The organism is Nonomuraea insulae, assembly GCF_042656245.1.
Window position 1 is genome coordinate 195876 of record NZ_JBHSPA010000011.1, and the last position, 56315, is coordinate 252190.

Below are 56315 nucleotides of genomic sequence, written 5' to 3' on the forward strand. Positions count from 1 at the left end.
GGGCAAGGCCGCCTCCATCGGCGTGGACACCACCCGCTTCAAGATCGTCGCGTACGCGGCCAGCGCCTTCTTCATCGGCGTCGCCGGCGGCGTCTACGCCTACTACCTGACCTTCATCAACCCGGTCGGCTCCTTCGCCATCCTCGGCAGCGTCACGATCGTGCTGGCCGCGCTGGCGGGCGGGCGCGGCACGCTGTACGGCCCGGTGATCGGCGCGTTCGCCGTCAACCTGCTCAGCGAGGCGGCCACGGTCTACGCGGGCGGCGTGCAGTCGCGGGTGCTGCTGTTCGGCGGCGCGCTGGTGCTGGTGGTGTTGTTCCTGCCCAAGGGCCTGCTGCCGACCCTGTGGAGCCGGCGTCCCGCCCCCGTCGAGCACATCGCGCAGGTCGCGTCGGTGCGCGAACGGGTGCCGGCCGTGCCCGCGCCCGGCGAGGTGCTGCTGTCGCTCCGGGGCGTGTCCAAGCGGTTCGGCGGCCTGGTCGCGGTGGACGACGTCTCGCTCGACGTGCGCCAGGGCACGATCACGGCGCTGATCGGGCCGAACGGGTCGGGCAAGACCACGCTGTTCAACCTCGTCACCGGCGGGCTGCCCGCCGACTCGGGGGAGATCTGGTTCGACGGGCGGCGCGTGGACGGGCTGCGGCCGTGGCGGCGCTGCCATCTCGGGCTGGGGCGGTCATACCAGATGACCCGGCTGTTCGACGACATGACGGTACGGGAGAACGTGGTCGCCCCGCTGGCCGACTCCCGCTGGCGGACGATGTGGGCCGACGCCGTACGCGGCCACGAGGCCGACCGCGCCCGCGACCTGCTCGACCTCGTCGGCCTCGGCCGCTTCGCCGACCAGCGGGCGGGCGCGTTGTCGTACGGGCAGCGCAAACTGGTCGAGCTGGCCCAGGTCCTGATGCTGGAGCCCAAGCTGATCCTGCTCGACGAGCCCGCCGGCGGCGTGAACCCGACCCTGCTGGGCCACATCACCGGCGTCATCCGCGACCTCAACGCGGCCGGCGTCACCTTCCTCGTCGTCGAGCACAACATCCCGCTCGTGCTGGACCTGTGCGACCCGGTGGCGGTGCTGGCGGGCGGCCGGGTGATCGCCGAGGGGCCGCCTGGGCGCGTCAGGGAGGACCCGGCGGTGCTGGAGGCGTACCTGGGGACCGACTGGACGCCGGCGGTGAGATAGATGTTGCAGCTCAAGGCGGTGGTGGCGGGCTACGGCGGCGGCAGCGTGCTGCGCGGCGTGGACCTGGAGTGCGCCGAACGCACGATCACCTGCGTGGTCGGCCCGAACGGCGCGGGCAAGTCGACCGTCCTGCGCGTCATCAGCGGCCTGCTCGCCCCCACCGAGGGCGAGGTCCGCATGGACGGCGCGCCCATCGGCGGGCGCCCGCCCGACGAGATCCTGCGCCGCGGCATCGCCCAGGTGCCGCAGTCGCACGCCCTGTTCCCCGCCATGTCCGTGCAGGAGAACGTGCTCATGGGCGGCTACCTCATCCGCAGGGACAAGAAACTGCTGCGCGAACGCCTCGACCAGGTGCGCGAACGCCTGCCCATCGTCGCGGAGCGCGCCCGCGACCACGCCGGCAACCTCAGCGGCGGCCAGCGGCGCATGGTCGAGATCGCCCGCTGCCTCATGCTCGACCCCCGGCTCATCCTGCTCGACGAGCCGTCGCTCGGCCTGGACCCGCGCGCCCTGGCCGGCGTGGCCGAGGTCATCCACGACCTCAACGGGGCCGGCGCCACCGTGCTGCTGGTCGAGCAGAACGTCCGGCTCGGCCTCGGCCTGGCCACGCACGGCGTGGTGATGGAGGGCGGCAGGGTACGCCTGACCGGCACGGCCGCCGCCGTACGGGACAACCCCGAGATCGCGTCGCTCTACCTGGGAGGTGACACACGGTGGACGAGCGAGTCGCTTCCGCCATCGCGCACTGGGGACCCCGGTTCACCGCCAACGGCGTGACCGTCTCCGACTTCGAGCGCGTCACGCGTGGCCTGGACGTCTGGGACGACTGGTGCGCCGCCTGGTCGTCGGTGGCGGAAGAGCACGAGAAGCTGGGCCGGCAGGCGCTGGCCACCGGCCGGCACCTGTCGGCGGGCCGTCATCTGGCGCAGGCCGCGCTCTACTTCCACTTCGCCAAGTTCGTCTTCGTGGCCGACCACGACCAGATGCGCCGCGCCCACCTGCGCGCCGTGGCCTGCCTCGACGACGCCCTGCCGCACCTGTCCCCGCCAGGGCGGCGGGTCGAGATCGGCTTCGAGGGCGCGACGCTCGCCGGGATCCTCCGGCTGCCCCCGGGACCCGGACCGCATCCGGCGGTGCTCATGTTGTCCGGGCTGGACTCGGCCAAGGAGGAGCACGGGGTGGTCGAGCAGCTCTTCCTGGAGCGCGGGCTGGCCACGTTCGCGGTGGACGGGCCGGGGCAGGGGGAGGCCGAGTACGACCTGCCGATCAGGGGCGACTGGTCCCAGCCCGGCAAGGCGCTGCTCGACGCGCTGGCCGCCGAGCCGGGGATCGACGCGGCCAGGCTGGGGGTGTGGGGGGTCAGTTTGGGCGGATACTACGCGCCCCGGGTGGCGGCGGCCGAGCGCCACCGGGTCAAGGCGTGCGTGGCCCTCGCCGGGCCGTACGACTTCGGCGACTGCTGGTCGGGCCTGCCCGAGCTGACCAGGGACACCTTCCGCGTCCGGGCCGGGGCGGCCTCCGAGGAGGAGGCCAGGCGCATCGCCTACACGCTGACCATGGAGGGCTCGGCGGCGGCGATCACCGCGCCGCTGCTGGTCGTGTTCGGGCGCAGGGACCGGCTCATCCCCTGGCGGCAGGCCGAGCGGCTGGCCACCGCGGCAGGCGGGGACAGCGAGCTGCTCATGATCGAAGAGGGCAACCACGGCTGCGCCGACCGCGCCCCCTGGCACCGTCCGTACACCGCCGACTGGCTGGCCCAGCGGCTGAAAGGCGAAACAGGATGACTCAGACAGCAGGCTGGATCGGCACCGGGCGCATGGGCTTCCCCATGGCCGCGCGGCTGGCGGCGGCGGGCGTGGACGTGGCCGTGTGGAACCGTACGCGGGCCAAGGCGGAGCCGCTGCGCGAGCACGGCGCGCACGTCTCCGACACGATCGCCGGGCTGCGCGACCGCGACGTCGTCTTCACCATGGTCGCCACCTCCGACGACCTCACGCAGGTGCTCGGCGAACTCCTCGACGACGGCGGCGGGCCCGGCGTGGTCGTGGACTGCTCCACGATCTCCCCGGAGGCGTCGGCCGCCGCCCGCGAGGCCTGCGCGCGCGCCGGCACGGAGTTCCTGGCCGCGCCGGTCAGCGGCAACGGCAAGGTGGTGCGCGCGGGACTGCTCGGCATCGTCTGCTCGGGGCCGCGGGAGACCTACGACCGCGTGGCCGGGCTGCTGGCTCACCTTGGCCGGTCCGCCACGTACGTGGGCGAGGGCGAGACCGCCCGCCTGGTGAAGATCGCGCACAACCTGCTGCTCGGCGTCGTCACCCAGACGCTCGCCGAGATCACCGTGCTGGCCGAGAAGGGCGGGGTGCCCCGGCACGCCTTCCTGGAGTTCCTCAACGACAGCGTGGTCGGCTCGGCGTTCACCCGGTACAAGTCGCCCGCGTTCGTGCACCTCGACTACACGCCCACGTTCACCCCGGTCCTGCTGCGCAAGGACTTCGACCTGGGCCTGTCCGCCGCCCGCGCCCTGGACGTGCCCATGCCGGTCACCGCGCTCACCGCGCAACTCGTCCAGGCCGCCGTCGGCACCGGCAGGACCGGCGAGGACTTCGCCATCCTGCTCGACCTGCAGGCCGCCGCCTCCGGCCTGGAGCTCAAGCCCGAGGACGTTCCCGTGGACGACGGGCTCGCCTCATGACCGGCCCGCTTCCCGCTCCTGGCCACATGGGGGTCGACTACGAGCAGCGGGTCGACTTCGACCGCCTCAGGTCATACCGTCTCGGCCGCGCCCGCGCCGCCCTCGACGGCAGCGCGTGCGGCGCGTTCCTGCTGTTCGACTTCTACAACATCCGGTACGTCACCCAGACCTGGATCGGCGGCGCCCTCGGCGACAAGATGACCAGGTACGCCCTGCTCACCCGCGACCGCTCGCCCAGACTCTGGGACTTCGGCTCCGCCGCCCGCCACCACCGCCTCCACAGCCCGTGGCTGGACCCCGCCGACTGCCACGCGGGCATGCTGGGCCTGCGCGGCGCCATCGCCCCCAGCGCCGGGCTGATGGCCGACGCCGTACGCCAGATCAAGGGCCTGCTCGGCGAGGCCGGGCTGGACGGCGCGCCCGTGGGCGTGGACATCGTGGAGCCGCCGTTCCTGTTCGAGATGCAACGGCAGGGGCTCGCGGTGGTGGACTGCCAGCAGCTCATGCTGGACGCCCGCGTCATCAAGTCGCCCGACGAGATCATGCTGCTGACCCAGGCGGCCGCCATGGTGGACGGCGTCTACCAGGACGTCATGGAGGCGCTGAAACCCGGCGTACGGGAGAACGAGATCGTCGCCCTCGTCAACAAGCGGCTCTACGAGATGGGCTCCGATCAGGTGGAGGCGGTCAACGCGGTGAGCGGTGAGCGGTGCAACCCGCATCCGCACAACTTCTCCGATCGGCTCATCCGCCCCGGTGACCAGGCCTTCTTCGACATCATCCACTCCTACAACGGCTATCGGACGTGTTACTACCGCACATTCGGGGTGGGGAGCGCGACCGCCGCCCAGCGGGAGGCGTACGGCAAGGCCCGGGAGTGGATGGACGCCTCCATCGGGATGATCAAGCCCGGCGTCGGGACCGACCAGGTGGCCGCGGTGTGGCCCGAGGCCGCCGAGTTCGGGTTCGAGGACGAGATGGCGGCCTTCGGGCTGCAGTTCGGGCATGGGCTGGGGCTGGGGCTGCATGAGCGGCCGATCATCTCGCGGCTCAACAGCATGCGGGAGCCGGTCGAGCTGCGGGCCGGGATGGTGTTCGCGCTGGAGACGTACTGTCCGGCGAGCGACGGGTTCTCGGCGGCGAGGATCGAGGAGGAGGTCGTGGTGACGCCGGACGGGTGCCGGGTGCTGACCCTGTTCCCCGCGCAGGACCTGGTCGTCGCCAACGCCTACTGAGCCCGCCGAGCCCGCCGAGCCCGCCGAGCCCGCTGAGCCCGCTGAGCCCGCCGAGTCCGGCTACCGGATCGCGTTGATCACGGCTTCCCTGTCCAGCGGGAGGTCCCTGACCCGGGCGCCGAGCGTCGCGGCGAGCGCGTTCGCGATGGCCGCCGCCACCGGGCCCTGGGCCGCCTCGCCCGCGCCGAGAGAGGGCGTGCCTGGGTGCTCGACCAGCTCCACCGCCACCTCCGGCGCCTCCGAGAAGCGCAGGATGGGGTAGCTCTCCCAGTCGCCGCTGGTGATCGCGCGACGGTCGAACCGCACCCGCTCCTTCAGCGTCCAGCTCGTCGCCTGGGTGGCGCCGCCCTCGATCTGGTTGCGTACGCCGTCGGGGTTGACGACCTGGCCGACGTCCACGGCGATGGTCAGGCGGCGCACCCGTACGTCGTGCTCCGCCTCCACCTCCGCCACGGCCGCGCAGTAGGCGCCCACGCCCTTGTACCTGGCGAACCCCAGCCCCAGCCCGGGCCCGCCCCAACCGGCCGCGGTGGTGGCCCGCCGCAACACCTCGCGCGCCCGGGGGTCGCTCAGGTGGGCCAGCCGGTACGCCAGCGGGTCCATGCCCGCGGCCTGGGCCAGCTCGTCCATGAACGACTCGATCGCGAACACGTTCATGAACGCCCCCAGCGAGCGCAGCGACGACGAGCGGATCGGCGTCTCCAGCAGCCTGTGGCCGGTCACCTCCATCCGCGGGAAGTCGTAGATGGGCTCCGCGTTGCGCGTCATCCCCCCACCCGCCTGCGCCGGCGGCTCGGCGGCCGGCGGGTACGTCCACGGGTGTTCCAGGTGGGCTCCGGCGAGCAGGCCGGGCACTCCGGCGTACCCCGGGCGGCTGACGTGGCCCTGGCTCCACACGTCGTACTCCCACGAGCGCACCAGGCCCGCCTCGTCCACCACCGCCGCCACGTCCACCGACATGGCCGAGCCGAACGGCGCCCACGTCAGCTCGTCCCGCCTGCTCCACCGCACCTGCACCGGCCTGCCGCCGGCGGCGCGGGCCAGCAGGGCCGCGTCCAGCGCCACGTCGTCGGCGGCGTTGTGGCCGTAGCATCCCGCGCCCTCCACGTGGCGCACCTCGATGCGGTCATGGTCCAGGATCTGGGCGAGGGCCTTCCTGAGCGGGTGCACGCCCTGGGTGTGGCTCCAGACCTCCAGGGTGCCGTCCCGGTTCCAGCGGGCGGCGGCGCAGCTCGGGGCGATCGAGGCGTGCGCGATGAACGGCCTGCTGTAGGTGGCGCCGCGCACTTCGCCCCGCGGCCTGGCTCCGGTCGCTTCCCGTACGTGGACGGTCTCGTGCGGGCCCCGGCGGAGGAAGGCGGGCAGGTCGTGCTCGTCGGGCAGGGTGTCGCGTTCGTCCCACGCGGCGGCCTTGCCGAGGCGGGCGAGGGCGCGGTCGGCCTCCGGCTCGGTCTCGGCCAGCACGCCCAGGAACGAGCCGTCCCTGACCACGCGCAGGCCGGGGGTGGGGGCGAGGTGGCGGAGGCGGGCTGCGGGGGAGGGCGGGCGCAGGACACGTCCGTAGAGCAGGCCTTCCAGGCGGAGATCATGGATGAACCGGGGCCGCCCGGCCACCTTGTCGGGCAGGTCCAGCCGGGGCACACTCACCCCCACGAACACCGGCCCCTCGGCCCGCGCCACCTGCGCCGGATCGGCCTGCGTCGCGTCGGGTGGGCTGAAAGCGGGCGGCGCGGAGGTGGATGGCGCGGAGGTGGATGGCGCGGAGGTGGATGGCGCGGAAGTGGATGGCACGGAAGTGGATGGCGCGGAAGTGGATGGCGCGGGAGTGGGCGGCGCGGGAGTGGATGGCGCGGCGGTGGCGGATGGGGCAGGGGCGGGTGGTGGGGTGGCGAGGGCGGCGTAGGTGGTGGTCAGGAGGCCGCAGCGGAACTCTCCCCGTCGTACCGTCACCTCGGCCGGGGAGACGCCCCAGCGGCGGGCGGCCTCGGCGGTGCAGGCGGCGCGGACCTGGGCGCACGCCTCCCGGAGCAACGGGCCCGAGTGGGAGATGGACCTGCTTCCCGCCGTGAACCCCTCGTCCGGCCCCGCACCGGTACGGGCGGCCAGCATGCGCACCTGCCCCAGGTCGGCTCCCAGCGCGTCGGCCGCGATCTGGGCCAGCGCGGTGAGCACCCCCTGCCCGAGCTCAACCTTCCCGGCCCGCACCAGGATCACCCCATCGGCCCGAACCAGGACGGCCGCACCGGACCCCGCCGCGACCGGCGTCTGCGGGTCCGGCTCGACCGGGCTCACTCGGCCGCCTTGAGGACGGCGCGGACCACGCGGCGGTGCACGCCGCACCGGCACAGGTTGCGATCCAGAGCGGCCACCACGGCCTCCTCGTCCGGCCGGGGATCGGCGGCCAGCAGGGCGGCGGCGCTGATCATGATCCCCGACAGGCAGTAGCCGCACTGCCCCGCCTGCTCCTCCAGCACGGCCCGCTGCACCGGATGCGGCTCATCCCCGTCGGCGAGCCCTTCGACCGTCACCACCTCCCGCCCCTCGACGGCCGACAGCGGCGTGTCGCAGGAGGCCGTGACCCGCCCGTCGACCAGCACGAAGCAGGCCCCGCACAACCCCGCCCCGCACCCGAACCGCGTGCCCACCAGGCCGAGCTCGCCGCGCAACACATCGAGCAGCGGGGTCCCGGGATCGGACCGGGCCTCCACCGCATTGCCGTTCACGGTCAGAGGAACCATTCGACAACTCCACGTCTGATCCGAACCAGCCTATGCCCGAGCCGAAACGCGCTCACCTCTTGATCGAGCCGCACGTGAAGGATTACGGTGTTAATCGTTTCACATCGGCCGATGGCCGAGGAGTGAAGATCCTCCATACGCTGACCTGCTTACCGAGATCCAGCGGCATCGATTACCCCATAATCCTGTAGGGAATGCTAGGTTATTCGACTAACATGAGACCAACAGCGCGACAAGTGGCCGAGCTGGCGAACGTGTCGGTGGCGACCGTTTCCTACGTGCTCAGCGGCAAGAACCGACCGGTGGCCGCCGAGACCAGGCAGCGGGTGCTCGACGCCGCCAGGCAACTCGGCTACACCCCCAACCAGGCCGCCAGGAGCCTGCGCAAGCGCCGCACCCAGCGGGTCTGCCTGGTGCTGAGCTCGTTCGGCGGCGTGCCGACCGACGAGCGGCTGGCCACGGACCTGCACGAGATGGCCGACGCGCGGGGCTACTCCGTGGTCTCGCTCGCCGTCTACTCCCAGGCCCGCGCCCAGGCCGCGGTGGACGCGCTGCGCGGCGGCATCGCCGACGGCGCCCTGATCAACGTCGTCGGCGACCACCTTGAGCACGACCTGCTCCCGGGGCTGGCCGCCACCGGGCTGCCGATGGTGGTGCTGAGCAACGAGAGCGGGCTGGAGGGCTGCGACGTCGTACGCACTCCGGAGGCCGAGGCGTCCGCCGAGGCGGTCGAGCACCTGCTGGCCACGGGCCGGCGGCGGGTCGCGTTCATGGCGCACCGGCACGAGATCTACCGGGAGCGGCCCGCCGGGCGGCTGCTCGGTTACACCACGGCCCTGGAGCGGCACGGCGTCAACGAACGCATCGTCACCGGGGGTGCCGACGACCGCGTGGCGGCGTACCAGACCGCGACCGAGCTGCTCAGCTCACCCGACCGGCCCGACGCGATCTTCGCCGCCTCCGACAGGGCGGCGATCAGCGCCATCTGGGCCGCCAGGGACCTGGGGCTGAGCGTGCCCGGCGACGTCGCGATCGTCGGCTCCGGCAACATCGACGAGGGTCTCATCAGCAATCCGCAGCTCAGCACCGTCGGCCCGATCCGGCACGACTACACCGACGTCGTACGCCTGCTCTTCGACCGCCTCCAGGCCGAGGAGCCGCCGCCCGCCCGCGAGATCGTCCGTTCGTGGACCTTCGTGCGGCGGGGCTCGTCCTAGAAGGGAAACCCCGAGATGCATTCCCACCCCTCACGCCGTGACCTGCTCCGCCTCGTCGGGGCGGCCGCCGCCGTGCCGGTCCTGTCCTCGTGCGCGGGGGCGCCGACCGCGCCGGGCGCCGCGCCCGGCACGTTCACGGTCTACTGGAACGCGGGCCACGACTACCAGGCCTACCGCACGGTGATCGCCGAGTTCGAGCAGGCCAACAAGGTCAAGGTGAACCTGCAGAAGTACCAGTGGCCGGACCTGCGGACCAGGCTGCTGGCCGACTTCGCCTCCGGGACCGTGCCCGACCTGGTGGAGGAGCCGGGCGGGTGGGTGCAGGAGTTCGCGGTCTCCGGCAACGCCCGCTCGTTGCAGGACTACGTCGACCGCGACGGCCAGGCGATGGGCTTCCCCTCGGACTGGCAGCCGGTGACGGTCGAGCGCAACTCCTACCAGGGCAAGGTGTACGGCGTACAGCTCCACCTGACCTGCAACACCCTCCTCTACAACAAGGCCATGCTCAGGGACGCGGGGGTGGCGGTGCCGACCACCTGGGAGGAGTTCCTCGACGCGGCGAAGAAGCTGACCAAGGACGGCGTGTACGGCGTCGCGCTCAACCAGGACTACACCTACCTGTGGCCGTGGATGGTCCAGGCCGGTGTCACCCCGTACGACCCGAAGACCGGCAAGGTCATGACCCCGGCGGCGGACGCGGTCGCGGCCCTGCAGTTCCAGGCCGACCTGATCCACAAGCACAAGGTGGCCCCCGTGCCGGTGTCGGGCACGGACTACTCGGGCCCGCAGAAGTTGTTCTCGGCCAAGCGCGCCGCGATGATCTTCACGGGCCCCTGGGACCTGGACCCGATCAAGAAGACCAGCCCCGACATCGAGCTCGGCGTGGCGCCGCCGCTGAAGCACAAGACGTCGGACACGCAGGCGGCGGGCGTGAGCATGTTCGTGCCCGCCAAGGCGGCCAGACCCGACCTGTCGTGGGACTTCATCAAGCGCGTCACCGCCCTTCAGGTCGAGCAGGCCGCCACCAAGGAGACCGGCATGCTCATGCCGCGCGTCTCCTGGACCGAGCTGCCCGAGGTGCAGTCGAACGAGGCCATCAAGGTCTTCGCCGACGCGCTGCCGAACGCCAAGGACTCCTCCCAGCAGGTGCGCCTGACCGGACAGCTCGGCAAGTGGGAGGAGGAGCTCAAGGTCATGTACCAGCAGGTGCTCATCCAGAACCAGCCGGCCGCCGAGACGCTCGCGAAGTTCGCGAGGACGACGGAGGGCTTCCTGAAGTGAGGCCGCGCACCTTGTACGGACGGTACGCCAGGACCGCGTACCTCTTCCTCCTGCCCGCGATCCTGTTCTTCGCCGCCTTCTTCTACCTGCCGATCGGCAACGTGGTGGCCACGAGCTTCCGCACGGGCCCGATGGCCGACCAGTGGACCGGCCTGGGCAACTACACCCAGGCTCTGGCGGATCCGGCGGTGCGGCACTCGTTCCTGGTCACGGTCGCCTTCTCCGTGGCCGTGGTGGCCGGCTCGATCGTGCTCGGGCTGGCCCTGGCGCTGGCGATCGACCAGCCGCTCAAAGGGCGGGTGGCCTACCGGGTGTTGCTGCTGGTGCCGTACCTGACCTCGGTGGCGATCGTCGGGCTGCTCTGGCGCAACATCCTCGACCCCGAACTGGGCGTGCTGAACCGGGTGCTGGGCTCGCTCGGGCTGCCCGGGCAGCAGTGGCTCAACACCGCGCCGCTGCTCACGATCGCCGCCGTCACGTTGTGGCAGAGCGTCGGCTACACGATGGTGTTGTTCCTGGCGGGGCTGCAGGGCATCCCGGAGACGTATCACGAGGCCGCCAAGATCGACGGGGCGGACGCCTGGCGCCGGTTCTGGCGGATCACGCTGCCGCTGCTCGCCCCGACCACGCTCTTCGTGTCGGTCATGGCGGTTATCTCGGGACTTCAGGCGTTCGGGCAGGCGTACATCATCACCGGCGGCGGGCCGGGTGACGCCACCGACCTGTCGGTCTTCCACATCTTCAACGTCGCCTTCCGTACCAGGGACTTCGGCTACTCCTCGGCGCAGTCGGTGCTGCTGCTGATCGTGATCGTGGCGTTCACCGTGATCCAGTTGCGGGCCGGGCGGCGCGGGGAGGTCACGTACTGATGCGCAAAACGCTGCTCTACACCCTGCTCACGCTGGCCTCGCTGGTCATGGTCGTGCCGCTGCTCTACATGCTCTCGTTGTCGCTCCAGACCGAGGCCGAGACGTTGTCGGCCGAGGCCGTCCTGGTGCCGGAGACGCCGCAGTGGGGCAACTACGCCGAGTTGTTCACGCGGGCGCCGTTCGGCAACTTCATCGTCAACAGCCTCGTCGTGGCCGGTTTCATCACGCTGGCGCACCTGGTGTTCGACCCGCTCGTCGGCTACGTGTTCGCCAAGTTCCGCTTCCCGCTGCGCAACACGTTGTTCGTGGGGCTGCTGGCCACGCTGATGGTGCCGTTCTTCGTGCGGATGATCCCGCTGTACGTGCTCATGGCCAACCTCGGCTGGCTCGACACCTACCAGGGGCTGATCACCCCGTTCCTCATGGACGCGTTCGGGATCTTCCTCATGCGGCAGTTCATCCAGCCCATCCCCGACGACCTGATCAGCGCGGCCCGCATCGACGGCGCCTCGGAGCTGCGGGTCTACCGGAGCGTCATCCTGCCGCAGACGCGGCCCGCGCTGGCCGTGCTCGGGTTGTTCACGTTCGTCTTCCAGTGGAATGAGTTCCTCTGGCCGCTGGTCGCCACCAGCACGCCCGAGATGCGCACCATCCCGGTCGGGCTCACCCTGTTCAACCAGGAGTACTTCACGTTGTGGCACCTGACGGCGGCCGGCTCGGTGATCCTCTTCGTCCCCACCGCCGTCCTGTTCATCCTGACCCAGCGATACTTCGTACGGGGTATCGCACTGACCGGTCTTCGATAGGAGTTTCCCTTTTGCGCCCGAACGTGATCGTTGTCTTCACCGACCAGCAGCGGTGGGACACCGTCGGCCCCTTCACCCCGAACCTCGACAGAATGGCCAGGAACGGCACGCAGGCCACGGTCGCGCTCACCCCGCAGCCGGTGTGCGCGCCCGCCAGGGCGGCGTTGCAGACGGGCCGCTACCCGACCACGACCGGCGTCTACCGCAACGGCCGCGTCCTGCCGCCGGAGGAGCGCACGCTCGCGCACCACTTCGGCGCGGCCGGCTACGCCACCGGCTACATCGGCAAGTGGCACCTGGCCGGCAGCGAGCCGGTCCCGGAGGGCGAGCGCGGCGGCTACCAGTCGTGGCTGGCCGCCAACGCGCTGGAGCACACCTCCGACGCCTACCGCACGATCGTGTACGACGAGGCGAACGACCCCGTCCTGCTGCCCGGCTACCGCTCCGACGCCCTCATGGACGCGGCCGTGCGCTTCGTCGCCGACCACGCCGACGAGCCGTTCTACCTGTTCCTGTCCTTCCTGGAGCCGCACCACCAGAACGAGGTGGACAACTACCCGGCCCCCGAGGGCTACGAGGAGCGCTATCAGGGCCGCTGGATGCCGCCGGACCTGGCCGCGCTCGGCGGCACGGCCCACCAGCACATGGGCGGCTACCTGGGCCAGGTCAAGCGCCTGGACGAGGGCCTGGGCCGGCTGCTGGACGCGCTGCGCAGCATGGACCTGCTGGACGACACGATCGTCGCCTACACCTCCGACCACGGCAACCACTTCAAGACCCGCAACGGCGAGTACAAACGTTCCTGCCACGACGCCTCCCTGCGCGTGCCCCTGGCGCTGCGCGGCCCCGGCTTCGACGGCGGCGGCGCGATCTCGCGCCCGGTCAGCACCCTCGACCTGCCCCCGACCCTGCTGGAGGCCGCCGGGCTGGAGGTCCCGTCGGCGATGCAGGGCCGCTCCTTCCTGCCGCTGGTGCGCGACTCCCGCGCGGACTGGCCTGAGGAGGTGTTCTTCCAGGTGAGCGAGTCGGAGGTGGGCCGCGGCATCCGCACGTCGCGGTGGAAGTACTACGCCGTCGCCGAGGACGCCCACCCCTGGGACGTCTCCGCCGCCGCCCGCTACCGCGAGCAGGCCCTGTACGACCTGGAGAACGACCCGCACGAGCTGGTCAACCTGGCGGGCTACGGCTCCCACGCGGAGGTGGCGGAGGAGCTCCGCGAGCGGCTGGTCCGCCGGATCGTCGCGGCGGGGGAGGAGCGCCCGGTCATCGACCCGGCGGAGGAGCGGCCGGGCCGCGAGCAGGCCATGCCCGACCCGGAGGTGCGCCTTCGCGGCCCCAAGCCCGTCCGGTACGGTCACCAGCCGAGGCACTGACGAGGTAAGGAACCGCGATGTCCATTTCGCTCCCGTCCACCGGCACGATCGCCCTGGGCGGCAGGACCGTGCACCGTCTCGGCTTCGGGGCCATGAGCCTCACGGGGCCGGGCGTCTGGGGCCCGCCCCGTGACCGCGATGCAGCCGTCCGGGTCCTGCGCCGGGTGGTGGAGCTGGGGGTGAACCTCATCGACACGGCCGACGCCTACGGGCCGTACGTCAACGAGGAGATCATCCGGGAGGCGCTGCACCCGTACCCGGAGGACTTGCTGATCGCCACCAAGGTCGGCTACGTCCGCACGGGGCCCAGCCAGTGGCATGCCGTGGGGCGGGCGGAGTACCTGCGGCAGGAGGTCGAGATGAGCCTGCGCCGGCTCGGGCTGGACCGCCTCGACCTGCTCCAGCTGCACCGCATCGACCCGAAGGTGACGCTGGAGGAGCAGCTCGGCGAGCTGAAGGCGCTCCAGGACGAGGGGAAGATCGGCGCCGTCGGCCTGTCGGGGGTGAGCGTCGAGGAGCTGGAACGTTCGCGGCGCATCGTCGAGATCGCCAGCGTCCAGAACCGCTACAACCTCTCCAACCGCGTCTATGAGGACGTGCTGGAGCACTGCGAGGAGCAGGGCATCGCGTTCATCTCCTACAGCCCGATCGCCAAGGGCGCCCTGGCCGTCCCCGGCAGCGCGGTGGAGCACGTCGCCAAGGCGGTGGGGGCCACGCCCTCGCAGGTCAGCCTGGCCTGGTTGCTGGCCCGTTCCCCGGTCGTGGCGGCGATCCCCGGCACCTCGTCGGTCGCCCACCTGGAGGAGAACCTGGGCGCCTCGACCGTGTCGCTGACGCCCGAGCAGCTCGGCGAGCTGGGATGAGGGAAGGCCGGCCCTCCCCGGAGGAGGGCCGGCCCCGATCAGGGCGTCAGCCCAGGCCGCTCCTCATGGCCGTGAGCAGTTCGCCGTTCGTGGTGTCGCCGCTGAGCTCCCAGAAGAACGCGCCGCCGAGGCCCTGGTTCTTCGAGTAGCTCATCTTGCCGCCGATGGTGGACGGTGTGTCGTAGCTCCACCACTGGTTGCCGCAGTAGGCGTACGCCGTGCCCGCGACGGTGCCGTTGGCCGGGCAGCGCGTCTTGAGCACCTTGTAGTCCTCGATGCCCGCCTCGTACGTCCCCGGCGCCGCCCCCGTGGCCGTGCCGCCCGGCGCGGCCTGCGTGACCCCGGTCCAGCCGCGGCCGTAGAAGCCGATGCCGAGCAGCAGCTTGCTCGACGGCACGCCCTTGCTCTTGAGCTTCTGGATCGCGTTGTCGGAGTAGAAGCCGGGCGTGGGGATGCCGGTGTAGTTGGTGAGCGGCGAGTGCGGGGCCGTCGGGCCCTGGGCCGCGAAGGCGCCGAAGAAGTCGTAGGTCATGACGTTGTACCAGTCGACGTACTGCGCCGCGCCGCCGTAGTCGGCCGCGTCGATCTTGCCGCCGCTGGTGCCGTCGGCGGTGATCGCGGCGGTGACCAGGTTGCCGGAGCCGAAGCGGGAGCGCATCGCCGACATGACGTTCCTGAACGCGGCCGCGCCGCTGGCGTCGCAGGTCAGGCCGCAGGCGTTCGGGTATTCCCAGTCAAGGTCGATGCCGTCGAACACGTCGGCCCAGCGCGGGTCCTCGACCAGGTTGTAGCAGGAGTTGGCGAAGGCCGTCGGGTTCTGGGCGGCCTGGGTGAAGCCGCCCGACCAGGTCCAGCCGCCGAAGGAGAACAGCACCTTCAGGTTCGGGTACTTCTTCTTGAGCTTGCGGAGCTGGTTGAAGCTGCCGCGCAGCGCGCCGGCGTCCCAGGTGTCGGCGACGCCGTCCACGCTCTCGCCCGCCTGGTAGAAGCGGTCGTAGTCGGCGTAGCTGTCGCCGATCGTGCACTGCCCGTTCTGCACGTTGCCGAAGGCGTAGTTGATGTGCGTCAGCTTGGCCGCCGAGCCGCTGGTGTCGATGTTCTTGACGTGGTATCCGCGCTGGTAGACGCCCCACTGCACGAAGTAGCCGAGCACCTTGTTCCCGCCGCCTCCGCCGCCGCCCGTGGTCGTGGCGGTCACGGACGCGCTGTTGGCGGAGCGGTTGCCCGCGGCGTCGCGGGCTCGGACGGTGTAGCTGTAGGCGGTGCTGGCGCTCAGCCCGGTGTCGGTGTGGGTGGTGCCGGTGACGGTGGTGATGAGGGTGCCGCCGCGGTAGATCTCGTAGCCGGTGACGCCGACGTTGTCGGTGCTGGCGTTCCAGGCGAGGGCGACGCTGTTGTTGGTCACGCCGGTCGAGCGGAAGTTGCCGGGCACGGTCGGCGCGGCGGTGTCGCCTCCGCCGCCGCCCGTGGTCGTGGCGCTGACCGAGGCGCTGTTGGCGGAGCGGTTGCCCGCGGCGTCGCGGGCTCGGACGGTGTAGCTGTAGACGGTGCTGGCGCTGAGTCCGGTGTCGGTGTGGGTGGTGCCGGTGACGGTGGTGATGAGGGTGCCGCCGCGGTAGATCTCGTAGCCGGTGACGCCGACGTTGTCGGTGCTGGCGTTCCACGCGAGGGCAACGCTGTTGTTGGTGACCCCGGTCGAACGCAGGTTGCCGGGGACACTCGGCGCGGTGGTGTCGCCGCCACCGCCGCCCGTGGTCTTCCACAGGGCCGGCACGTTCGGGGGCTCCCAGCCGGGCTGGGAGGTGTGGCTCTGGACGCACTCGTACTCGACGCCGTTGTAGGTGACGCGTGTGCCCGCCGCGTACGCCGTCCACGGCGCCCAGTCGGCGAAGAAGACCTGTGAGGCCGACGCGGCGGCCCCGGGCGGGGCGACGACCGCCGCGGTGAGGGGCAGCGCTAAGGCCGCCAGTCCGGCGAGGACCTTGCTCAGGATGGTGTGTCTCATGACGCTCCGACATCCGTTGGGGGTCTACAGGGGGTGGGATGCCTAGGAAACTAATAGTAAAGTTTCCTTTTAATTATGAGACGACCGTAGCCCGAAGCCGAGGAAGGCGTCAAGACGTAGCGCTCAGATCGTGAAATCGCGCAGTAAACCCGAATACTGCTTCCGTGGCGGCGCCGCGTACTCCCCGCGTGTGCTCGTCCGCAGGCCGAGGGCCACCAGCGACTCGGCGAACCTGGTCGCCGCCCCCACCCCGTCGATCACCGGCACGCCCGTCACCCGGGAGATCCCGGCGCAGAAGTCGGCCATGCCCGCGCAGCCCAGCACGATCGAGTCGCTCCCGTCGCGCTCGACCGCCTCGGCGCACAACGCGGTGACGGCCTCGCGGGCGGAGGGGTCCTCCAGGTCCAGGACCGGGATGTCGCAGGCGTGCACGCCCCGGCAGGCGGCGGCGAAGCCGTACCGGTGGGCCAGGTCCCAGGCCCGGCCGATGGTCCTGGAGAGCGTCGTCACCACGCTGAACCCGCGCCCGACCAGCGTGGCGGCGTGCATCGCGGCCTCCGCGACGCCGAGCACGGGGCCGGTGGCCAGCTCGCGGGCGGCGTCCAGGCCGGGATCGCCGAAGCAGGCGATGACGTACGCGTCCACGCCCTCCCGCTCGCCCGCCGCCACCTCGGTCAGCACTCCCGGCACGGCCAGCGCCTCGTCGTAGTGGCTCTCGATCGACGCGGGGCCCATGGCCGGGCTCACCGCCGTCACGGTGGTCGACGGGGACGCCACCGCCCTGGCGCAACGACCGATGGAGGCGGTCATGGCCAGGGCGGTGTTCGGGTTGATCACCTTGATGTGGGTCATGCGGCGGTGATCCTGGGGGTCCGCCGCTCCAGCGCGAGCAGCGCCACGAAGCCGAGCCCGCAGCCGATGAACCAGCTGTAGTCGGCGATCCACGTCAGGTCGGCCGTGGTGACGCCCAGGTCGAGCAGCATCTTCGGCACCAGCACCGAGGCGATGGCCGGCACGCCGCTGGCGACCGTGGCCCAGATCGCGTTCGGGTTGTAGCCCCTGCTGAACCAGTAGCGCCCCTCCGGGTTCATGGTGAACAGCTCGTCCACGGCCACCCGCTGCCGCGCGCACACGTAGTAGCCCGCGATCAGGATGCCGAACAGCGGCCCGATCAGCGCGCCCAGCAGGCCCAGCGTGTAGTGGATGGCGTCCGGGTTGCCGTACCAGTTCCAGGGGGTGAGCAGCACCGAGCCGACCGCCGCGATCATCCCGCCGGTACGCCAGCTGATCCGCTGCGGGCTGACGTTGGAGAAGTCGAACGCCGGCGAGATGAAGTTCGCCACGATGTTGATGCCCACGGTCGCGATCACGAAGGTGAGGCCGCCGAGCAGGATCGCGAACGGCGTGTCGATGCGCTGCACCGTGTGGATCGGGTCGGTGATCAGCTCGCCGAACACGGGCACGGTGGCTGACGCGGTGATCACCGTCAGCAGGGAGAAGAACAGGAAGTTGACCGGCAGGCCGAGCAGGTTGCCGCGCTTGACGGCCTCGAACGAGCGCCCGTAGCGGGAGAAGTCGCCGAAGTTCAGCATCGGCCCCGAGAAGTACGACACGACCAGCGCGATCGCGCCCAGCATCACCGGGATCGACTCGGCGAACCCGAGGCTGTCGCCGCCCGACAGGTCCAGGCTGAGGTTCTCCCAGCCCGCCTGGCTCACCAGGTAGATCGCCAGCACGAGCATGACCACGTACACGGCGGGCCCGGCAAAGTCCACGAACCGCCGGATCGCGTCCATGCCGCGCCAGAACACCGCCGCCTGGGCGACCCAGAGGATGGCGTAGCAGATGTAGCCGAGCACGGGCAGGCCGAGGAAGCTCGTCTCGTTGAGCGCGGCGGTGGCGGGCCAGAACTTCAGGAAGATGATGATGAGCGACTGGGAGGCCAGGTAGGTCTGCACGCCGTACCAGGCGATCGCGATCGCGCCGCGCACGATGGCCGGGATGTTCGCGCCGAGCACCCCGAACACGGCGCGGTTGATCACCGGGTACGGCACCCCGCTGACCTGGCTCGGCTTGGCCACCAGGTTGCAGAAGACGTTGACGATGACGATGCCGGCCAGCAGCGCGAACAACACCTGCCAGCTCGCCAGGCCCAGCGCGAACAGGCTGCCCGCGGTCACGTAGCCGCCGACGCTGTGCACGTCGGACATCCAGAAGGCGAAGATGTTGTACGACGACCAGGTCTGCTTCTTCAGCGGCGCCAGGTCCTCGTTGGTGAGCCGGGGATCGTAGGGCGGGGCCTGCGCGACGGTGGGCTGTGTCATGTGCGGCATCCTTGGGGGGTAGCGATTCGCCCAGGTGTTAAGCGATCACTTAACACCTGATGTGAATGTATGCCTGGACAGCCGGGTGCTCATTGCGCCCATGTAAATCCCCTGTGACGGAGGACATGGAGCTGGATGCGGTCAGCAACGAGCGCCTCGGTCAGCGGCTGCGGGAGTTGCGTACGCGGTCGGGCAAGTCGCTGAGGGCGGTGGCGCGGGAGCTGGGCATCTCGGCCAGCGCGGTGTCGCAGATCGAGCGGGGGACGATGCGCCCGTCCGTGAGCCGGCTGATCGCGTACGTGTCGGCCATCGACGCGCCACTGGCGGCCGTGTTCGACTTCGACGAGCAGCGGCCCCCGGCCTCCGACGCCGTGCCGGGGCTCGCCATCAGGCGGTCATGGGAGGTGGCGCCGATACTGCTCGGCGGGGGAGTGACGTTTCGGCGCCTGTCACCCGGGCCGACGCCGGACGTGGAGTTCTTCGAGTCCACCTATCCGCCGCGCGCGGTCTCCACCGCTCACGGGCGCTTCCTCAAGCACGAGGGATACGAGGTGGGCACGGTCACGGCGGGGGAGCTGACGATCGAGTTCGAGTCGGAGGTCGTGACCCTGGCGGAGGGCGATTCCGTGACGTTCCCCTGCAGCCGCCCGCACATCATCGGCAACCACTCGGAAACCGTCACAGCCATCGCCACCTGGCTCATCGTGCACCGCTGAGAACGGTTACAGAACGGCCTTCGCCGTCCGAGGCACGGAGATCCTGCGGCTGAGCGGCGCGGCCGCTGCGCGGGTGCGCCTGACCGCCCCCCACCTCGGCCGCGCCGCTGCGCGGGTGCGCCTGACCGCCCCCACGATCGACCGGCTCGGGCCCTACCTGCGCGAATGCGACCAGGTGCAGGCCTGCCGCGACCCTGCCCGGGCGGCCGTGCAGGCGCGACCTGCCCGGCTTCGTCGAGCTGGCGCCGGGCGAGCACCCGGCGTGGGCGGTCAAGCTGGGCTGAGCGGTGGAGTCCCGTGCGTGTGGAAGGAGGAGATCGTCTTCAGGCCCCACGCCTGGCCCTTGGCGCGCTCGGCCTCCGTCCACGTGATGGTCCGCCAGTCGGGGGCCAGGATGAGCCTGGTCAGCGGGTTGCACAGCTCGATGCGGTTGCCGCCGGGCTCGTACACGTACAGGAAGAACGTCTGCTGGATGGCGTGCTTGTGCGGGCCCGTCTCGATGAAGACGCCGTTGTCCAGGCAGATGTCGGCGGCGCGCAGGATGTCCTCGCGGGCGTTCGTGGCGAACGCGATGTGGTGCAGCCGCCCTGAGGCGCCCGACCAGTCGTCGGTGTAGACGAGGTCGTACGACTTGTTCGCGAAGTGCAGCCACTGGGCCGAGATCCGGCCGGTGTCCAGCATGATCTGCTCGGTCACGCGTGCGCCGAGCGCGTCACGTACGAACGCGCCACTGGCTGCCGCCTCGGCGGCCAGGTAGTTGATGTGGTCGAGGCGGCGCACGCCGACGCCGTGGCGGGGGAAGGCCTGCGGCTGGTTCTTCAGGGCGGGGCGCAGCTCCTCGGGGGCCTCGTACCACTGCGACTCCCAGTACAGGCGCATCTCGTGGCCGTCGGGGTCGCGGAAGGCGTAGGTCGGGCCGCGTCCAGGCTCGCCGTCGATCCAGCCGATGCCCAGCCCCGCGTCCTTGATCGCCAGCACCCTGCGCTCCAGCGCCTCCTGGCCGGCCGCGCGCAGGCCCGTCGTGCGGATGCCCGAGGTGCGGTGCGCCGTCAGGGTCAGGCTGTGGTGCTCGTAGTCGTCATAGGTGCGCAGGTAGACCGAGTCTCCCTCGGCGCCGGCGGCGGTCATGCCGAGGATGTCGGTGAAGAACCACAGGCTCCGCTCCGGCTCCGGGGTGAGCAGTTCGACGTGGCCGAGGTGGGCGACGTCGTGCAGCAGGGCGTTCACGGATTTCCTTCCCGTGGGTAGACCGTTCCGTCGAAGAGCTTGCGCGCGGTGCGCACGCTGGCGGCCCGCAGCGCCGTGGGCGGAGTCGTGGACAGGTCGAGCTCCACCTCGACCTGCAGGTGCCCGGTGGCGTGCTCGACGTCCACCCGGCTGCCCTCGGGCAGGCGCGCGTAGCGCCCGGCCACGCCGTGCCGGAGCAGCGCCGCCGTGACGACGCTGATGGCGCCCAGCACGCCGATCGCCGTGTGCGGGCGCACCGGGATGAACGTACGGGTGCACAGCGCCCCGCCGTCCCTGGGCGGCGCGACCAGCGTGGTCTTCGGCACCGGCTCGCCCGCCACGTCGCCGAGCCCCATGAGCTCGCCGGCCCGCAGGCGCAACGACTGCACCCGCTCCAGCAGCGCGGTGTCCGCCGCGAGCTCCTCGTGCGACTCGTAGCCCGTGACGCCCAGGTCCTCGGCCGCGGCGACGACGACCGGCATGCCGTTGTCCACGCAGGTCACCTCGATCCCGTCGATCACGTCTGTCTCGTGCCCGGTGGGCAGCAGCTTCCCGATGGTGGAGCCCGCCGTGTCCGCGAATCCCAGCACGACGGCCGCGGCCGTCCCCGGGACCCCGGAGATGGCGGTGCCGCCCCGGTAGTCGACCAGGCCGCCCGGCGTCGGGAAGGTGGCGGTGGCGATGCCGCCGGTGTTGACCAGGCGGATGCGTACGCCGGTGCGCTCGCCGCCCGGCTCGACCAGGCCGCGCTCCACGCCGAACGGGCCGACGCCGGCCAGGATGTTGCCGCAGTTCTGGCGGGCCGACACCGCCGGCTCGTCCACCGCGACCTGCAGGAAGAGGTAGTCGAGGTCGGCGGAGGGGTCGGCGCTCCTGGACACCACGGCGACCTTGCTGGTCAGCAGGTGCGCGCCGCCGATGCCGTCGATCTGGCGCGGGTCGGGGCTGCCCAGGATGCGCAGGAGCAGGTCGTCGCGCTCCCGCGGGTCGCCGGGGAGGTCGCCGGCCAGGAAGTAGGCGCCCTTGGAGGTGCCGCCCCGCATCAGCATGCAGGGCACACCGTCATCGGTCACCGTTGTACTCCTCCGCCGTCATGTAGGTAATGCCCAGCTCCGGCAGGCGCTCGCGCAGGCCGTACCGGTCGAGGCCGAGCTCGCCCTTCTCGAACGCCTCCCGCGCGGCGGCCTCCTTGGCGGCCCTGGCGGCGGAGGCTTCGATGCCGCGCTCCAGGTCCTCCCGGGGGCACACCAGCACGCCGTCGTCGTCGGCGAGGATCGTGTCGCCGGGGCGTACGAGCCGGCCGCCGATCGAGACCGGCACGTTGACCGCGCCCGGCGTCGCCTTCACCGTGCCCTGCGCGCTGACCGCCGCGCTCCAGGCGGGAAAGCCCATGGCGCGCAGCTCGGCCACGTCGCGCACGCCCGCGTCGATCACCACCCCGCGCACGCCGCGGTGGCGCAGCGCGGTGGCGAACAACTCCCCGAACAGGCCGTCCGTGGACGGCGAGGTCGTGGTGACGACCAGCAGGTCGCCCTCGCGGCACTGCTCGACCGCGACGTGGATCATCAGGTTGTCGCCCGGCCAGCACACCACGGTGACCGCGTTGCCGCCCGTCCTGGCGCCCGGCCACGCGGGGCGCAGCCCTGGGCCCAGGTAGCCGGTGCGGCCGAGGGCCTCGTGGACGGTCGCGACGCCGTACGCGGCCAGGGTGCCGATCCTGGCGGGGTCCGAGCGCGGGATGTCGGTGACGACCACGTTCCTCATGCCAGGGTGTCCGTGACCTGCGGGTAGAGGCGCATGTAGGCCTCGCCCATGGTGTCGTGCGCCAGCCCCAGGTTCGGGCCCGCGTTGCGCTTGAGCTGCACGCCGCGGCGCTTGGCCAGGTCGGTGTAGTAGTCCCACATGTGCTGCTGGGCCGGCAGGCACTCCATGGCCTTGCGCTTCCTGTCGAAGACCGGGGTGATGTCGAGCAGCACCTCCGGCTTGAAGTCGCACTGCTCGGGCTGGTGCGGCTCGAAGAAGAACACCGGTGGCGCGCCGAGCGGTTCACCGGGCGCGTCGTAGCCTATCGCCTGCGCCAGCACGCGGGCCTGCAGCGCCATGCGGGCCGCCGCCGGGTGGTCCCCGTTGTACGGGTCGGCCAGCGGATGGGTCAGCACCACGTCGGGTGCGAGCTCCCGGTAGACGCCCACCAGCCGGTCCACCAGCTCGTGGGTCTCCACCAGGGGATAGTCGCCCGCGTCGAAGAACTCGATCTCGGCGCCCAGCGCCGCGGCGGCGTTCCGCGCCTCCTCGCGGCGGATCGCCTTGATCTCCTCCAGCGTGTTGCCGGCCCGCCACGCTTTGGCGGACTCGCCGCGCTCGCCGAAGCTGAGACAGACCACTTTGGCGCGCTCGCCGCGGGCGGCGGCGAGGGCTATCGCGCCGCCGGCGCGCCAGACGAAGTCGCCCGCGTGGGCGCTGACGACCAGGAGGGTACGGGGAGAGGTCTTTGCCGAGGTCACTCGCCTGACGCTAGGAGCCCCGCAGCTGGATTGTCAACACTTTCGCTGACAATCCGCACGACGGTTGGCTGTGGGCCTGGTGTTGCGGCTGTACATCGACAATATTGTCAACGATGCTGTTTCCATTGTTGGGAGAGGACGTCGATGGAAGAGCCCCTGGTGGCACTGCTCGGTTACGGCGAGGTCGGCCACGTTCTGGCCGACGGTCTCGGGAGCCGCGTGCGGTTGCGCGTCTACGACCCCGCCTACCCTCCATCGTCCTCCGGGCTGGTCGGCGGGCTGGTCGGCGGGAATGCCGAGGCCGTACGCGGGGCCGACGTCGTGATCGCCGTGACCACCGGGGCCGACAGCCTCACCGCGGCCTCCGACTCCCTCCCGCACCTGTCACCGGGCACCCTCTACGCCGACCTGTCCACCAGCGCGCCCGGTGACAAACGCCGCATCGCCGAACTGCTCGAGCCCGTCGGGGCGTCGGTCGTGGACGGGGCGATCATGGCGCCCATCCCGTTGCGCGGCCTCGGGACCCCCGTCCTGGCCAGCGGCCCGCACGCCGGCCGCTTCGCCTCCTTCGCCGGCCCGCACGGCATGTCCGTGACGCCCATCGGCGGCTCGCCCGGCGACGCGGCGGCGCGGAAGTTGTTGCGGAGTGTGCTGGTGAAGGGGTTGAGCGCGCTCGTCATCGAGTCGCAGCGGGCGGCGGAGGCGGCCGGGCTGGGGGAGTGGTTCTGGGGGCATCTGCTGGAGACCGTGGAGGGGGCCGACGAGGAGTTCGTGGTGCGGCTGCTGAAGGGGGCGGGGGAGCACAGCACGCGGCGGGTGCACGAGATGGAGGCCGCCACGCGCATGCTGGAGGCACTCGGGGTGCCCAGCACGATGACCGAGGCCACGACCGCCACCCTCGACCGCGTCACCCGCACCGGCGTCCCGCCCGTCCCGGACGGCTCCAGAGCGGGTGGCGCGCCCGGGCGGGAGGGCGGAGGGACATGAGTGCGGGGGCGCGTCAGCCGGGGGTGGCCTCCAGGGCCTTGGCGACGCTGCGCAGGTGCTGCTGCATGGCCGTCTGCGCCGCCTCGGGGTCGCGGGCCACGATGGCGGCCACGATCAACTCGTGCTGCGGCAGCGACACCGCCGCCCGTCCCGGCTGGCGGGCCAGCCGGAACTTGTGCCGCACCACCTGCGCCCCCAGCCGTTCGATGATCGCCGCCGACGTGCGGTGCCCGGCGACCTCGCGGATCTTGGCGTGCAGGGCGGCGTTCAGCTCCGAATACCGGTCGGTGTCGTTGCCGCTCACGGCCGCCCGCATCTCGGCGACGATCTCGCGCAGCACCGCGGCCTGCTCGGACGTGACCCGCTCGGCGGCCTTGGCGGCGGACAGGCCCTCCAGCACCATCCGCACCTCCGTGATCTCCACGGCCTCCGCCTTCGAGATCACCCGGACCCGCGCCCCCTTGTTCCGCAGGATCTCGACGAGCCCCTCCCCGGCGAGCTCCTTGAAGGTCTCGCGCACGGCGGCCCGCGCGGCCCCGAACTGCTCGCACACGTCCGCCTCGACGAGCCGCTGGTTGGGCACGAAGTCCCCGTCGAGTATGGCCGACCTGAGCCGGTCGGTCAGCGTCTCCTCACGTGGGGACCCTGGGGTCACGCGATCCTCCCGGCGCCGTACGGACATGTCTGCGCTGACAATATTATGGACAATTCCCGGAGCGGAGGCATGATGGCCCGCTCCGCGATCGTGAGGTCGCTGCCCGACGCGCTGCGCCAGGACTTCACCGGGGTGCTCGTCGCCACCGTCGTCCTCGTGCTGGTCGTGGGCGTGCGGGACACCACGTTCCTGCAGTTCGGGCAGCTCTCCCAGGTGCTCAACCAGGCGGCCGTGGTCGGGGTGCTCGCGTGCGCGATGGCGTACCTGCTGGCCATGCGGGAGCTGGATCTGTCCGTCGGGTCGGTGCTGGGGTTGTCCGCCCTGTGCGGGGCGCTGCTCATCCGCGTCGGCCTGCACCCCTGGGCGGCCGCCGTGCTCTGCGTCGCCGCGGGGGCGCTGCTCGGGCTGGTGAACGGGGTGCTGGTCGACCTGCTTCGGCTGCCCTCGATCGTGGCCACGCTGGCCACCCTGTCCACCTACCGCGGGCTCACGCACCGGCTGAGCGAGGGCAGGCAGGTCCTCGGCGCGCCGCTGAGCGATCCGTTCTCCAAGTTCTTCGGCTGGAAGCTGGCCGGGCTCGGCGTCAACTTCTGGGCCCTGGCCATCGTCGTGACCGTCCTCGTGCTGACCCTGCGCAACACCCCGTTCGGGTACCGGATCCGCTCGATCGGCAGCAACCCGGAGGCGGCGCGCTTCAGCGGCATCCCGATCCGGCGCGTGCGGCTGCAGGTGTTCGTGCTGGCGGGCGTCATGGGCGGGGTCGCGGGGGCGCTCACGCTCGGCTACTTCGGGGTCGCCGACCCCAACGCGGGCTCCGGGTACGAGCTGCAGGCCATCGCCGCCGCGGTCATCGGCGGCACCCCGCTGTACGGCGGCCGGGCCAGCGTCACGGGGGCGGCGCTCGGCGCCGTGCTCCTGGAGGTCGTCAGGACCGCACTCGCCTACTTCCGCATCGACATCAACTGGAACGACTTCACGACGGGGGCCGTGATCCTGCTGGCCGTCGGGCTCGCCAGCCTGCTGCGCAGGCGTACCGACGTCCGGCCTCCCCTCTGAAAACCCCTTCCACGGAACGGAGCCCCCCATGACCAGCCGCTCCCGGCACACGGCCGCCGCCCTCGCCCTCCTCACACTCGCCGTCGCCTGCAGCACCGGTGACGGCGCCCCCGCCGCCGCACCCTCAGGGCCGCCCGCGAGCGGGCGCGCGGCCAAGGACGTCCACGTGGCCTTCGTCGGCGCGGCGGCCAACCTCAACTTCTCCCAGGAGATGATGGAGGGCGCCAAGTACGCCGGCCAGGAGCTGGGCGCGGACGTGCAGGTCGTCGCGCCGCCCGGTCCCGACGGGCAGGCGGAGGTGGGGCTGTTCCAGCAGGTGGTCGCCACGGCCAAGGACGGTGTCAGCGTCATGACGCTCAACCCCGAGCTGTTCACCCGCCCGGCCGCCGACGCGATCGCCAAGGGCGTGCCCGTCGTGGCGGCCGACGTGCCGCTCGCCAAGGACTCCGGCGTGACCACCCTGGTGAGCAACGACAACCCGGCCGCGGGCGCGATGCTGGCCGACGCCGTGCTCACCCGGCTGCCCGCCGGGAAGAAGGGCACGATCGTGCTCGGCGTGCCCACCCCCGGCCTCCCGGTGCTCGAAGCACGGCTGAAGGGCATGAAGGAGCGGCTCCTGGCCAAGAACCCCGGCCTGGAGGTGCTGGGGCCCTTCGACTCCAAGCAGGCGCCGGACGACAACTACAAGGCGTGGAGCGGGCTCGTACGGGCGCACTCCGGGGCGCTGGCGTTCCTGGACGCCGGGGATCCCGCGGCGTTCAACCTGCCCAAGATCAAGCAGGAGACGAGCGCCTCCTGGCTCTGTGCCGCCTTCGACCTCAACGACGCCGGGCTCGCCGCCATCAAGAGCGGCCAGTCCGTCGGCGTGGCGGACCCGCAACACTGGCTCAAGGGGTACGTCGCCACCCGCCTGCTCATCGAACGCGCCCTCGGCAAGCGGGAGATCCCCAAGGGCTTCTGGGACAGCGGGGCCGCCATGGTCACCGAGGACAACGTGGATGAGGTCATCGCCCGCCAGAAGGGGCCCGAGGCCAGGGCGGCCTGGTACAAGAAGCTGATCGACGAGCAGTTCGCAGACGTCCAGGGCCGGATGAAGCCCCTGTCCTGAGCGGAGGATCGATGACGGTGGTGCTGGCGGGCCGTGGCCTGGCGAAGTCGTACGGCGGGGTGCGGGCGCTGGCCGGCGTGGACGTCGCCTTTCGCGAGGGGGCGGTGCACGCCCTGCTGGGAGAGAACGGCGCAGGCAAGTCCACGCTGGTGAAGATCCTGGCGGGCGCGGTGCCGCCCGACCGCGGCGACCTGCTGCTCGGCGGGCGGGCGGTGCGCTTCGGCAGTACGGCCGAGGCGGTCATGCAGCGGGTCACCGTCGTCTCCCAGGAGCTGAACCTGTTCCCCGACCTGGACGTGCTGGCCAACGTCTTCGCCCACCGGCTGCCGCGCAGGGGGCCCGTCGTGGACCGGGCCGCCATGCGCTCGCGCGCGGAGCCGGTGCTGGCGGAGCTGGGACTGCGGGTGTCCCCCGACACGCTCGTCGCGGCCCTGCCGCTGGGGGAGCGGCAGCTCGTGGAGATCGCGCGGGCGCTGGTGGAGCAGCCACGGGTGCTCATCCTGGACGAGCCCACCTCGGCGCTGCAGCCGGCGGAGGTGGAGCGGCTGCACGAGATCATCGGGCGGTTGCGGGAGCGCGGGACCGCCGTGGTGTACGTGTCGCACGTGCTGGAGGACGTGCTGGCCCGCTGCGACGAGGTGACGGTGCTGCGGGACGGGGCCGTGGTCATGAGCGGCGCCGACGCGGCCGGCCTCGACCTGTCTTCGCTGGTGACGGCCATGCTCGGCGACCGCGCCCCGGCGTCCGTGCCCGGCGGCGTGGCCGCGTCTCCGCCTCTCGGCGGGGGTGGGCTGCGGCTGGTCTCCGTCGAGGTGCCGGGGCGGTTGCGTGAGGTCAGTCTGGAGGCGGCCCCCGGTGAGATCCTCGGGGTCGCCGGGCTGGTCGGGTCGGGGCACACCGATCTCCTGCGCGTCGTCGCGGGCGCGCTCACCCCCTCCTCCGGCCGGATCGAGCTGCCCGGCGGCCTCCGCCCCGCCCCGGGCGTCCGCGCGGCCGTGAAGGCAGGCGTCGGGCTCATCTCCGGCGACCGCCGCGGCGTCGGGATCACCGCGGACAAACCCGTCTGGGAGAACATCGTCCAGGTGGACGCCGTCGGCCTGACCAGGCACGGCGCCTGGCTGACGGCGACCAGGCTGCGCGAGTTCGCGCGCGGGCTGGCCGAACGGGTCGGCGTGCGGATGTCGTCCCTGGATCAGGCCGTGGACCAGCTCTCCGGCGGCAACCAGCAGAAGGTGGTGTTCGCCAAGTGGCTGGCCGCGCGCCCGTCCGTGCTGCTGATGGACGACCCGACCAGGGGCATCGACATCGGGGCCAAGGCCGAGATCTACGCCCTCATGCGGGAGCTGGCCGAGGCGGGCGCCGTACAGCTCCTGGCCTCCAGCGACCCCAAGGAGCTGGCCGGGATCTGCCACCGCGTGATCGTGATCAGGAAGGGCCGGATCACGGCCGTGCTGGACGGTACGGACCTCACGCCGCACGCCGTGCTGGAGGCCGTGAACGACGACGACCGGGCGCTTTGATCATTTGCCCCAGATATGTCGGTGGCCTCCGGTAAGTTCCCGGATCATTGACCAGCCGGTCGCGAGGCCGCGGGCATCTCCGCCCGCGCCCGCGAACCGGCAGGGGCGGGAGGTTCTGAGGTCGTGGACGCGGACAGAGCCGCGTGGGAGCAGCGCAGCGTGGTGCGGGTGGTGCCACCCGTCGAGCCGCGCAAGCTGGCGAAGGTGCCCTTCGTCGAGCTGGCCGACGGCCGGCTGCAAGGAGTCGTGTCGAGCGGATCCGACATCGAGCGGGTCTACGTCTCGTCGATCACCGCCGGCACGCACGCGCTGAGTTGCAGCACCAACAACAACCGGCCGTGCGGCGCGCTGCACGGCTACGCGTGCAAGCACATACGCATGCTCGCCGACGAGGCCGTCGTGCAGTACGGACTGGACCGGGTGGCCCGCTACCTGCGGGTCGAGGTGCCCCAGGGCGAAAGCCTGATGAGTCACATCGACGGGCACGTCGAGCGCACACCGGCGGCCGTCGTGTTCAGCCGGTTCCTGCGCCACCTCGCCTACCTGGAGGTGGCCGACAGCACCGAGCCGCTGGCCGAGCTGCACTGGTTCCCGGCGACGGGGGCGGCACGATGACGCCGGGGATTCGGCTGGGGAGCCGCCTCGGTGCAGCGGGCGCGCTGGCGCTGCGGGCGTGCCCAGTCGGAGCGACGGTAAGGCGGTGGGCTGATGCTCGACGTACAGCTGAGTGAGCTGGCCGGGGATGCTCCGGCCGGTGTGGGTGAGGCGCTTGACCTGATCGCGGGGTTCGACGACGCGCTCAGCCAGGGGTTCGCGCGGATCGGTGAGGAGCCGGCCGCGGCGCTGGCCGCCGTGGCGGGCGCGCTGGCGGGCAGTCCCGTCGGTGACCGGGTGAGCGAGGCCGTGGAGAAGGTGACGGCGGGGTCGGTCGGCGACGAGCATCTGGCGGCGCTGGCGGGGGCCAGGGCCGCGCTGTTCGGCGCGGTGCACGACGCCCTGCTCGGCCGGCTCGACACGGCTCTCGGCCGCACGCGTGCCGCCTGGGAGCCCGCGGAGAGCACGAGCGAGGTGGCGGGCAACCTGCTCGACGGTTGCCGGGTGTGGTTGCGCGAGCTGGCCATCGTCGGCTGGCACGGCGTGGACCACGACCTGGTGTCCGCCGCCGACCAGACGATCGAGGCGCTGCTGGCCGTGCCCGAGCTGCGCGGCCTGGCGGTGCTGCTCGACGGGCTGGCGACGGAGCTGCGGGCGTCGTGCCCGATCGCCACGATGGAACACCTGCCCGCCCGCAGGTGGGCCGACCTGTGGACGCGTGCCCTCCTGCTGGCCCAGCACGGGCCCTGGCACGGCGGCGCGGAGCCGGTGTCGGGGCGGCTGCTGATCCTGGGCGCCGACGTGCATGAGCACGCCACCGTCGTACGCGTGCAGGTCCACGCCGTCCTGGAACCCGCGGGAGGCGCGCCCGCCCGGCTCGTACGCACGAGCGTGGCCGCCGCCAAGGTGGACACCATCGTCGGCCCGACCCTGTGGCGGCTGCTCGGCGCACACCCCGTGCTGCTGGCCGCGCTGGCCGAGCACCGGAGTGTGGAGATCACGGATCTGCCGCTGCTGCCCGGCGGTGACCTGGTGTGGCACGACGACAGGGCCCAGGCGGGCGACGAGGCCGACCCGTTCGCCGTCGCGCGGATCCAGCTCGCAGCGGCGACGGCGCCGGCGGTGACGCCGCTCGACCGGCACCCGGTGCGCATCGCCGAGCCCGTCCTCGTCGAGGGCTACAAGACCGACGGCCGGACGATCGACCTGGGAGGCAACACCCTGGAGATCGACCTCGACCGGCTGCCGTCCTGCGGGCCGCTCACCCCGGCCCTGGTCAAGGCATCGACGTCCTGCGTCGGGCTGGTGCGGTGGGACGGCGGGCGCTGGTGGCTGCAGCCGCTGGCCGTGCAGGCGACGGTCAAGAAGAGTCCCGTCGCCGCGCACAACGGCGACTGGGCGACGGGGCCCACCGATCCCAAGGTGGTCAAGGCCGAGGCCAAGTCCGGCGACGTGGTCGCCGTGCTGCGCGAGCGGGCGGGACGGCTGCTGCGGAAATGACCGAGACAACGCAAACCCCGCAGAGCGGTGCGCAGCCTGAGTCGAGCGGCGACCAGATTCGGCAGAGCGCCGATGAGTCCCGGCGGCAGGTGCTCTACTGGCGGCTGCTGTCGCGGCTGTTCGGGCCCGACGAGCAGCCCGCGCTGGAGAACTCCAGCGTCGGCATCGTGGGCGACCTCGGCCTGCCGCCCGCGCTGCTCGACCCCGGCGTGTCCGTGGACAACCTGGTGCAGCGCTTCCCCGAGCTGGCGGCCGAGTTCCAGGACCTGATGTCCGACAAGGAGCACGAGGCGGGCGACGAGGTGCGCCGGGCGGCGCTCGTCTCCAAGCTGCTGCTCAACGTGTTCTCCACCGGCACGGGCAACGTCACCGCGGCCCAGCTGGAGAGCTGGAAGCAGGACGCGGGCTGGTTCGAGCGCGGCATGGGCTGCGCCCCGGGCGGGCTGCGCCACAGCCCCGACGGCGAGGAGCTGGCCAAGGTGCTCGGGGGCCTGGAGGGCGACCTCGTCAAGCGCATGCGCCTGCGCGAGGTGCTCGCCGACCCGGCCCTGGCCAAGCAGCTCACGCCGAGCATGTCGCTGATCGAGCAGCTCCTGCGCGACAAGTCGAACCTCTCGGGCGTCGCGCTGGCCAACGCCAAGGCGCTGATCCGCAGATATGTGGACGAGGTCGCCGAGGTGCTGCGTACCCAGGTGGAGAAGACCAGCGTGGGCGTCATCGACCGGTCGGTGCCGCCGAAGCGGGTCTTCCGCAACCTCGACATCGAGCGCACGATCTGGAAGAACCTCACCAACTGGAGCCCCGAGGACCAGCGGCTCTACGTGGACCGGCTCTACTACAAGCAGACGGCCCACCGCACCACCCCCGCCCGCCTGATCGTGGTCGTCGACCAGTCGGGCTCGATGGTGGACTCCATGGTCAACTGCACCATCCTGGCCTCGATCTTCGCCGGGCTGCCGAAGGTGGACGTGCACCTGATCGCCTACGACACCCGGGCCATCGACCTGACGCCGTGGATTCACGACCCGTTCGAGGTGCTGCTGCGCACGAATCTGGGCGGCGGCAACGACGGGCCGGTCGCGATGGCCATGGCCCGCCCGAAGATCAGCGATCCGCGTAACACCGTGATGGTGTGGATCTCCGACTTCTACGAGTTCGACCGCTCCCAGCCGTTGTACGACGGCATCGAGGCCGTCTACCGCTCGGGTGTCAAGTTCATCCCCGTCGGCTCGGTCAACAGCTCGGGAGTCCAGAGCGTCGAGCCGTGGTTCCGCAAGAAATTCAAGGACCTGGGCACCCCGGTGATCTCGGGCCGCATCCACAAGCTCGTGTTCGAGCTCAAGAACTTCCTCACCTAGGAGACCGCAAAGATGAGTGACGATGTGCTGCGCGCCCCCGCAGAGGTGAAGTACGCGGAGGAGCTCGACTACCTGGAGTCGATCGACAAGGACCCCAAGCCCTTCTCGTGGCGGCTCAGCCCCCGCATGATCCGGCTGTTCGTCCTCGGCTCCGAGCGCGCCGACGGGATCGACAGGGAGATCGCGCAGAAGTGGTTCGGCGACCGCAGCTTCGTCGAGCGCAGCATCGTGACCCTGGCGTCCGACCGGGGCCTGCTGCTGCTCGGCGACCCGGGCACCGGCAAGAGCTGGCTGGCCGAGCTGCTCGCCGCGGCCATCTGCCGCAACTCCACGCTCGTGGTCCAGGGCACCGCCGGGACCACCGAAGACCACATCAAATACTCCTGGAACGTGTCCATGGTCATCGCCAAGGGCCAGTCCCGCCAGTCGATGATCCCCTCGCCGATCATGACGGCGATGGAGGGCGGCGTGATCGGCCGCTTCGAGGAGCTGACCCGCTCGACCAGCGATGTCCAGGACGCGCTCATCTCGATCCTGTCGGAGAAGTACGTCTCCATCCCCGAGCTCGACGACGACAACATCGTCTTCGCCCAGCCCGGCTTCTCCATCATCGCCACCGCCAACAGCCGCGACCGGGGCGTCAACGACCTGTCGTCCGCGCTCAAGCGCCGTTTCAACTTCGTCCGCATCCCGGTCGTGACGAACAAGAAGAGCGAGGCGGAGATCGTCCGCTTCCGTACCGAAGAGTTGTTGCGCAGGCACCAGATCGAGCTGGACCTGCCGCCGACGCTGCTGGACATCCTGCTGCAGAGCTTCGCGGACCTGCGCACGGCGGCGGCCTCGGCCACCAGCGACGACGAGAAGCTGGAGTCGGCGCTGTCCACGGCCGAGCAGATCGGCGTGCTGGAGGACGCCATCCTGCACAGCCACTTCTTCGGCGACCGGGTGCTGCGCGCGCAGACGCTGGCCGGGTCGCTGGTCGGCTCGCTGGCCCGGCGCACTCCCGAGGACCTGGCGATACTCAACAAGTACTGGCACGGCGTCGTCGAGCCCCGCAGCAAGAAGGACGGCGGGGAGTGGCCTGAGTTCCTCGAAGGCGGCCGCGAGGCCATCTCCACGCTCTCATGACCGGCCCGCAGAGTCCCTTCGGCTCGCTCCGCGGGCAGCTCCTCGACGCCGCCGAGACGTTCGCCGGCAGTCCTGTCGCCGTGTCCGGCATCCTGTCGGGCCTGGTGGACGACGTGGACCGGGCGCTGCGCGAGGAGCTGGAGATCTTCCCGGTCTGCCACCACTCGCCCGCCTCGGCGCTGGCGATGGTGCGCAGGCTGCGCGAGAAGCAGCCGAAGGTCATCTACCTGGAGTTGTGCGAGGACCTGGAACCCCTGCTGAGCGAGCTGCGCAACTGCCGGCTGCCGGTGGCGGTGCAGGCGTTCGCGACCGACCTCGACGGGTTCCCGAAGACGTGGGCGCCGCTCAGCGTGGTGGCGCCCATCACGGAGGCGTCGGCGGAATACCAGGCCATCGCCTACGCCCTCGAAACCCCCGGCGTCGAGCTGGTGCTGGTGGACCGCTCGTCCGACCACGTCTTCCAGTGGGCGCCCAAGGAGGAGCCGCAGCCCCCTTCCAAGGAGAAGGAAGCCGGTCTCCACGGTGACGCGGTCGGCGTCGAGATCGGCGACCTGCGGCCCCGCTTCGCCGAGCTGGAGGAGCACCTGCTGCACCACGGCAAGGTGCGCCACTGGTCGGAGTGGTGGGACCAGTACGTCGAGCAGCCGCTGTCCGGCGCGGACTACGACACCTACCGCCAGGTCATGGTGCTGATCGGCAGCCTGTTCCGCCGCCTCGGCCCCGACGGCGACCGGCTGGCCGTGGACGAGGACCGCGAGCGGTACATGTGGACGCGGATGCGCGAGCACCTGGCCACCTCCGGCGCCGACCCCGCCGACTGCCTGTACGTGTGCGGCGCCTTCCACGCCGCCAGCCGCGTCGAGCAGTTCGGCCTGAGGTCCACGGCCACCTGGGAGATCAGCCCGCGCACGGAGACGAAGTGGCTGTACGGGCTCATCCCGTCCAGCCACTCGGCCATCGAGGCGCAGTTCGGGCTGGCCTCCGGCTCGGTGTCGATCGCGGCGGCCACCTGGGCCAAGGCGCTCACCCGCAGCCGGCTGACCCCGTTCCAGCTCGCCGGCCAGAAGGGCGCCCGCAAGCGCCCGGCCAAGCCGCCCGCCCCCGCGTCCGCGCTCAGGGGCGAGGTGGCCGACAAGCTGACCGGGTTCCTGTCCAGCCCGCCCGCGCTGGACGCCCTCGACGAGGCCGAGCTGGTCGGCTGGTCGGTGGACATCGTCCGGCTGGCCCGCCGCAACGGCTACCTGGCCAGCACCGCCGACGCGATCGCGGTCTACGAGACCTCGATCCTGCTGGCGGGCATGCGCAACCGGGCCAGGCCCACCCCGTACGACTTCCAGGACGCGGCCGTCACGTGCATCGAGAAGGACATCGTGCCGGGACGGCGCGACGTGCGGCGGTTGTGCGAGATCCTGCTCGGCGGCGACCGCCTCGGGGAGGTCGGCTACGACGCCATGCCGCCGCTGGCCAGGAACGTCTACGACCGGCTCGCGCCGCTCGGGCTCGACCTGGAGAAACGTACGATCCAGCGGGCGCTGCTCGACCTCAACGCCGAGCCCGGCCTGGTGCCCTGCTCCGACCTGCTGTGGATGCTGCGCTACCTGCTGCCCTCCGACGCGGTACGCCCCATCATGGGCGAGCGCAGGCTGGGGGAGCGCTCGATCCAGGAGAGCTGGGACCTGTCGTTCGGCAAGCACCAGCGCTCGATCATCGAGCTCGGCTACGAAGGCGTCACCATCGAGCAGGTGCTGGAGCAGCGGCTGCGGCGCTCGGTCTGGGACCCCAAGGCCACGGCGGCCATCGCGCTGGCGGCGGTCGAGGACGCGGTGTTGTTCCTGGACAGCCGGCGCTTCGCCGACGAGCTCGGGGCGCGGGCGGTGGAGCTGCTCGCCGCCGAGCGCACCGTGGACGACGCGCCTGAGGTGCTGCGCAGGATCCGGCGGCTGCTGGCGTACTACCGGGCGAACGAGCCCGAGCTGCCCGCCTGGTGCGAGGCGTTCGTGATCGCCGGGTACGCGCACTACTGCACGATGTTGCCGACCGCCTTCGTGGACGACGAGACCGGTGTGCGGCAGGTGGCCGCCATGCTGGGTTTCCTGTTCACGATGGAGAGCCTGGCGCTGGCGCTCGGGTGCGACCGGGCCCAGCTCGAACTCGCGGTGCGGCAGTCGCATCCGGAGGCTCCCGCCAAGGTGGCGCTGCTCTGGGCGGCCCGCCACCAGCTCGGGTTGTTGCCGCTGGCCTCGTTGCGGACGCGGTGCGACGAGCTGCTGGCGAACCCGCTGGTCGTTCCGTCGGTTCCGCAGTACATCACCGGGTTCGTCCAGGCCATGGAGCTTGCTCCCGGGCTGTCGGGGTTCGTGGTGGAGGTGATCTCGAAGGCGTTCGGGCGGCTTCCCGACAACGTGTTGTTGCCGTGGTTGCCCAAGCTGATCGTCACGTTGCGGGACGGGGCCGGGGAGCTGGTGCCGGTGCTCGTACGCGAGGCGGGGCGTACGTTCCCCGGCTCGTTGACGGCCGTGGACGCCTGGGTGCCGCCGTGGACCGCCCGGCCCAAGCCCGCTCCCGCCGCGTCCGCTCCGATGGCGTCGGGGCCGGTGGCCGAGCTGCTCAGGGGGAATCCGGCCGCGTGCGACGCGGTGGCGGGGCTCCTCGGGTGCTCAGGGGAGTGGAGCACGCCGTCCGCCGCCGCCGGTGGCGGGTCGCGCGAGGTCGGCGCGTTGCTGGCCGCACACCCGGAGCCGGCGCTGGCGGTGGCGGGGCTGCTGACCTGACCTCCGCCGGTCAGAGGCGCGCCCTGAAGGTTCGGGCACGCCTCTGACCGGCGTGAGCGTGCCAGTACGTCATGACAGAACCTGGGCCCTCACAGCCCCTTGAGTCAGCCGAACACCCGCCTGAGCGCCGGGATCCGGCGCAGGGCGAGCCAGTCCACCAGCAGGACCACCGCCATCGTCACGCCCGCCAGCGGGAACAGCAGCCCCAGCGCCGCCATGATCCCCATCACCCCGTACGCCGTGCGCCGGTCCGTGGCTCGGGCGGGGGCGCCGGCGCGGCCCCTGGGGCGGCGCTTCCACCACATCCAGGTGCCGGTGACCACCAGCGTGACGATGGTCAGGCAGGCGCCCAGCATCACGAGCAGGTTGGCGGTGCCGTACCGGCGGCCCTCGTGCAGCGCGACGCCCTGCTCGACGGCCTTGGCGAGCACGCCGTACTCCGCCCAGCCGTACGAGACCAGCACCCGCCCGCTGTACTGGTCCACGTGCAACGTCTGCGCGTCCGACGGGTCGCGGCGCGGCTCGGCCACGATCGTGTAGACGCCCTGAGGACCGTCGGGCAGCAGCACCTTGAGGTCGCATTCGCCGGGCAGGCACGATCTGATCGCGGGCCAGGCGGCGGCCAGGGCGTTCTCGACGGGCAGGGCGCCGGGCTGCAGCACACCGTGGGAGGCGCCGTGCTCCGCGTGGCCGTCCTGCGAGGGCGGCACGGGCAGTCGTTCCGCCGCCCACGGGACCTTGGCGTCCGGGTTGGCGGACAGGTCGCCGGACAGGGGCGTGGAGGTGTGCGGGAAGTCGTCGGCGCTGGGGGTGGTCGAGCCGGTACGGTCCTGGATCCGCTGCAGCCCGTCGCCCCACACGCCCGACCACGGCAGGCCGGAGATGACCAGGAACACCACCACCGCGCCTCCGCCGACCCCGGTCAGGGTGTGCAGCCGCCGCAACCGTCCCCTGGCAGAACGGGCCGCCTTCCTGTTCCGCCCGCGGCTGCTCCACCACAGGTACGTGCCGGTCGCGACCAGGATCAGCGCCCAGCAGGCGGCGATCTCCACGACGCGATCGCCGATCGTGCCGGCCATGAGTTCGCCGTGGATCGTACGCACGACGCGCATGAACGTGGCGCCGTCGTCGATCTGGCCGACCACGGCCGCCGTGCCCGGGTTCACGTACACGGAGATGCCCTGCGCCCAGGGGCCGGAGTCGGCGCCCTGGAGGATGACCCGGGTGGTGCGGTCGGAGGAGGTGGGCGGAATGACGGACATGACGGGCGCGCCCGGGCGGGCCTGCTGAGCGGCGGCGATCTGCTCCGACAGGGGCAGCGCCGTGGTGACGGGCTGGCTGAGCGTGCGGACGTCCTGGTAACGCCACTGCTCGAAGGGCTCCTTGAACAGGTAGATGGAGCCGGTGACGGCTAGGACGAGCAGGACGGGGGCGACGAAGAGGCCGGCGTAGAAGTGCCAGCGCCATACGACCCGGTAACGCTGGGACGAGGAAGGTGCCGCAGGGGTGACGACGACCGGGGCTTCCGGCCGCGTTTCGACAGAGGTCATGGGGGGCTCCGTTCCGGAAGCGCGCACGCACGACGGGGCGCGCTGAATGCGGGCAGGGGAGGGCGCGTGGCATGCGGGGGAATGCGCGCATGTCACGAATCACGCGAGGCAGGAGAGATCGGTCCCCAGCGGCCGGGACATCGGTCCCTAGCGGCCGGGACATCGGTCTCCAGCAGCCGGTACGACGGTCTTAAGGGGCCGGTACGACGGTCCTGAGGGGCCGTGCCGATCCTTAGCGCGGAGGTCCCCTGCGGCACAGAGCCCAGGCCAGCACCTGGGAGGTGAGGATGCCCGCCCCGGCCGTCCCCATCGGGCGCAGCGGCGCCGGGGGTGGCGTGGAGGGGGTGGCCGGCGGCGGCCACAGCAGGCCGCGCAGTGAGCAGGCCAGCAGGAGCAGCAGTGTGGCGAGCACGGTCTCGCCGCGATCCAGCCACCACGCCGACAACGTCGCCACCAGCACGTGGGCCAGGAACATCCCGGCCCCGGCGGACAACCCGCCCTGATGGTGCCCGGCGATGAGGTGGTGCGGGGCGTGCGGGAGGTCGGTGGAGAAGAGCTGGTGCATCCCGTACTGGGCGGCAAAGGCGGCGGCGAGGAGCGTGCCCGTGGAGCGCCGGCGGCGGGCCAGGACGAACGCGCCCGCACCCGTCACGGCGGTGGCCGCGGCCACAGTACCCAGGCCGGCGGCCGGGCCGCCGGCCAGGACGTGCATGGCCAATGCGGTGAGCACGCACACGACCGCGAACACAGCCGCCCGCAGCCCGCGCAGGCCGGGCCGGCCGGCCTGCGCGGTGTCCCTGCTGCCGGCGCCGCGTCCTTCCTGGTCGGGGTTCACGCGCGATCACCGCTCACACGGACAGATACGGGCGGCCTGCGGCCCGGGTTCACCGGATCGTGACAGAAGCTCGGATCAGCGGCTCACGTCATGCTGAGCAGGCCGCCGCTGTAGACGATGTGCGGCGGGTCGCCTCCGAACAGGCGGCTGACGGTGACGAAGGTGTAGCCGCGCCTGGACAGGGTCTTCAGCACGCGCGGGATCGCCCGGACCGTCGAGGGGTGGATGTCGTGGAACAGGATGATGCTGCCTGGGCGTACGGACTTCAGCGTCTTGCGGGCCACTCTGTCGCTGTCGCGGTGCAGCCAGTCCAGGGTGTCCACGCTCCACAACACCATCGGCCGCGCGGTCCGCAGGCGTACGGCGGCGTTGAGCGCGCCGTACGGCGGGCGGACGAGCTTCGGCCTGACTCCGGTGGCCGCCTTGACCGCCTGATCGGTACGCGCGAGCTGGGACCGCACCCCGGCGGCCGACAACTTCGTCAGGTTCGGGTGCGACCAGGTGTGGTTGCCGATCTCGTGCCCCGCCGCGTACGCCCTGCGCACGACGCCCGGGTACGCCCCCACGTTCTGCCCCACCACGAAGAACGTGGCCCGCGCCCGGTAGACCGCCAGGTGGTGCAGCAGCGCGTCCGTGTACGGTCCCGGCCCGTCGTCGAACGTCAGGGCCACGCACTTGGCGCGGTGACAGTCGACCGGCTTGGCGGTGGCCGAGTCGATCGCGGTGAGCAGCGGTTCGAGCGTGGCCGCCCGGCCCCACATGCCTCGCACGGCCCGCGACGCCGTGAACCACCGCTCCGATAACGCGCCAGACTCCGATAACGCGCCAGGCGTCGTGGCGGCCTGTGCCCGCCCCACTGCCCGCCTCGGTGCCGGTGCCGGTGCCGGTGCCGTGGCCGGTGCCGCGGCTGTGGTTGTGGCCGGTGCCGTGGCTGTGGTTGTGGTTGTGGCTGTTGTGGCGACGGCGGCCCCCGTGCCGCACGCCGCCGTGACCAGGACGGTTGCGGCGATCGTTCTCGCCGTCCCCCGACGCGCGCCGGCCCGGGCAGGCCGGCGCGACGTAGCGCCGATGTCCATGGATCCCCCTTGCGCACCGCCCCCGGTGCGGCTCCCCTGAGCGACGACCCCGGCAGGCCGCCGGGACCGTTCCACCACGTTGGACGACCGTGGTTCGCCCCTGGTTCGCAGGAGACCGCTTTCCGGATGAAACCGGGTCAGGCGTGGCCGACCTCGCGCAGCCCCGCGAGGGCGGCCTCGGCGAAGGCCGCGATGACCTCGCCACCCTGCACCGGCGGCCACACCGCCGAGGTGGACCAGGTCAGCCGGGGTTCGTCGATCGGCCGCCAGACCAGCCCGGCCGGGAGCTCGTCATAGGGCTCCTCGTTCAGGTGCGCACCGAGGCCCGACATGACCAGGCCGTGGACGAAGTGCGGGTTGCGGGCGTGCCGGATCGCGCTGGGCAGGTAGCCGTTGTCCCGGCAGGCTTCCAGCATGTGGTCGTAGAGCTGGGGCGCCATCTCGCGGGGAAAGATCACCAGAGGCGAGCCGTCGAGCGTGCGCAGGCGTACCTCGTCGTGCTGGGCGGCCCGGTGGCCGGTCGGGAGCACCACGCCCAGCCGCCGATGCACGACCTCGCTCGACTCCAGCCCGACCGTGTCGGACGGGTGCCTGACCAGGCCCGCGTCCAGCTCCTCCGCCCGCAGCTTGGCGAGCTGGCTGGCGGTGGTCAGCTCGTGCAGTTCCAGCAGCACGTCGGGGACCCGCTCGGTGAACCCGGTCACCAGCGTGCGCAGCGCTTTCGGCGTGGTGTCCGGCGGCACCCCGGCGCGCAGCACCCCCGACGCGCCGGGACGGATGCGGCGCATGGCCTCGCGGGCGGCGTCGGCACGTTCCAGGACGCCACGGGCGTGCTCCAGCAGCAGCGCTCCCGCCTCGGTCAGCGCGACGCGGTGCGGGTTGCGGTCGAACAGCCGCACCCCCAGCTCCCGCTCCAGGTCGCGAATGCGCTGGGACAGCGGCGGCTGCGCCATGTGCAGCCGCTCCGCCGCCCGGCCGAAGTGCAATTCCTCGGCTACGGCGACGAAGTATCGCAGGTGGCGTAGCTCCATCGGCCTCACCATATCGCTCTGGTATGGCCAAGGGTCCACATTGATGTTGGCCACCGGCCGGTCACACCTGGTTATATCCCGGCAAGCCCGATGACCTGCGAAGGGACGCTTGTGACTGTGCTGCTGGATCGTGACGGACCCGTTGCGGTGATCACTCTGAACCGTCCGGAGAAGCTCAACGCCTGGACCGCCAACATGCGGGAGCGGCTGATCGACCTGCTGCGCGAGGCCGGCGACGACCCCGAGGTGGGCGCGGTCGTCCTGACCGGGGCGGGGCGTGCGTTCTGCGCGGGCCAGGACCTGAAGGAGACGGCCACGATCGACCCCGACGACCACGCGGCCTCCGACGCCTGGATCGACGGTTTCGACCGCCTCTACCGGGCGGTGCTCGACCTGGACAAGCCGGTCGTGGCCGCGGTGAACGGGGTGGCGGCCGGGTCCGGCTTCCAGTACGCGCTCCTGGCCGACCTGCGCATCGGCCACGCCGGCGTGCGGATGGGCCAGCCCGAGGTGTTGTCCGGCATCCCGAGCATCACCGGCATCTGGGCCATGTGGAACATCCTCGGCCGCGCCAGGACGACCGAGTTCACGCTGACCGGGCGGCTGGTGTACGGCGCGGAGGCGGAGCGGCTCGGCCTGCTGACCAGGCTCGTCGGCGAGCGCGAGGTGCTCACGGCCGCGATCGCGCAGGCCAAGGAGCTGGCCGGGCTGCCCTCCGGCGCGGTGGCGCTGACCAAGGGGCGGCTGCGGGAGCTGGAGCGGGAGGCGCTGGCCGACTCGGTGGAGGCGGCCAAGAAGGTGCACGCCACCGCCTACGCCTCCGGCGAGCCCCAGCGCGAGATGGCCCGGTTCCTGCAGGGACGGGCTCGATGACCGGCTGGAGTGTGCCCGACCGCTACAACATGGCCGTGGACGTGGCCGACCGCCACCCGCGCGAGAACGTGGCGCTGATCTTCGAGGACCACACGGGGGTCCACGAGGAGATCCGCTGGGGCGAGGTGCAGGACCGCTCCCGCCAGGTGGCCGCCTGCCTGCACGGCCTCGGCGTACGGCACGGCGACCGCGTCGCGGTCATGTTGCCGCAGCGCACCGACACGCCCGCGACCTACCTCGGCGTCCTGCGCACCGGGGCCGTGCTGGTGACCATGTCGCTGCTCTGGGCCGACGACCAGATCTCCTACCGGCTGGCGGACTCGGGCGCGACCGTGCTGGTCACGGAGGCGGGCGCGGTGCACAGGGCGGCCGGGTACGACGGCATGGTCCTGGACGTGGACGACCCCGTGATCGGGCGACTGCCGGCCGAGTTCGAGGACGCCGACACCGCGGCCGACGACCCGGCGCTGATCTTCTACACCTCCGGTACGACCGGCCCCGCCAAGGGCATCGTGCACGCGCACCGCACGCTGCTCGGCCACAACGAGTTCGAGGCCTGCCACGGCCTGCGCCCCGGCGACGTCTTCTACGGCGCGGGGGAGTGGGCCTGGTCGATGGCCAAGCTCATGGGGCCGCTGCGGGCCGGCGCCACGCACCTCGTCTACCGTCCCGCCGCCGGCTTCGACCCCGAGGGGCTGCTGGCCAGCATGGCGCGGAACGGGGTGACGACCGGGCTGGTCAACCCCACGTTCCTGCGCAAGATGCGCGAGCAGGTGCCGGAGGCGGGCACCAAGCATCCGCAGCGCCTGCGTACGGTCTGCTGCGCCAACGAGCCGCTCACCGCCGACCTGATCCGCTGGTTCCGCGACCAGTTCGGGGTCACGCTGCTCGACTACTACGGCTCGACGGAGTCGTACCCGCTGATCGGGAACTTCCCGGACCAGCCGGTCAAGGAGGGCTCCATGGGGCGCCCGCTGCCCGGCTGGGACGTCGCGCTGCTCGACGAGCAGGAGCGGCCGGTGCCCGCGGGCGAGGTCGGCGAGATCTGCCTGCGCACGCGGAGCAACCCGCAGTTCCCGCTCGGCTACTGGAAGCGCCCCGAGGCCACCCAGGAGGTGTTCGGCGGGGAGTGGTTCCACACCAAGGACCACGCGCGCGTGGACGAGGACGGCTACTACTGGTTCCTCGGCCGCGTGGACGACGTGATCAAGACCTCCGGCTACCGCGTCGGGCCCGACGAGATCGAGGACGCGCTGCGGGCCCACCCGGCCGTCGCCGACGTGGGGGTGGCCGGAGTGCCGGACCCCGTACGCGGCCAGGCCGTCAAGGCGTGGGTCCTGCTCTCGCCCGGCTACCGGCCGGGGGAGGAGCTGGCACGGGAGATCCGCGAGTTCGCGAAGACCACGCATTCGCGCTTCGCCTACCCACGGGAGATCGAGTTCGTCGACGAGCTGCCCCGATCGGCGACCGGCAAGATCCAGCGGGCTCAGCTCCGCAACCGGAACACCACGTAAGGAGCGAGCATGACCCCCCAGGATTCCGCGGCCGTGCGGCGCAAGGTCACCATGGCCTCAGCGATCGGCAACTTCGTCGAGTGGTTCGACTCGGCGGCGTACGCGGTGATGTCCGCGACCATCGCCGCCCTGTTCTTCCCCGACTACGACAAGACGGCCGCGCTGCTCGCCACGTGGGCGATCTTCGCCGGCGGGTTCATCGCCCGGCCGCTCGGCGCGGCCTTCTTCGGCCGCTACGGCGACCGTCTCGGCCGCAACAGGATGCTGGCCCTGACCATCCTCACGATGAGCGGGGCCACGTTCCTCATCGGGATCCTGCCGACCTACGCCACGGTGGGCGTGGCCGCGCCGGTCCTGCTGTTCCTGCTGCGCGCCGTCCAGGGCTTCTCGACCGGCGGCGAGTACACGGGGGCGTCGGCGTTCATCGTCGAGTACGCGCCGGAGGGCCGCCGGGCCCGCTTCGCCGCCGCCGTGCCGGTGACCGTGGGCCTGGCCAGCGTGATGGGCTCGGGCGTCGGCTTCCTGATCACCTCCACGGTGACCACCGAGGCGTTGCAGAGCTGGGGGTGGCGCATCCCGTTCCTGCTGGCCGCGCCGCTCGGGGCGATCGGGCTGTACCTGCGCTCCAAGGTCGAGGACACGCCCGTGTTCCGGTCGCTGGAGAAGAACGACGCGGTGGAGCCCGCGCCGCTGCGTGAGGCCGTGCGGCGTTGCGGCAGGCAGATCGCGACGTTGTTCGGGTACAGCATCACCAACGCGGTCGGGTACTACCTGATGAGCAGCTACATGATCGCGTACATGTCGGAGGAGCTGGGCTACACCAAGAGCCAGGCGCAGCTCACGAACGTCGTGTCGATGCTCGCGTACAGCATCGCGTGCGTGTTCGCGGCGCAGGCCAGCGACCGGTTCGGGCGGCGGCCGATGTTGATCACCGCCTGCGCGGGGTTCGTGCTGCTGCCGCTGCCGGCGTTCTGGCTGATGGACTCCAGCCTGGCCGGGGCGATGGTGGGCATGTCGTTGCTGGCGATGCTGGTGTCGGTGATCGGGACGTCGAACGTGCCCGCGCTGGTGGAGATGTTCCCGGCGAAGGTGCGGTCGAGCGGCTCGGCCATCGGGTACACGGCCGCGTACGTGCTGTTCGGCGGCACCGCGCCGTTCGCGGCGACCGGCCTGGTGTCGGCGACGGACAGTGCGATCGCGCCGGCGTTCTACATGGTGGTGCTGGCGGCGGTGTCGCTGATCGTGGTGCTGACCTCGTTCAAGGAGACGCGCGGCCTGCGCCTGGACCGCGGCGTCGAGCCCGTCGCCGAACACGCCTAGCACCCCCTTCCGAACGCCATCACCCGTCCTCCCAAAGGGGCAGGCCCCGAAGCACCACCGGCCCCCAGCCCGACCCACCGCCCGTCCCCCCATAAGGGCCCAAGCCCCGACGAACCTCTCCTTCTCACAAGGGACCCCCGCCGAAGTACGGCGGGGGTCTGGGGAACGAGCGTGGCGACATGCGGACACCAGGGTTGACAGGGGAGTGCCGCTGGTCTTCTCTCAACCCATCGGGGTTAGGGAGGGGAGCCCTGGCATGCCTGCGATCCGTCGGTCTTTGCTTGCCCTGATCACCGCGACCGCGCTGGTCACCATCCCCTGCGATCCCGTGCTCGCCCGGGCCCCCGCGCCGGGCGGGCCGGGCGCGGCCTCGCACTTCGGGGCGGCTCGCAAGGACTGCGTCGGCACCGCCGCCGGGCGCGACTCCAAGGTCTGGTACACGGTCGCGGGCGGCGTCCTGTCCGACGTGTACGAGCCCACGATCGACAACACCAACGTCGAGACCCTCCAGTTCGTCGTGACCGACGGCAGGACGTTCACCGAGGTGCAGGCCCGCGACACCACCTACCAGGTGAGCACCGACAGATCGGGCATGACCTGCACGATCACCTCCACCAGCAGGGCCGGCCGCTACCGCCTGACCACCACCTACCTCACCGACCCCGGCCGCGACGCCGTGGTCGTGCGCACCCGCCTCCAGCCCCCGGGCCTGCGGCTGTACGCGCGGCTCGACGCGAGCGTGAACGGCAACGGCGGCGGCGGGCAGCCCAACGGCGGCGCCGACAGCGGCGCGGTGGACGGCCCCACCGGCGCCCCCGTCATCTGGGACGACAACACCGAGACCTCCGCCCCGGCCCGCGACTACGCCGTCCCCACCCACCTGGCGCTCCGGGCCGAGCGCAGGCTCCCGCAGGCCAGTGTCGGGTACGCCGGCACCGCCAGTGACGGCGCCACCCAGCTCGACGCGGCCCGCGACCTGACCCCGTACACCGAGGCGCCGACCGGCAACGTGGTCGCCACCGCGCGCCTGCCGATCGACGGCAGGGGCGAGGTGACGTTCGCGCTCGGCTTCGGCCGCGGCAGGGCCGCCGCGCTGCGGACCGCCGGCGAGGCCGTGAACCGCTCGTTCGACACCACCCGCTCCCGCTACGAGTCCGGCTGGGCCTCCTACGACGCCGGCCTCCGCAAACCGCCGAACGCCCTGGGCGACTTCTACCGTCTGTCGGCGAACGTGCTCAAGGCCAGCGAGGACAAGACGTTCCCCGGCGCGGTCGTCGCGTCCCTGGCCAGCCCGTGGGGTCAGGCGGTGGGCGCGGGCGAGCTGCCCGGCGGCAAGCCGGTCTACTTCGGCTCCTACCGCGAGGTGTTCGCCCGCGACCTGTACGAGGCGTTCACCGGCTTCCTCGCCGCCGGCGACGTGGCCACCGCCCGCGCCACCGTCCGCTTCCTCCTGGAACGCCAGCAACTGGCCGACGGCCGCCTGCCGCGCAACTCCCTGCTCAACGGCGAACCGGCTCCCGACTCGGGCGGCGACCAGCTCGACGAGACCGCGTACCCGCTGCTCATGGCCTACCAGGCGGGTCTCGCGGGCGACGCGGGCCTGTGGCCCGAGGTGCGGGCGGCGGCCGACTTCGTGGTCTCGCACGGGCCCGCGTTCGGGGTGGAGCGGTGGGAGGAGCAGTCAGGTTTCTCGCCGTCCACGATCGCGGCCGAGATCGCCGGGCTGGTCGCGGCGGGGGAGATCGCCGCCCGGCAGGGCGACCAGGGCCGGGCCAGGATCTACCGGGCCACGGCCGACCATTTCGCCCGCTCGATCAAGGGCTGGACGGTCACCACGACCGGCCCGTACGCCTCCCGCTACTTCCTGCGCCTGTCCCGCACCGGCGACCCGGACGCGGCCGTGTCGTACAACCTGGGCAACGGCGGCCCCACCGAGGACCAGCGCAGGGTCGTGGACGCGGGCTTCCTGGAGCTGACCAGGCTCGGCATCCTGCCGCCCGACGACCCCGACGTGCTGGCCAGCCTGCCCGTCGTGGACCGCGTGATCAGGCGCGAGACGGCCGGCGGCCCCGGCTGGTACCGCTACGGCAGCGAGACCCCCGGCACCGAGGACGGCTACGGCGACTGCCACGAGCCCGACCCCACCTCCTGTGCGCCCTCGGGCAAGCCGTGGCCCACCGGCAACACCGGTTCAGGACACGTGTGGCCGGTCCTGGCGGGCGAGCGGGCCGAGCAGGCGCTCCAGAACCGCGACCAGGCCACGGCGTCGTCGCTGCTGTCCGCCATGCGGGCGATGGCGTCGGGCACCGGGCTGATCCCCGAGCAGGCGTGGGAGAACCCGGACCTGGCCGCCTCCCCGTACGGGAGCGATCCGGCCACCGCCTCGATCGGCTTCCGCGACGGCGGGCCCGCGGGCTCGGCCTCGCCGCTGACGTGGGCGCAGGCCCAGGTCGTCCGGCTGGTGCTGACGCTCGGCTCCACGAAGCCGGTCGAGCAGCCCGACGTCGTACGCCGCCGCTACGCGAGCATGCCGCAGGCCGCCCCGCTCACCGTCACCGCCCCCGCCGACGGCACCGCGGTCCCCGGCACCTCGGTGACCGTCCAGGGCGTCACCGCCCCTGGGGCACGCGTGGACCTCGCCGCCACGCCCATCGACACCGGCGCCCCCACCCGGTCGGTCTCCGTGCGGGCGGGCGCGGACGGCGCCTTCTTTGCCCCGGCCCCCGTCTCGTTCGGCGAGGTCGTGCTCATCGTGACGGCGACCGCTTCCGACGGCCGCACCGCGTACGCGAGGCGCACGGTCATCGGCGACATCGTGGGCGCCACGACCGTGCTCGACGTCACCGACCCCGAGGGAGACGACGACGGACCCGGCACCTACGCCTACCCGACGGCCGCCGACTTCCACGACGGAGCGTTCGACCTGCGCAGGTTCCAGGTCATCACGGACGCGAGCACCGTCTACCTGCGGGCCGAGCTGCGCGACCTCACCGCCACGTTCGGCAACCAGATGGGCGCCCAGCTCCTCGACGTGTACGTCCAGGACCCGGCCGTGGCCACGCGTTCGACGGATCCGGCGTTCCCGCAGCGCAACTACCGGCTGGCCGAGCCCTGGTCGCAGCGGGTGGAGGCGCAGGGCTTCGCCGCCCCGGTCTGGGTGACGGCGGCGGGCGCGGCGCAGGCCGGGGCGGCGGTCCGGTCGTCCGGCACCACGCGGACGATCACGATCGCCCTGCCCAAGGCCACGTTCGGCACGCCGGGGCCCGGGTGGCGCTTCGCCGTGGTGCTCGCCGGGCAGGATGGCTTCAGCGCCGACCAGGCCAGGGGGTTCGCCGCGACGCCGCAGCCGTACCAGTTCGGGGTCTGCGCAGAGGGCGCCACGGATCCGCTCTGCGCGGTGGACCCCGGCACGGTGCCCAAGGCCCTGGACGTGATCGTCCCGATGGGGCAGTCGCAGGCGGACGCGCTGAACCCGCTCACGGGCCCGGTGACCGTGCCCGCCGTACCCATCCCCTGACCGGTCACGCCGGCGCGCGACCGACCGGCGTGCGACCGACCGGCGTGCGGCCGACCGGCGTGCGGCCGACCGGCGTGCGGCCGACCGCGACGGTCCCGGCCGGTCAGCGGTCCCAGGAGCGCTGGAGGGCGTCGCGGACCCGGTGTCTGTCCGGCGGCGGGACGTCGTTGCCGTTGCTCGCCGGCGGCAGCGCGGGCGGAGCCGGGGAGGCGGCGGGCACGAGCACCGCCTGCTCCTCCTCGGTCACCGGCCGCTCGACCTCGGCGTAGGCGCCATCGGACCCGCGTACGATCACGCCGGTCTCCACGCCGTGCTCGACGGTCCGCCGGTCACGAGCCCGCAGCCCCAGGCAGATCCGCCGGGTGACCTCGTACGCCAGCACCGGTCCCGCCACGATCGCCACCCGGAAGATCCAGGTCGTCGCGTTCAGCGAGATGTGGAAGTTGGTGGCGATCAGGTCGTTGCCCCCGGCCATCCACAACACCCCGTAGTACGCGATCCCCGCGACCCCGAGCCCCGTCCGCGTCGGGACGTCGCGCGGCCGGTCGAGCAGGTTGTGCACGGCCCGGTCACGGGTGATCCACCGCTCCACGAACGGGTACAGCGCCAGCCCGGTGAACAACAACCCCGGCGCCACCAGCGCGGGGATCAGCACACTCATGGGCACGCTGAAGCCGAGCACGGTGAACTCCCACGGCGGCATGAGCCGCAGCGCGCCCTCCAGGAACCCCATGTACCAGTCGGGCTGGGAGCCTGCGCTGACCGTGCTGGGCACGTACGGCCCGTACAGCCAGATCGGGTTGATCTGGAAGACCGTGGCCATCAGCGCGACCGTCCCGGTCACCCACAGCAGGAACGCCGTCGTCTTCGCCAGGAAGTTGGGGAAGAACGGCCCGCCCTTCACCTGGGTGTTCTTCAGCCCCTTCTCCCGGAACTGCGTGTGCGTCTGCCGCCACGTCAGCACCACCGCGTGCAGCGGTATCAGCAGCAGCAACAGGCCGGGAATGAGCAGCACGTGCAGGCTGTAGAGGCGGGAGACGATGTCGCCGCCGGGGAATTCCCCGCCGAACAGGAACATCGCGAGATACGTCCCCACCAGCGGCACCGAGACGATCACCCCGTGCAGGATGCGCAGCCCCGCCCCGGACAGCAGGTCGTCGGGCAGCGAGTAGCCGAACAACCCGTTGAGCATCACCAGCCCGAACAGCGCCACGCCGATCAGCCAGTTCAGCTCGCGCGGCTTGCGGAAGGCGCCGGTGAAGAAGTTGCGCAGCAGGTGGGCCACGATCCCGGCGAGGAAGATCAGCGTGGCCCAGTGGTGCATCTGCCGGATCAGCAGCCCGCCGTGCACCTCGAAACTGATCTCCAGGGAGGACGCGTACGCCTGGCTCATCGTGACGCCGCGCAGCGGCACGTACGAGCCGTTGTAGATGACCTCCTCCATGGTCGGTTTGAAGAAGAACGTCAGGAAGACGCCGGTGACCAGGACGACCACGAAGGCATACAGGGCGATCTCACCCAGCAGGAACGTCCAGTGGTTGGCGAAGGCCTTGCGCATGGCCTTCGTCAGGAAACCGGCGCCGCCGACACGATCGTCCAACGCCCTGGCCAGTGAACTGCCCTTCATCGTCACCCCGCACCCGACTCGGTTGCACCGTCATAAACAGGACGGAATAGGGCGGCGAAATGTGACAATCATCGGCCGATGAGGTTGTCGCCTCAGGCGAAGCGCTCCACGGTGACGGGGATGAGGCCCTGGTCGCGCACCGCCTGCCGGTGGTGGTGCAGCAGTGCCCCGAGCGTGGTGACCGGGCCGGAGCCGAGCCGCGCGGTCACGTCCACGCACCAGGCGATGCCCGCGCCGATCCGGCGCAGCTCCCAGGTGAAGCCGTGACCGCCCGAGCTGGTCGAGGCCGTGCCGACCACGCGCGGGTCGCCGGTGGGCTCCAGCCGCAGGGCCGTGCGCGCGTTCGCCAGCCCGTCGGCGCCGAGCTCCCCGGCGAACAGGATGCGGTAGCGGCGCGCCTTGGTGCTGTTGCCCAGGTTGAGCGGGGCCGTGGTGGGCAGGTGACGGCGCTCCTGGAAGAGGGTGCGCAACCCGGCCTCTTCCGGCAGTTCGCCGCCCCTGAGGAGCGCGAAGGCCCGGCACGCCTCCGCCCGGCTCACCGGCGTCACCCGCGACCGCAGTGCGGTGTCGGCGCGGATGGCCCGGCTCATCTCGGCGGAGGCGGACCAGGCCCCGATCTCCGGTCTCCACTCGGCGCCGTCGATGCCGGCCGCCGTGTAGTCATCGCACAGGACGAACTCCTCCACCAGGAGCCCTGCGGGCGATCGATCGCCCGCCGTCGCGGAGATCAGGTAGTAGTCCACCGGCCCATGATTGTGGGCGTCCCAGCGCCGGATCAAGCTCATTCACTCGCGCCGCGTCGCCTTGTGCCGCATGGGCGGACCTAATCCGGGCAGGAGTCCGCCGGATCACCGGTAACGGTCTAATGTGAATGATTGCCTATATGTCAGGCACGGGAGGCATCAGGGATGCGGAACGGCCGGACCAGCAAGACACTCGTGAGTATTTTCGCGGCGGCGCTGCTCGCCGCCGGATGCACCGCCTCGGGCGGTGGTTCGGGCGGCCCGGGCGAGCCCGGGCAGGAGCAGGGCCCGGTGGCCAAGCTGTCGATCACGCCCGCCGACGGCACGAAGAAGGTCGCCCCCGACACCGGCGTCAGCGTCAAGGTCACCGGCGGCAAGGTCACCACGATGGGCGTCGCCGACGCCAAGGGCCGCGCGGTGAAGGGCGCCGTGGGCGCGGACGGGACGTGGCGGCCCCAGTGGCCGCTGCGGACCTCCACCACGTACACCGTCAACGCGCAGGCCACCGGCACGGACGGCAAGCAGGTGACGGGGAAGTCCACCTTCACCACGCTCAAGCCGAAGAAGGCGCTGCAGAGCGGCATGTCGCCCCTGGACGGCGAGAAGGTCGGCGTCGGGATGCCGGTGCAGCTCCTGCTGTCGCAGCCGATCGCCGAGAAGAAGGACAGGGCCGCGATCGAGCGCTCGCTGGTCGTGCGGATGTCGCAGCCCGTGCAGGGCGCGTGGAGCTGGGTGAGCGACCGGGAGGTGCAGTTCAGGCCGCGCGAGTACTGGCCGGTCGGCGAGAAGATCACGGTCGTGGCGCACCTGGCCGGACTGCGCGCCGGGGCGGGACTGTGGGGTACGAAGGACCGCAGCCTGTCCTTCACCGTCGGGCCCGAGCACATCACCAAGGTCGACGCCGAGAGCCACCAGGCGGTCGTGCGCAAGGACGGCGAGGTCGTCAAGACCATCCCGGTCAGCCTCGGCAAGCCGGGTGACGACAGCTACTCCGGCGTCATGATCGCCCAGGAGAAGGCCGCCGAGACCGTCATGGACTCGGCCACGATCGGGGAGCCCGGCGAGTACCGCATCCGTACCAAGTGGAACGTGCGCATGACCTACAGCGGCACCTTCTTCCACGCCGCCCCCTGGTCGACCGGCGCGCAGGGCAGCTCCAACGTCAGCCACGGCTGCGTGAACGCCAGCCCCGCCAACGCCCGCTGGTTCTACGAGTTCACCCAGCGCGGCGACATCATCGAGGTCAGCGGCACCTCCAGGAAACTGCGGTTCGGCAACGGGCCGACGCCGTGGGCCAAGTTGTGGGAGGACTGGCTGGCGGGCAGCGCGCTCGGCAAGCCCGTCAACTAGCCCGCCCCCGGGGTCACCAGGCCCGACTCGTAGGCGAACACGACGAGCTGGGCCCTGTCGCGCACGCCCAGCTTGATCATCGACCTGCTCACGTGCGTCTTGGCCGTGGCGCCGCTGATCACCAGGTGCCCGGCGATCTCCTCGTTGGACAGCCCCCTGGCGACCAGGGCGACGATCTCCCGTTCGCGGCCGGTCAGCCGGTCGAGGCCGGGGGAGGGGACCGGGCGGGGCGGGGTGCTGACGTACTCCTCGATCAGGCGGCGCGTCACCGAGGGCGACAGCAGCGCCTCGCCGCGTGCCGCCACCCGCACCGACTGCAGCAGGTCGCGCGGCTCGATGTCCTTGAGCAGGAAGCCGCTGGCCCCGGCCCTGAGGGCGGCGAAGACGTATTCGTCCAGGGCGTAGTTGGTGAGGATCACCACGCGTACGTCGTTCAGCTCCGGCGTGGCGCCGATCCTGCGGGTGGCCTGGATGCCGTCCATCAGCGGCATGCGCACGTCGAGCAGTGCCACGTCCGGCAGCAGCCGCCCGGCCAGCTCCACGGCCTGCGCGCCGTCGCCCGCCTCGCCGACCACCTCGATGTCGTCGGTCAGCTCCAGCAGGGCCCGGAAACCGGCGCGGATCAGCGGCTGATCGTCGGCCAGCAACACCCGGATCACGCGGCGACCAGTTCGGCGCGCACGGTGAAGCCGCCGGTTTCGCCCGGACCGGCCGTGAGCGACCCGCCGAGGGCGACCGCGCGCTCGCGCATCCCGATCAGCCCCATTCCCGGCCCGGCGGTGCCCGGCTCGCCGTCGTTCTCCACCCGCACCACGACCCTCGGGTGATCGTATTCGACCGCCACCGTGACCGCCGCCGCCCCCGCGTGCCGCAGCACGTTGGTGAGCGCCTCCTGCGCGATCCGGTAGGCGGCCCGGTCCACCTCGGGCGGCAGCGCGTACGGCTCTCCCGAGACCGTGTACGCCACCCGCAGCCCCGCCCCCTCGGCCCTGGACACCAGGCGCGGCAGCCCGGACAGCCCCGCCTCGACCTCGTCGGGGTGGCGCAGCACGCCCAGCGTGGCCCGCAGCTCGGCCATCGCCTCGCGCCCCGACTCCTTGATCGCGGCCAGCGCCTCCCTGGCCCGTTCCGGCCTGCGGTCCAGCAGTTCGATGGCCAGCGCGGTCTGCACGTTGATCACCGAGATGCTGTGGGTGAGCGAGTCGTGCAGCTCCTGCGCGATCCACAGCCGCTCCTCACCCGCCCGGCGCAGCGCCGCCTCCTCGCGGGTGCGCTCGGCCTCCTCCGCCCGCTGCTCCACCGCCCTCAGGTACGCCCGCCCTCGCCTCGTCATCTCACCGAGCACCACCATGGCCACCAGCCAGCCGCTCAGCAGCGTCATCGAGCTTCCCGGGGCGGGGTCGTCGGCCGCCAGCGCCATGAGCCCGTACATCGCCACCGCCAGCCCCGCGGCCAGCCAGATCGCGGCCCTGCGGCGGCCCAGGACGGCGAGGGTGTAGATCGAGGCGAGCGCGGGCGCGGCGGTGAACACACCGGGATAGTGGGCCGCGTAGTAGAGCACCCCGCAGGCCGCCGCGACGATGCCGGCCGTCAGCGGGGTGGTACGCCGGAAGGCCAGCGACAGGGCCGAGATCGTGAGCAGCGTCAGGCCCGCCGGGTCGAGCGGACGCTCCAGGGGGCCGGTCCACGACAGGTTCGCGTACGTGCCCGACACGATCGCCACCAGGGCGCCCACCGCGACCAGCGCGTCGATTCTCCGGCTGTCCATGCTCACAAGGTAGGCGACGCTCCTCAGCCCGTACGTCACCCCCCGGTCGTACGTTTCCTGCCCCCTTGTCCCTTGCGTACGACCCCGGGAGTACGTGCGGAGGCCGTCCCGCGTGGGATGTGACCAGGGGGCCCGTCCTTGGAGCATTTCCGGCATGACTTCCACTCCGCCTGCCTGGATCGTGTGGTCCCTGCGGGCCCTGGCCACAGCCCACCTGGCGGGCGTGCTCGCCCAGGCCGCCCTCGCCGGGCTGTTCGTCACCGGCGACGTCGATCTGCTCATCTGGCACCGCGACAACGCCGGCGTCACCCACGTCCTGCTCTACCTGCAGCTCGTGGCGGCGATCCTGCTGTGGCGGCCGGGGCGAGGGGCCTGGTGGCCGGCCGCGGCCAGTCTGGGGCTCGTGGCGCTGGAGACCGCGCAGGTGGGATTCGGGCAGTCCCGGGCCCTGGGGCTGCACTTCCCGCTCGGCATGGCCATCTTCGGCCTCTCCGCCGTCTTCGCCGTATGGACCTGGCGTGCCTTCCGCCACACCGCCGCATGAGCCGCTCCGAGGGTGTTTCCAGACGGGCGTTCCTCGGGGTGCTGGGCGGGGCGGGGCTCGCCGCCGCCGGGTGCGGGCCCGCCGAGAGCGCGGGGCAGCTCCTGGTGAGCGGGGCGCCGCTGCCCGAGCCGTTCACCGTGCCGCTGCCGATCCCCGAGGTGGCCCGTCCGTCGGGCCCCGGCCGGTACGAGGTGACGCAGCGGGTGGCCGCGGCCGAGATCCTCCCGGGGTCGCGTACCGAGGTGTGGGGGTACGGCGGCACCTTCCCCGGCCCCACGTTCGAGCTGCGGCGCGGCACGCCCGTCACGATCGCCGTGCGCAACGAGCTGCCCGTCCCCACCTCCACCCACCTGCACGGCGGCGTCACCCCGCCCGGCTCCGACGGCTACCCGACCGATCTGGTCGTGCCCGCCGGTCACTCCACCCGGCACGGCCATCCGGGGGAGGTGCACCACCAGGTGGTCAAGGACTACCGCTACCCGGTGGAACAGCGGGCCGCCACGCTCTGGTACCACGACCACCGCATGGACTTCACCGCGCCGCAGGTGTGGCGGGGGCTGGCCGGGATGGCGCTGGTGCGGGACGAGGAGGAGGACGCGCTGCCGCTGCCCCGGGGCGAGCGGGAGTTGCCGCTGATGATCTGCGACCGCTCCTTCGAGGAGGACGGCTCCTTCCGCTACCCACAGGCGTACAGCGCCCACGGAGGCGCCCACGGAGGCATGCACGGAGGCATGCACGGAGGGGACTGGCTGGGGCTCGACGGGGACTACATGGAGGGTGTCGAGGGGGACGTGATCCTGGTCAACGGCGCGCCCTGGCCGGTGGCCGAGGTGGCGGCGGCGCGGTATCGGCTGCGGCTGCTGAACGCCTCCAACGCCCGCAGATACCGTCTCCAGCTGACCCCAGGAGGCAGGTTCACGCAGATCGGCAGCGATTCCGGCCTCCTGGCCGCCCCCGTGGCCCACGACACGATCCCGATCTCCCCGGGAGAGCGTTACGACGTCGTCGTGGACTTCTCCGCCTACCCGGTCGGCAGCGCGGTCACCCTGGTCAACACCCTGGCCGAGGGCATGCAGAGGAACGTCATGCGCTTCGTCGTCACGCGCGCGGCCCGCGACGACAGCGCCGTGCCGGCGACCCTGTCCCGCCCGCCGCGAAGGCCGCGCCCCGTGGCGACCAGGACGTTCGACTTCCGCAGGACCGGCGAGAGCTGGACGATCAACGCGAAGCCCTACCGGCCGGGCGTCCCGCTGGCCCGCCCCCGCCTGGGCACCGCCGAGGTGTGGCGGCTGACCAGCGACTTCCACCACCCCGTCCACCTCCACCTGGCCCACTTCCAGATCCTGGCCAGGAACGGCAGAGCCCCGGCGGCCACCGACGGGGGCTGGAAGGACACCGTGGACGTGCGCCCGTACGAGGTCGTGGACGTGCTGGCCCGCTTCGACGGCCACCGTGGCCGGTACATGCTGCACTGCCACAATCTCGAACACGAGGACATGGCGATGATGGCCGACTTCGAGGTGATCTGACCGTGCCAACGCCCTCCCGATCACCCCCGGCAAACTACTAAGTTGATCCCATAGGGGACAATTCATCGGATGATATGTGCCCCCTCGTTTGATGGAGCTAGGAGCAGGCATGCAGATCGTACGGTTCACGAGCCCTCTTACCAGCGCCGACGCCGTCGGTGTCGATGACGGTGAGCAGGTGGTGGAGCTGTCCGGGATCACCACCGTGGGCGAGCTGCTCCGGCTGTCCTCCGATGAGCTGCGCCGGCGGTGCGCGGAGGCGGACGGGCCACGGCACCCGTCCGGGGCCGTGCGGCGGCTGGCCCCCGTGGACGGGCGGATGGAGGTGTGGGCGGCCGGCGTGACCTACCGGCGCTCGCGCGAGGCCCGGGTGCTGGAGAGCGAGCGGGCCGCCGACGTGTACGAACTCGTCTACGACGCCGAACGGCCCGAGTTGTTCTTCAAGTCGGTGGCCTGGAAGGTCTCCGGGGACGGCGGGCGCGTCTCGGTGCGCGACGACTCGGGGATCGACGTGCCGGAGCCCGAGCTGGGGCTGGTGCTGAACGCCTCAGGGGAGATCGTCGGGTACACGGTGGTGGACGACGTCAGTTCGCGCACCATCGAGGGGGTCAACCCGCTCTACCTGCCGCAGGCCAAGATCTACCTGGGCGCGTGCGCGGTGGGGCCGGCGATCAGGCCCGCCTGGGAGGTCGCGGACCCGTACACGCTGGACATCTCGCTCAGCATCGCCAGGGCGGGGGAGACGGTGTGGACGGGCAAGGCGAACACCTCGCAGCTCAACCGGCGTCTCGACGACCTGGCGGGCTACCTCTTCCGCGCCGACGCCTTCCCCGACGGCGCGGTGCTGGCCACCGGCACGTGCCTGGTGCCGGACCTGCCGTTCACGCTGCAGGACGGCGACACGGTGACCATCGGCATCTCCGAGATCGGCGTCCTGACGACCACCGTGGTCAAGGGCCTGGCCGCGATGAGCTGACGGCAGGGCCGCCCCCGGATGGCAGGGGGCGGCCCGTCACCGCACGCGGATGACGGGGGCAGGCCCGTCACCGCACGCGCGTCACCAGGGAGAAGGTGCCGGGGGCGCCACGACCGGTGGGCGGTCGTCGCAGGTGATGGTGTTGGGCAGCAGCCACGGCGCCAGCCAGGCCCCGTCGTTCCCGCCGCGATCCGTCAGCGAGAACTCCGACCCCGTGGCGGGGAAGCCGAACGAGCCGCAGTTGTTGACCCCGACCGCGCCCACGTTCCGCGCGTCGACGTTCTCGAACGTGGCCGAGCCCTTCACCCGCGCGCTGACCACCGAGGTGCCGGTGCCGTCCACCCGGATGTCC

The 56315-nt window shown here is 71.8% G+C and carries 49 protein-coding genes (2 of these 49 cut by a window edge); 30 read left to right on the top strand and 19 right to left on the bottom strand.

Translation table 11 applies throughout. The features are described 5' to 3' along the window. The 5 genes in view from ACFPZ3_RS08330 to ACFPZ3_RS08350 are tightly spaced (each overlapping or abutting the next) and all read left to right on the top strand, a layout consistent with a single transcriptional unit that may run on beyond the window. Positions 1-1183: the 3' portion of a branched-chain amino acid ABC transporter ATP-binding protein/permease gene (locus tag ACFPZ3_RS08330; protein ID WP_379513381.1), read on the top strand. Its footprint begins 563 nt before the window's first position; the window shows 1183 of its 1746 coding nt (coding positions 564-1746); its start codon lies beyond the left edge, outside the window; the stop codon is at positions 1181-1183. Then, the gene (locus ACFPZ3_RS08335) at positions 1184-1960 is read left to right on the top strand and encodes an ABC transporter ATP-binding protein (RefSeq protein WP_379513382.1); all 777 of its coding nucleotides are present in this window, start codon (positions 1184-1186) and stop codon (positions 1958-1960) included. Continuing rightward, positions 1897-2967 (top strand): alpha/beta hydrolase family protein, encoded by a 1071-nt coding sequence (locus tag ACFPZ3_RS08340; protein WP_379513383.1) that lies wholly within the window; start codon positions 1897-1899, stop codon positions 2965-2967. Before ACFPZ3_RS08335 ends, ACFPZ3_RS08340 begins: the two co-directional genes overlap by 64 nt. After that, the gene (locus ACFPZ3_RS08345; protein WP_379513384.1) at positions 2964-3875 is read left to right on the top strand and encodes an NAD(P)-dependent oxidoreductase; all 912 of its coding nucleotides are present in this window, start codon (positions 2964-2966) and stop codon (positions 3873-3875) included. Before ACFPZ3_RS08340 ends, ACFPZ3_RS08345 begins: the two co-directional genes overlap by 4 nt. Beyond that, positions 3872-5110, top strand: a complete 1239-nt coding sequence (locus ACFPZ3_RS08350; RefSeq protein ID WP_379513385.1) for a M24 family metallopeptidase — start codon at positions 3872-3874, stop codon at positions 5108-5110. Before ACFPZ3_RS08345 ends, ACFPZ3_RS08350 begins: the two co-directional genes overlap by 4 nt. 60 nt (positions 5111-5170) lie before the next feature. Here ACFPZ3_RS08350 and ACFPZ3_RS08355 read toward each other — a convergent pair whose 3' ends face one another. Both ACFPZ3_RS08355 and ACFPZ3_RS08360 read right to left on the bottom strand, forming a co-directional pair. Next, a complete protein-coding gene (locus ACFPZ3_RS08355; protein WP_379513386.1) occupies positions 5171-7402 on the bottom strand; it encodes a molybdopterin cofactor-binding domain-containing protein in 2232 nt (743 codons plus the stop codon). After that, complete coding sequence (locus ACFPZ3_RS08360) at positions 7399-7848, bottom strand: (2Fe-2S)-binding protein (protein ID WP_379513387.1); 450 nt, start codon at positions 7846-7848, stop codon at positions 7399-7401. The genes ACFPZ3_RS08355 and ACFPZ3_RS08360 overlap by 4 nt, the downstream gene beginning before the upstream one ends. Before the next feature lie 215 nt (positions 7849-8063). Between ACFPZ3_RS08360 and ACFPZ3_RS08365 the strand changes: the two genes are divergently transcribed. Genes ACFPZ3_RS08365 through ACFPZ3_RS08390 form a run of 6 tightly spaced genes read left to right on the top strand, consistent with a single transcriptional unit; the run spans position 8064 to position 14257 of the window. Next, positions 8064-9065: a LacI family DNA-binding transcriptional regulator gene (locus ACFPZ3_RS08365; RefSeq protein WP_379513388.1), complete on the top strand. Its 1002-nt coding sequence runs from the start codon at positions 8064-8066 to the stop codon at positions 9063-9065. Positions 9066-9080: 15 nt separating this feature from the next. Further along, entirely contained in the window at positions 9081-10346 is a 1266-nt protein-coding gene (locus tag ACFPZ3_RS08370; RefSeq protein WP_379513389.1) for an ABC transporter substrate-binding protein, read from the top strand. Beyond that, on the top strand, positions 10343-11215 hold the full coding sequence (locus ACFPZ3_RS08375) for a carbohydrate ABC transporter permease (protein WP_379513390.1): 873 nt from the start codon (positions 10343-10345) through the stop codon (positions 11213-11215). Before ACFPZ3_RS08370 ends, ACFPZ3_RS08375 begins: the two co-directional genes overlap by 4 nt. Beyond that, positions 11215-12021 carry a carbohydrate ABC transporter permease gene (locus tag ACFPZ3_RS08380; RefSeq protein WP_379513391.1) on the top strand — a complete coding sequence of 269 codons (807 nt, stop codon included), beginning with the start codon at positions 11215-11217 and terminating at the stop codon, positions 12019-12021. The genes ACFPZ3_RS08375 and ACFPZ3_RS08380 overlap by 1 nt, the downstream gene beginning before the upstream one ends. An 11-nt stretch (positions 12022-12032) precedes the next feature. Further along, on the top strand, positions 12033-13394 hold the full coding sequence (locus ACFPZ3_RS08385) for a sulfatase-like hydrolase/transferase (RefSeq protein WP_379513392.1): 1362 nt from the start codon (positions 12033-12035) through the stop codon (positions 13392-13394). A gap of 17 nt (positions 13395-13411) precedes the next feature. After that, a complete protein-coding gene (locus ACFPZ3_RS08390) occupies positions 13412-14257 on the top strand; it encodes an aldo/keto reductase (protein ID WP_379513393.1) in 846 nt (281 codons plus the stop codon). A 46-nt stretch (positions 14258-14303) separates the two neighbouring features. Here the strand turns inward: ACFPZ3_RS08390 and ACFPZ3_RS08395 are convergent, their stop codons facing one another. From ACFPZ3_RS08395 to ACFPZ3_RS08405, 3 genes are all read right to left on the bottom strand, one after another. Continuing rightward, positions 14304-16262 (bottom strand): glycosyl hydrolase family 18 protein, encoded by a 1959-nt coding sequence (locus ACFPZ3_RS08395; RefSeq protein WP_379513394.1) that lies wholly within the window; start codon positions 16260-16262, stop codon positions 14304-14306. A 123-nt stretch (positions 16263-16385) separates the two neighbouring features. Further along, a complete protein-coding gene (locus ACFPZ3_RS08400; RefSeq protein WP_379513395.1) occupies positions 16386-17114 on the bottom strand; it encodes an aspartate/glutamate racemase family protein in 729 nt (242 codons plus the stop codon). Further along, positions 17111-18586: an NCS1 family nucleobase:cation symporter-1 gene (locus ACFPZ3_RS08405; RefSeq protein ID WP_379513396.1), complete on the bottom strand. Its 1476-nt coding sequence runs from the start codon at positions 18584-18586 to the stop codon at positions 17111-17113. Before ACFPZ3_RS08405 ends, ACFPZ3_RS08400 begins: the two co-directional genes overlap by 4 nt. A 125-nt stretch (positions 18587-18711) precedes the next feature. On the opposite strand from ACFPZ3_RS08405, the gene ACFPZ3_RS08410 reads away from it, so the two are divergent. Then, complete coding sequence (locus tag ACFPZ3_RS08410; RefSeq protein WP_379513397.1) at positions 18712-19302, top strand: helix-turn-helix domain-containing protein; 591 nt, start codon at positions 18712-18714, stop codon at positions 19300-19302. A 270-nt stretch (positions 19303-19572) separates the two neighbouring features. On the opposite strand, the gene ACFPZ3_RS08415 is transcribed toward ACFPZ3_RS08410, so the two are convergent. Genes ACFPZ3_RS08415 through ACFPZ3_RS08430 form a run of 4 tightly spaced genes read right to left on the bottom strand, consistent with a single transcriptional unit; the run spans position 19573 to position 23033 of the window. After that, positions 19573-20529, bottom strand: a complete 957-nt coding sequence (locus tag ACFPZ3_RS08415) for a catechol 2,3-dioxygenase (RefSeq protein ID WP_379513398.1) — start codon at positions 20527-20529, stop codon at positions 19573-19575. Then, positions 20526-21602, bottom strand: a complete 1077-nt coding sequence (locus ACFPZ3_RS08420) for a 4-oxalomesaconate tautomerase (protein ID WP_379513399.1) — start codon at positions 21600-21602, stop codon at positions 20526-20528. The genes ACFPZ3_RS08415 and ACFPZ3_RS08420 overlap by 4 nt, the downstream gene beginning before the upstream one ends. Continuing rightward, positions 21592-22293: a 4-carboxy-4-hydroxy-2-oxoadipate aldolase/oxaloacetate decarboxylase gene (locus tag ACFPZ3_RS08425; RefSeq protein WP_379513400.1), complete on the bottom strand. Its 702-nt coding sequence runs from the start codon at positions 22291-22293 to the stop codon at positions 21592-21594. The genes ACFPZ3_RS08420 and ACFPZ3_RS08425 overlap by 11 nt, the downstream gene beginning before the upstream one ends. After that, complete coding sequence (locus ACFPZ3_RS08430; protein WP_379513401.1) at positions 22290-23033, bottom strand: PIG-L deacetylase family protein; 744 nt, start codon at positions 23031-23033, stop codon at positions 22290-22292. Before ACFPZ3_RS08430 ends, ACFPZ3_RS08425 begins: the two co-directional genes overlap by 4 nt. A 144-nt stretch (positions 23034-23177) precedes the next feature. Between ACFPZ3_RS08430 and ACFPZ3_RS08435 the strand changes: the two genes are divergently transcribed. Beyond that, entirely contained in the window at positions 23178-24020 is an 843-nt protein-coding gene (locus ACFPZ3_RS08435; protein ID WP_379513402.1) for an NAD(P)-dependent oxidoreductase, read from the top strand. A gap of 13 nt (positions 24021-24033) precedes the next feature. Here ACFPZ3_RS08435 and ACFPZ3_RS08440 read toward each other — a convergent pair whose 3' ends face one another. Then, positions 24034-24675 (bottom strand): GntR family transcriptional regulator, encoded by a 642-nt coding sequence (locus ACFPZ3_RS08440; protein ID WP_379513403.1) that lies wholly within the window; start codon positions 24673-24675, stop codon positions 24034-24036. Between the two features lie 69 nt (positions 24676-24744). On the opposite strand from ACFPZ3_RS08440, the gene ACFPZ3_RS08445 reads away from it, so the two are divergent. The 8 genes from ACFPZ3_RS08445 to ACFPZ3_RS08480 all read left to right on the top strand — a co-directional run bounded on the left by ACFPZ3_RS08445 (position 24745) and on the right by ACFPZ3_RS08480 (position 35710). Further along, positions 24745-25731 carry an ABC transporter permease gene (locus ACFPZ3_RS08445; RefSeq protein WP_379513404.1) on the top strand — a complete coding sequence of 329 codons (987 nt, stop codon included), beginning with the start codon at positions 24745-24747 and terminating at the stop codon, positions 25729-25731. Between the two features lie 28 nt (positions 25732-25759). Beyond that, positions 25760-26839: a sugar ABC transporter substrate-binding protein gene (locus tag ACFPZ3_RS08450; protein ID WP_379513405.1), complete on the top strand. Its 1080-nt coding sequence runs from the start codon at positions 25760-25762 to the stop codon at positions 26837-26839. 11 nt (positions 26840-26850) lie between these two features. Further along, positions 26851-28359: a sugar ABC transporter ATP-binding protein gene (locus tag ACFPZ3_RS08455; RefSeq protein ID WP_379513406.1), complete on the top strand. Its 1509-nt coding sequence runs from the start codon at positions 26851-26853 to the stop codon at positions 28357-28359. A 123-nt stretch (positions 28360-28482) separates the two neighbouring features. Further along, complete coding sequence (locus ACFPZ3_RS08460) at positions 28483-28974, top strand: hypothetical protein (RefSeq protein WP_379513407.1); 492 nt, start codon at positions 28483-28485, stop codon at positions 28972-28974. Positions 28975-29067: 93 nt separating this feature from the next. Further along, positions 29068-30453, top strand: coding sequence for a hypothetical protein (locus ACFPZ3_RS08465; RefSeq protein WP_379513408.1), 1386 nt, complete (start codon positions 29068-29070; stop codon positions 30451-30453). Beyond that, a complete protein-coding gene (locus ACFPZ3_RS08470) occupies positions 30450-31811 on the top strand; it encodes a vWA domain-containing protein (RefSeq protein ID WP_379513409.1) in 1362 nt (453 codons plus the stop codon). The genes ACFPZ3_RS08465 and ACFPZ3_RS08470 overlap by 4 nt, the downstream gene beginning before the upstream one ends. A gap of 12 nt (positions 31812-31823) precedes the next feature. Next, a complete protein-coding gene (locus ACFPZ3_RS08475; protein ID WP_379513410.1) occupies positions 31824-32939 on the top strand; it encodes an ATP-binding protein in 1116 nt (371 codons plus the stop codon). Next, positions 32936-35710: a DUF5682 family protein gene (locus ACFPZ3_RS08480; RefSeq protein ID WP_379513411.1), complete on the top strand. Its 2775-nt coding sequence runs from the start codon at positions 32936-32938 to the stop codon at positions 35708-35710. Before ACFPZ3_RS08475 ends, ACFPZ3_RS08480 begins: the two co-directional genes overlap by 4 nt. A gap of 104 nt (positions 35711-35814) precedes the next feature. On the opposite strand, the gene ACFPZ3_RS08485 is transcribed toward ACFPZ3_RS08480, so the two are convergent. From ACFPZ3_RS08485 to ACFPZ3_RS08495, 3 genes are all read right to left on the bottom strand, one after another. Continuing rightward, positions 35815-37260: a PepSY-associated TM helix domain-containing protein gene (locus ACFPZ3_RS08485; RefSeq protein WP_379513412.1), complete on the bottom strand. Its 1446-nt coding sequence runs from the start codon at positions 37258-37260 to the stop codon at positions 35815-35817. Between the two features lie 232 nt (positions 37261-37492). After that, positions 37493-38095, bottom strand: coding sequence for a hypothetical protein (locus ACFPZ3_RS08490; RefSeq protein WP_379513413.1), 603 nt, complete (start codon positions 38093-38095; stop codon positions 37493-37495). Positions 38096-38178: 83 nt separating this feature from the next. After that, a complete protein-coding gene (locus ACFPZ3_RS08495; protein WP_379513414.1) occupies positions 38179-38856 on the bottom strand; it encodes a polysaccharide deacetylase family protein in 678 nt (225 codons plus the stop codon). 83 nt (positions 38857-38939) lie between these two features. Here ACFPZ3_RS08495 and ACFPZ3_RS08500 point away from each other — a divergent pair, with 83 nt between their 5' ends. Further along, complete coding sequence (locus ACFPZ3_RS08500; protein WP_379513415.1) at positions 38940-39086, top strand: hypothetical protein; 147 nt, start codon at positions 38940-38942, stop codon at positions 39084-39086. A gap of 222 nt (positions 39087-39308) precedes the next feature. Here ACFPZ3_RS08500 and ACFPZ3_RS08505 read toward each other — a convergent pair whose 3' ends face one another. Further along, a complete protein-coding gene (locus ACFPZ3_RS08505) occupies positions 39309-40202 on the bottom strand; it encodes a LysR substrate-binding domain-containing protein (protein ID WP_379513416.1) in 894 nt (297 codons plus the stop codon). Positions 40203-40349: 147 nt separating this feature from the next. On the opposite strand from ACFPZ3_RS08505, the gene ACFPZ3_RS08510 reads away from it, so the two are divergent. The 4 genes from ACFPZ3_RS08510 (at position 40350) to ACFPZ3_RS08525 (ending at position 47426) form a co-directional block, all read left to right on the top strand. Further along, the gene (locus tag ACFPZ3_RS08510; RefSeq protein WP_379513417.1) at positions 40350-41075 is read left to right on the top strand and encodes an enoyl-CoA hydratase/isomerase family protein; all 726 of its coding nucleotides are present in this window, start codon (positions 40350-40352) and stop codon (positions 41073-41075) included. After that, positions 41072-42589, top strand: coding sequence for an acyl-CoA synthetase (locus ACFPZ3_RS08515; protein WP_379513418.1), 1518 nt, complete (start codon positions 41072-41074; stop codon positions 42587-42589). The genes ACFPZ3_RS08510 and ACFPZ3_RS08515 overlap by 4 nt, the downstream gene beginning before the upstream one ends. A gap of 9 nt (positions 42590-42598) precedes the next feature. Continuing rightward, positions 42599-43909, top strand: a complete 1311-nt coding sequence (locus ACFPZ3_RS08520; protein WP_379513419.1) for an MFS transporter — start codon at positions 42599-42601, stop codon at positions 43907-43909. A 256-nt stretch (positions 43910-44165) separates the two neighbouring features. Further along, complete coding sequence (locus ACFPZ3_RS08525; protein ID WP_379513420.1) at positions 44166-47426, top strand: glucodextranase DOMON-like domain-containing protein; 3261 nt, start codon at positions 44166-44168, stop codon at positions 47424-47426. Positions 47427-47529: 103 nt separating this feature from the next. Here ACFPZ3_RS08525 and qcrB read toward each other — a convergent pair whose 3' ends face one another. Then, positions 47530-49053, bottom strand: coding sequence for a cytochrome bc1 complex cytochrome b subunit (qcrB, locus tag ACFPZ3_RS08530; RefSeq protein WP_379513421.1), 1524 nt, complete (start codon positions 49051-49053; stop codon positions 47530-47532). A gap of 92 nt (positions 49054-49145) precedes the next feature. Then, the gene (locus ACFPZ3_RS08535; RefSeq protein ID WP_379513422.1) at positions 49146-49838 is read right to left on the bottom strand and encodes a hypothetical protein; all 693 of its coding nucleotides are present in this window, start codon (positions 49836-49838) and stop codon (positions 49146-49148) included. A 153-nt stretch (positions 49839-49991) separates the two neighbouring features. Here ACFPZ3_RS08535 and ACFPZ3_RS08540 point away from each other — a divergent pair, with 153 nt between their 5' ends. Next, the gene (locus ACFPZ3_RS08540; protein ID WP_379513423.1) at positions 49992-51146 is read left to right on the top strand and encodes a L,D-transpeptidase; all 1155 of its coding nucleotides are present in this window, start codon (positions 49992-49994) and stop codon (positions 51144-51146) included. Here the strand turns inward: ACFPZ3_RS08540 and ACFPZ3_RS08545 are convergent. Next, positions 51143-51805, bottom strand: a complete 663-nt coding sequence (locus ACFPZ3_RS08545) for a response regulator (RefSeq protein ID WP_379513424.1) — start codon at positions 51803-51805, stop codon at positions 51143-51145. The two genes, ACFPZ3_RS08540 and ACFPZ3_RS08545, sit on opposite strands and share 4 nt — an antisense overlap. Continuing rightward, a complete protein-coding gene (locus ACFPZ3_RS08550; RefSeq protein ID WP_379513425.1) occupies positions 51802-52914 on the bottom strand; it encodes a sensor histidine kinase in 1113 nt (370 codons plus the stop codon). Before ACFPZ3_RS08550 ends, ACFPZ3_RS08545 begins: the two co-directional genes overlap by 4 nt. Positions 52915-53068: 154 nt before the next feature. Between ACFPZ3_RS08550 and ACFPZ3_RS08555 the strand changes: the two genes are divergently transcribed. From ACFPZ3_RS08555 to ACFPZ3_RS08565, 3 genes are all read left to right on the top strand, one after another. Next, positions 53069-53458 (top strand): hypothetical protein, encoded by a 390-nt coding sequence (locus ACFPZ3_RS08555; RefSeq protein WP_379513426.1) that lies wholly within the window; start codon positions 53069-53071, stop codon positions 53456-53458. After that, a complete protein-coding gene (locus ACFPZ3_RS08560) occupies positions 53455-54987 on the top strand; it encodes a multicopper oxidase family protein (RefSeq protein ID WP_379513427.1) in 1533 nt (510 codons plus the stop codon). The genes ACFPZ3_RS08555 and ACFPZ3_RS08560 overlap by 4 nt, the downstream gene beginning before the upstream one ends. 109 nt (positions 54988-55096) lie before the next feature. Next, complete coding sequence (locus tag ACFPZ3_RS08565; protein WP_379513428.1) at positions 55097-55963, top strand: fumarylacetoacetate hydrolase family protein; 867 nt, start codon at positions 55097-55099, stop codon at positions 55961-55963. Between the two features lie 81 nt (positions 55964-56044). On the opposite strand, the gene ACFPZ3_RS08570 is transcribed toward ACFPZ3_RS08565, so the two are convergent. After that, positions 56045-56315: the 3' portion of a glycosyl hydrolase family 28-related protein gene (locus ACFPZ3_RS08570; protein WP_379513429.1), read on the bottom strand. 1751 nt of this gene lie beyond the right edge of the window; 271 of the gene's 2022 nt are visible here — the last part of the coding sequence; the start codon falls outside the window, past its right edge; the stop codon is at positions 56045-56047.

What these genes read in the sequence shown, in the direction of transcription:
- ACFPZ3_RS08390 (WP_379513393.1), top strand. Translation starts at nt 13,412, where the DNA reads ATGTCCATTTCGCTCCCGTCCACCGGCACGATCGCCCTGGGCGGCAGG.
- ACFPZ3_RS08470 (WP_379513409.1), top strand. Translation starts at nt 30,450, where the DNA reads ATGACCGAGACAACGCAAACCCCGCAGAGCGGTGCGCAGCCTGAGTCG.
- qcrB (WP_379513421.1), bottom strand. Translation starts at nt 49,053, where the DNA reads ATGAAGGGCAGTTCACTGGCCAGGGCGTTGGACGATCGTGTCGGCGGC.
- ACFPZ3_RS08350 (WP_379513385.1), top strand. Translation starts at nt 3,872, where the DNA reads ATGACCGGCCCGCTTCCCGCTCCTGGCCACATGGGGGTCGACTACGAG.
- ACFPZ3_RS08380 (WP_379513391.1), top strand. Translation starts at nt 11,215, where the DNA reads ATGCGCAAAACGCTGCTCTACACCCTGCTCACGCTGGCCTCGCTGGTC.
- ACFPZ3_RS08345 (WP_379513384.1), top strand. Translation starts at nt 2,964, where the DNA reads ATGACTCAGACAGCAGGCTGGATCGGCACCGGGCGCATGGGCTTCCCC.
- ACFPZ3_RS08360 (WP_379513387.1), bottom strand. Translation starts at nt 7,848, where the DNA reads ATGGTTCCTCTGACCGTGAACGGCAATGCGGTGGAGGCCCGGTCCGAT.
- ACFPZ3_RS08405 (WP_379513396.1), bottom strand. Translation starts at nt 18,586, where the DNA reads ATGACACAGCCCACCGTCGCGCAGGCCCCGCCCTACGATCCCCGGCTC.
- ACFPZ3_RS08480 (WP_379513411.1), top strand. Translation starts at nt 32,936, where the DNA reads ATGACCGGCCCGCAGAGTCCCTTCGGCTCGCTCCGCGGGCAGCTCCTC.
- ACFPZ3_RS08425 (WP_379513400.1), bottom strand. Translation starts at nt 22,293, where the DNA reads ATGAGGAACGTGGTCGTCACCGACATCCCGCGCTCGGACCCCGCCAGG.
- ACFPZ3_RS08465 (WP_379513408.1), top strand. Translation starts at nt 29,068, where the DNA reads ATGCTCGACGTACAGCTGAGTGAGCTGGCCGGGGATGCTCCGGCCGGT.
- ACFPZ3_RS08450 (WP_379513405.1), top strand. Translation starts at nt 25,760, where the DNA reads ATGACCAGCCGCTCCCGGCACACGGCCGCCGCCCTCGCCCTCCTCACA.
- ACFPZ3_RS08535 (WP_379513422.1), bottom strand. Translation starts at nt 49,838, where the DNA reads ATGAGCTTGATCCGGCGCTGGGACGCCCACAATCATGGGCCGGTGGAC.
- ACFPZ3_RS08365 (WP_379513388.1), top strand. Translation starts at nt 8,064, where the DNA reads ATGAGACCAACAGCGCGACAAGTGGCCGAGCTGGCGAACGTGTCGGTG.
- ACFPZ3_RS08395 (WP_379513394.1), bottom strand. Translation starts at nt 16,262, where the DNA reads ATGAGACACACCATCCTGAGCAAGGTCCTCGCCGGACTGGCGGCCTTA.
- ACFPZ3_RS08565 (WP_379513428.1), top strand. Translation starts at nt 55,097, where the DNA reads ATGCAGATCGTACGGTTCACGAGCCCTCTTACCAGCGCCGACGCCGTC.
- ACFPZ3_RS08370 (WP_379513389.1), top strand. Translation starts at nt 9,081, where the DNA reads ATGCATTCCCACCCCTCACGCCGTGACCTGCTCCGCCTCGTCGGGGCG.
- ACFPZ3_RS08475 (WP_379513410.1), top strand. Translation starts at nt 31,824, where the DNA reads ATGAGTGACGATGTGCTGCGCGCCCCCGCAGAGGTGAAGTACGCGGAG.
- ACFPZ3_RS08435 (WP_379513402.1), top strand. Translation starts at nt 23,178, where the DNA reads ATGGAAGAGCCCCTGGTGGCACTGCTCGGTTACGGCGAGGTCGGCCAC.
- ACFPZ3_RS08335 (WP_379513382.1), top strand. Translation starts at nt 1,184, where the DNA reads ATGTTGCAGCTCAAGGCGGTGGTGGCGGGCTACGGCGGCGGCAGCGTG.
- ACFPZ3_RS08550 (WP_379513425.1), bottom strand. Translation starts at nt 52,914, where the DNA reads ATGGACAGCCGGAGAATCGACGCGCTGGTCGCGGTGGGCGCCCTGGTG.
- ACFPZ3_RS08560 (WP_379513427.1), top strand. Translation starts at nt 53,455, where the DNA reads ATGAGCCGCTCCGAGGGTGTTTCCAGACGGGCGTTCCTCGGGGTGCTG.
- ACFPZ3_RS08495 (WP_379513414.1), bottom strand. Translation starts at nt 38,856, where the DNA reads ATGTGGGGCCGGGCGGCCACGCTCGAACCGCTGCTCACCGCGATCGAC.
- ACFPZ3_RS08485 (WP_379513412.1), bottom strand. Translation starts at nt 37,260, where the DNA reads ATGACCTCTGTCGAAACGCGGCCGGAAGCCCCGGTCGTCGTCACCCCT.
- ACFPZ3_RS08555 (WP_379513426.1), top strand. Translation starts at nt 53,069, where the DNA reads ATGACTTCCACTCCGCCTGCCTGGATCGTGTGGTCCCTGCGGGCCCTG.
- ACFPZ3_RS08400 (WP_379513395.1), bottom strand. Translation starts at nt 17,114, where the DNA reads ATGACCCACATCAAGGTGATCAACCCGAACACCGCCCTGGCCATGACC.
- ACFPZ3_RS08525 (WP_379513420.1), top strand. Translation starts at nt 44,166, where the DNA reads ATGCCTGCGATCCGTCGGTCTTTGCTTGCCCTGATCACCGCGACCGCG.
- ACFPZ3_RS08520 (WP_379513419.1), top strand. Translation starts at nt 42,599, where the DNA reads ATGACCCCCCAGGATTCCGCGGCCGTGCGGCGCAAGGTCACCATGGCC.
- ACFPZ3_RS08515 (WP_379513418.1), top strand. Translation starts at nt 41,072, where the DNA reads ATGACCGGCTGGAGTGTGCCCGACCGCTACAACATGGCCGTGGACGTG.
- ACFPZ3_RS08505 (WP_379513416.1), bottom strand. Translation starts at nt 40,202, where the DNA reads ATGGAGCTACGCCACCTGCGATACTTCGTCGCCGTAGCCGAGGAATTG.
- ACFPZ3_RS08455 (WP_379513406.1), top strand. Translation starts at nt 26,851, where the DNA reads ATGACGGTGGTGCTGGCGGGCCGTGGCCTGGCGAAGTCGTACGGCGGG.
- ACFPZ3_RS08410 (WP_379513397.1), top strand. Translation starts at nt 18,712, where the DNA reads ATGGAGCTGGATGCGGTCAGCAACGAGCGCCTCGGTCAGCGGCTGCGG.
- ACFPZ3_RS08445 (WP_379513404.1), top strand. Translation starts at nt 24,745, where the DNA reads ATGATGGCCCGCTCCGCGATCGTGAGGTCGCTGCCCGACGCGCTGCGC.